The 57,671-nt window shown below is 40.7% G+C and carries 45 protein-coding genes and 2 tRNA genes (2 of these 47 cut by a window edge); 31 read left to right on the top strand and 16 right to left on the bottom strand.

Features of this window, described 5'->3' with window-relative positions:
* On the top strand, positions 1-113 hold the 3' portion of the coding sequence (locus tag G5B43_RS15800) for an META domain-containing protein (RefSeq protein WP_165295773.1). 367 nt of this gene lie to the left of the window's left edge; only the last 113 of its 480 coding nucleotides appear in the window; its start codon lies off the left edge, out of view; it ends in the stop codon at positions 111-113.
* 151 nt (positions 114-264) lie between these two features.
* On the opposite strand, the gene G5B43_RS15795 is transcribed toward G5B43_RS15800, so the two are convergent.
* The 3 genes from G5B43_RS15795 to G5B43_RS15785 form a co-directional block, all read right to left on the bottom strand.
* Positions 265-951 (bottom strand): LytTR family DNA-binding domain-containing protein, encoded by a 687-nt coding sequence (locus tag G5B43_RS15795; RefSeq protein WP_165295772.1) that lies wholly within the window; start codon positions 949-951, stop codon positions 265-267.
* Positions 952-1,341: 390 nt separating this feature from the next.
* On the bottom strand, positions 1,342-1,962 hold the full coding sequence (locus G5B43_RS15790; RefSeq protein ID WP_165295771.1) for a hypothetical protein: 621 nt from the start codon (positions 1,960-1,962) through the stop codon (positions 1,342-1,344).
* 78 nt (positions 1,963-2,040) lie between these two features.
* Positions 2,041-4,614 carry a phosphoenolpyruvate carboxylase gene (locus tag G5B43_RS15785; RefSeq protein WP_165295770.1) on the bottom strand — a complete coding sequence of 858 codons (2,574 nt, stop codon included), beginning with the start codon at positions 4,612-4,614 and terminating at the stop codon, positions 2,041-2,043.
* A 355-nt stretch (positions 4,615-4,969) separates the two neighbouring features.
* On the opposite strand from G5B43_RS15785, the gene G5B43_RS15780 reads away from it, so the two are divergent.
* Both G5B43_RS15780 and G5B43_RS15775 read left to right on the top strand, forming a co-directional pair.
* Complete coding sequence (locus tag G5B43_RS15780; protein ID WP_165295769.1) at positions 4,970-7,159, top strand: FUSC family protein; 2,190 nt, start codon at positions 4,970-4,972, stop codon at positions 7,157-7,159.
* Positions 7,152-8,153, top strand: coding sequence for a YpdA family putative bacillithiol disulfide reductase (locus tag G5B43_RS15775; RefSeq protein WP_165295768.1), 1,002 nt, complete (start codon positions 7,152-7,154; stop codon positions 8,151-8,153). The genes G5B43_RS15780 and G5B43_RS15775 overlap by 8 nt, the downstream gene beginning before the upstream one ends.
* On the opposite strand, the gene G5B43_RS15770 is transcribed toward G5B43_RS15775, so the two are convergent.
* Entirely contained in the window at positions 8,119-8,733 is a 615-nt protein-coding gene (locus G5B43_RS15770; RefSeq protein WP_165295767.1) for a TetR/AcrR family transcriptional regulator, read from the bottom strand. The two genes, G5B43_RS15775 and G5B43_RS15770, sit on opposite strands and share 35 nt — an antisense overlap.
* Before the next feature lie 112 nt (positions 8,734-8,845).
* On the opposite strand from G5B43_RS15770, the gene murB reads away from it, so the two are divergent.
* Positions 8,846-9,862: a UDP-N-acetylmuramate dehydrogenase gene (murB, locus tag G5B43_RS15765; protein ID WP_165295766.1), complete on the top strand. Its 1,017-nt coding sequence runs from the start codon at positions 8,846-8,848 to the stop codon at positions 9,860-9,862.
* Positions 9,863-10,134: 272 nt separating this feature from the next.
* Entirely contained in the window at positions 10,135-10,647 is a 513-nt protein-coding gene (locus G5B43_RS15760) for an RNA polymerase sigma factor (RefSeq protein WP_165295765.1), read from the top strand.
* A gap of 43 nt (positions 10,648-10,690) precedes the next feature.
* Here the strand turns inward: G5B43_RS15760 and G5B43_RS15755 are convergent, their stop codons facing one another.
* On the bottom strand, positions 10,691-11,611 hold the full coding sequence (locus G5B43_RS15755; protein ID WP_165295764.1) for a PfkB family carbohydrate kinase: 921 nt from the start codon (positions 11,609-11,611) through the stop codon (positions 10,691-10,693).
* A gap of 79 nt (positions 11,612-11,690) precedes the next feature.
* Entirely contained in the window at positions 11,691-12,647 is a 957-nt protein-coding gene (locus G5B43_RS15750) for a hypothetical protein (protein WP_165295763.1), read from the bottom strand.
* A 186-nt stretch (positions 12,648-12,833) separates the two neighbouring features.
* Here G5B43_RS15750 and G5B43_RS15745 point away from each other — a divergent pair, with 186 nt between their 5' ends.
* The 9 genes from G5B43_RS15745 to G5B43_RS15705 are packed head-to-tail and all read left to right on the top strand — an operon-like array spanning position 12,834 to position 23,282.
* Positions 12,834-14,114, top strand: coding sequence for a hydroxymethylglutaryl-CoA reductase (locus tag G5B43_RS15745; protein WP_206367393.1), 1,281 nt, complete (start codon positions 12,834-12,836; stop codon positions 14,112-14,114).
* A gap of 6 nt (positions 14,115-14,120) precedes the next feature.
* A complete protein-coding gene (locus G5B43_RS15740) occupies positions 14,121-14,699 on the top strand; it encodes a CDP-alcohol phosphatidyltransferase family protein (protein ID WP_165295762.1) in 579 nt (192 codons plus the stop codon).
* Positions 14,700-14,705: 6 nt separating this feature from the next.
* On the top strand, positions 14,706-15,416 hold the full coding sequence (locus tag G5B43_RS15735; RefSeq protein ID WP_165295761.1) for a phosphatidate cytidylyltransferase: 711 nt from the start codon (positions 14,706-14,708) through the stop codon (positions 15,414-15,416).
* A gap of 9 nt (positions 15,417-15,425) precedes the next feature.
* Positions 15,426-16,388, top strand: a complete 963-nt coding sequence (locus G5B43_RS15730) for a UbiA family prenyltransferase (RefSeq protein ID WP_165295760.1) — start codon at positions 15,426-15,428, stop codon at positions 16,386-16,388.
* A gap of 27 nt (positions 16,389-16,415) precedes the next feature.
* Positions 16,416-19,052 carry a PEP/pyruvate-binding domain-containing protein gene (locus G5B43_RS15725; protein ID WP_165295759.1) on the top strand — a complete coding sequence of 879 codons (2,637 nt, stop codon included), beginning with the start codon at positions 16,416-16,418 and terminating at the stop codon, positions 19,050-19,052.
* A complete protein-coding gene (locus tag G5B43_RS15720; RefSeq protein WP_317167530.1) occupies positions 19,003-20,130 on the top strand; it encodes a DUF3419 family protein in 1,128 nt (375 codons plus the stop codon). Before G5B43_RS15725 ends, G5B43_RS15720 begins: the two co-directional genes overlap by 50 nt.
* Positions 20,130-20,810, top strand: coding sequence for a phosphatidate cytidylyltransferase (locus G5B43_RS15715; RefSeq protein ID WP_165295758.1), 681 nt, complete (start codon positions 20,130-20,132; stop codon positions 20,808-20,810). Before G5B43_RS15720 ends, G5B43_RS15715 begins: the two co-directional genes overlap by 1 nt.
* Positions 20,798-21,778, top strand: coding sequence for a hypothetical protein (locus G5B43_RS15710; RefSeq protein ID WP_165295757.1), 981 nt, complete (start codon positions 20,798-20,800; stop codon positions 21,776-21,778). Before G5B43_RS15715 ends, G5B43_RS15710 begins: the two co-directional genes overlap by 13 nt.
* Positions 21,762-23,282: an AMP-binding protein gene (locus G5B43_RS15705; RefSeq protein WP_165295756.1), complete on the top strand. Its 1,521-nt coding sequence runs from the start codon at positions 21,762-21,764 to the stop codon at positions 23,280-23,282. Before G5B43_RS15710 ends, G5B43_RS15705 begins: the two co-directional genes overlap by 17 nt.
* Here the strand turns inward: G5B43_RS15705 and G5B43_RS15700 are convergent.
* Both G5B43_RS15700 and G5B43_RS15695 read right to left on the bottom strand, forming a co-directional pair.
* Complete coding sequence (locus tag G5B43_RS15700) at positions 23,279-25,315, bottom strand: heavy metal translocating P-type ATPase (RefSeq protein WP_165295755.1); 2,037 nt, start codon at positions 25,313-25,315, stop codon at positions 23,279-23,281. The two genes, G5B43_RS15705 and G5B43_RS15700, sit on opposite strands and share 4 nt — an antisense overlap.
* 211 nt (positions 25,316-25,526) lie before the next feature.
* A tRNA-Asn gene (locus G5B43_RS15695) sits at positions 25,527-25,600 on the bottom strand.
* A 312-nt stretch (positions 25,601-25,912) separates the two neighbouring features.
* Between G5B43_RS15695 and G5B43_RS15690 the strand changes: the two genes are divergently transcribed.
* From G5B43_RS15690 to G5B43_RS15680, 3 genes are read left to right on the top strand one after another with little or no spacing between them, the layout of a single operon-like run.
* Positions 25,913-27,037, top strand: coding sequence for a Re/Si-specific NAD(P)(+) transhydrogenase subunit alpha (locus G5B43_RS15690; protein WP_165295754.1), 1,125 nt, complete (start codon positions 25,913-25,915; stop codon positions 27,035-27,037).
* An 18-nt stretch (positions 27,038-27,055) separates the two neighbouring features.
* Positions 27,056-27,343 (top strand): NAD(P) transhydrogenase subunit alpha, encoded by a 288-nt coding sequence (locus G5B43_RS15685; RefSeq protein WP_165295753.1) that lies wholly within the window; start codon positions 27,056-27,058, stop codon positions 27,341-27,343.
* 41 nt (positions 27,344-27,384) lie between these two features.
* A complete protein-coding gene (locus G5B43_RS15680; RefSeq protein ID WP_165295752.1) occupies positions 27,385-28,776 on the top strand; it encodes an NAD(P)(+) transhydrogenase (Re/Si-specific) subunit beta in 1,392 nt (463 codons plus the stop codon).
* Positions 28,777-28,846: 70 nt separating this feature from the next.
* On the opposite strand, the gene G5B43_RS15675 is transcribed toward G5B43_RS15680, so the two are convergent.
* Positions 28,847-28,920 (bottom strand) — tRNA-Asn (locus tag G5B43_RS15675).
* A 288-nt stretch (positions 28,921-29,208) separates the two neighbouring features.
* Here G5B43_RS15675 and G5B43_RS15670 point away from each other — a divergent pair.
* Genes G5B43_RS15670 through G5B43_RS15660 form a run of 3 tightly spaced genes read left to right on the top strand, consistent with a single transcriptional unit; the run spans position 29,209 to position 33,101 of the window.
* Complete coding sequence (locus G5B43_RS15670; protein WP_165295751.1) at positions 29,209-29,895, top strand: arylesterase; 687 nt, start codon at positions 29,209-29,211, stop codon at positions 29,893-29,895.
* Positions 29,896-29,904: 9 nt separating this feature from the next.
* On the top strand, positions 29,905-30,573 hold the full coding sequence (locus G5B43_RS15665; protein ID WP_165295750.1) for an ABC transporter ATP-binding protein: 669 nt from the start codon (positions 29,905-29,907) through the stop codon (positions 30,571-30,573).
* Positions 30,570-33,101 (top strand): ABC transporter permease, encoded by a 2,532-nt coding sequence (locus G5B43_RS15660; RefSeq protein WP_165295749.1) that lies wholly within the window; start codon positions 30,570-30,572, stop codon positions 33,099-33,101. The genes G5B43_RS15665 and G5B43_RS15660 overlap by 4 nt, the downstream gene beginning before the upstream one ends.
* 32 nt (positions 33,102-33,133) lie before the next feature.
* Here the strand turns inward: G5B43_RS15660 and mgtE are convergent, their stop codons facing one another.
* On the bottom strand, positions 33,134-34,513 hold the full coding sequence (gene mgtE, locus G5B43_RS15655) for a magnesium transporter (protein ID WP_165295748.1): 1,380 nt from the start codon (positions 34,511-34,513) through the stop codon (positions 33,134-33,136).
* Positions 34,514-35,124: 611 nt separating this feature from the next.
* Here mgtE and G5B43_RS15650 point away from each other — a divergent pair.
* The 8 genes from G5B43_RS15650 to G5B43_RS15615 all read left to right on the top strand — a co-directional run bounded on the left by G5B43_RS15650 (position 35,125) and on the right by G5B43_RS15615 (position 48,390).
* Positions 35,125-37,935, top strand: coding sequence for a hypothetical protein (locus tag G5B43_RS15650; protein ID WP_165295747.1), 2,811 nt, complete (start codon positions 35,125-35,127; stop codon positions 37,933-37,935).
* 113 nt (positions 37,936-38,048) lie between these two features.
* The gene (locus G5B43_RS15645) at positions 38,049-38,618 is read left to right on the top strand and encodes an RNA polymerase sigma factor (protein ID WP_165295746.1); all 570 of its coding nucleotides are present in this window, start codon (positions 38,049-38,051) and stop codon (positions 38,616-38,618) included.
* A 62-nt stretch (positions 38,619-38,680) separates the two neighbouring features.
* Positions 38,681-39,802, top strand: a complete 1,122-nt coding sequence (locus G5B43_RS15640) for a FecR family protein (RefSeq protein ID WP_165295745.1) — start codon at positions 38,681-38,683, stop codon at positions 39,800-39,802.
* A gap of 237 nt (positions 39,803-40,039) precedes the next feature.
* Entirely contained in the window at positions 40,040-43,330 is a 3,291-nt protein-coding gene (locus tag G5B43_RS15635) for a SusC/RagA family TonB-linked outer membrane protein (protein WP_165295744.1), read from the top strand.
* Positions 43,331-43,333: 3 nt separating this feature from the next.
* Entirely contained in the window at positions 43,334-44,959 is a 1,626-nt protein-coding gene (locus G5B43_RS15630) for a RagB/SusD family nutrient uptake outer membrane protein (RefSeq protein WP_165295743.1), read from the top strand.
* Between the two features lie 3 nt (positions 44,960-44,962).
* Entirely contained in the window at positions 44,963-45,769 is an 807-nt protein-coding gene (locus G5B43_RS15625) for a metallophosphoesterase family protein (protein WP_165295742.1), read from the top strand.
* Between the two features lie 3 nt (positions 45,770-45,772).
* Entirely contained in the window at positions 45,773-47,305 is a 1,533-nt protein-coding gene (locus G5B43_RS15620; protein ID WP_165295741.1) for a phosphodiester glycosidase family protein, read from the top strand.
* 62 nt (positions 47,306-47,367) lie between these two features.
* On the top strand, positions 47,368-48,390 hold the full coding sequence (locus G5B43_RS15615; RefSeq protein ID WP_165295740.1) for an MBL fold metallo-hydrolase: 1,023 nt from the start codon (positions 47,368-47,370) through the stop codon (positions 48,388-48,390).
* A 587-nt stretch (positions 48,391-48,977) separates the two neighbouring features.
* Here G5B43_RS15615 and G5B43_RS15610 read toward each other — a convergent pair.
* Positions 48,978-50,168: a phosphoglycerate kinase gene (locus tag G5B43_RS15610; protein WP_165295739.1), complete on the bottom strand. Its 1,191-nt coding sequence runs from the start codon at positions 50,166-50,168 to the stop codon at positions 48,978-48,980.
* 82 nt (positions 50,169-50,250) lie between these two features.
* Positions 50,251-52,017 (bottom strand): signal peptide peptidase SppA, encoded by a 1,767-nt coding sequence (sppA, locus tag G5B43_RS15605; RefSeq protein ID WP_165295738.1) that lies wholly within the window; start codon positions 52,015-52,017, stop codon positions 50,251-50,253.
* Between the two features lie 82 nt (positions 52,018-52,099).
* Here sppA and folK point away from each other — a divergent pair, with 82 nt between their 5' ends.
* On the top strand, positions 52,100-52,615 hold the full coding sequence (gene folK, locus G5B43_RS15600; protein WP_240904888.1) for a 2-amino-4-hydroxy-6-hydroxymethyldihydropteridine diphosphokinase: 516 nt from the start codon (positions 52,100-52,102) through the stop codon (positions 52,613-52,615).
* Positions 52,596-52,946 carry an Hpt domain-containing protein gene (locus tag G5B43_RS15595; protein ID WP_165295737.1) on the top strand — a complete coding sequence of 117 codons (351 nt, stop codon included), beginning with the start codon at positions 52,596-52,598 and terminating at the stop codon, positions 52,944-52,946. The genes folK and G5B43_RS15595 overlap by 20 nt, the downstream gene beginning before the upstream one ends.
* 4 nt (positions 52,947-52,950) lie before the next feature.
* Here the strand turns inward: G5B43_RS15595 and pssA are convergent, their stop codons facing one another.
* Together pssA and rho are read right to left on the bottom strand one after the other, a co-directional pair.
* The gene (pssA, locus tag G5B43_RS15590) at positions 52,951-53,643 is read right to left on the bottom strand and encodes a CDP-diacylglycerol--serine O-phosphatidyltransferase (RefSeq protein ID WP_165295736.1); all 693 of its coding nucleotides are present in this window, start codon (positions 53,641-53,643) and stop codon (positions 52,951-52,953) included.
* A 74-nt stretch (positions 53,644-53,717) separates the two neighbouring features.
* On the bottom strand, positions 53,718-55,202 hold the full coding sequence (rho, locus tag G5B43_RS15585) for a transcription termination factor Rho (RefSeq protein WP_165295735.1): 1,485 nt from the start codon (positions 55,200-55,202) through the stop codon (positions 53,718-53,720).
* A gap of 591 nt (positions 55,203-55,793) precedes the next feature.
* Here rho and G5B43_RS15580 point away from each other — a divergent pair.
* Positions 55,794-56,651, top strand: a complete 858-nt coding sequence (locus G5B43_RS15580) for an N-acetylglucosamine kinase (RefSeq protein ID WP_165295734.1) — start codon at positions 55,794-55,796, stop codon at positions 56,649-56,651.
* A 44-nt stretch (positions 56,652-56,695) separates the two neighbouring features.
* Here G5B43_RS15580 and G5B43_RS15575 read toward each other — a convergent pair whose 3' ends face one another.
* Positions 56,696-57,379 (bottom strand): metal-dependent hydrolase, encoded by a 684-nt coding sequence (locus tag G5B43_RS15575; RefSeq protein WP_165295733.1) that lies wholly within the window; start codon positions 57,377-57,379, stop codon positions 56,696-56,698.
* A 67-nt stretch (positions 57,380-57,446) separates the two neighbouring features.
* A protein-coding gene (locus G5B43_RS15570; protein WP_165295732.1) for a YbaB/EbfC family nucleoid-associated protein crosses the window boundary here: on the bottom strand, positions 57,447-57,671 show its 3' portion. Its footprint extends 93 nt past the window's final position; 225 of the gene's 318 nt are visible here — the last part of the coding sequence; its start codon lies off the right edge, out of view — the gene reads right to left on this strand; it ends in the stop codon at positions 57,447-57,449.

Below are 57,671 nucleotides of genomic sequence, written 5' to 3'. Positions count from 1 at the left end.
GGTTTATAGAAGCGCTCCGACAAGCCCAACACTACGATGTTGAAGGAGATGTTTTAACATTAAGCAAAGGCGAAAATGAAGTATTAGCCACATTGGTGAGAACCGAGGATTAATTTTTTAAAAAAAAATTGCTATAGTGTATTTTATGTGCTACATTTGCATCATCATAATTTAGGTTTATAATTGGTTAGCTAAAGGTTTTCATTCTCCCCGTTTGAAAACCTTTTTTGTTTCCTATTTCTTCTTAAATATAGAACCTCCCTGTTACCAGTCCCACTTTAAACGGATACTTTCTTTCCATTTTTTATATTTTCCTAGATATTTCTCAGATGAGCCTAATTTCAAACCGGTATCTTCATATCCAAGCATATAAAGACAATCCTTTTTCTCTTTAATGATAAATGGTAAAGCAACAGCCCTACTGTCGTGTATCCTCATAAATCTACTATCAGGCAACAATTCACAAAATTTGGATAAAGAAATTTTGACCTCAAAATGGGAACCATCTATTTGGTATACCGTCGTAATCTCATCCGTTACTTCCAAATATACAATCTTAAATATATTTACCATATATGTTACTGTCCCCGCTTTAATAGGCAATATACGATACCTGCTAGACAACTCAATCAATTGATCCCATTGCTCCAATAATGGCATAATTAAGTTCTTTACTTCACCAGGATCAACTATTTGCAAAGACCGGTTAGATAGATTAGTCCGTTTCCGAAACGAAAGAACCCTTAGCAAGAACAACAGTCGTTCTATAAGAAATAGAATGACAGCATATTTAAAAAAAGCTCCATAAAACTGGCTAAAGTTCAACAAAAAAATAGTCCACGAAGCGTCCACCTCTCGATTCCATACTTCCGTCGCCACGAAGTTATTACTGCTATGCAGTACATAATATCCAATTAAAGCGATGGTACTATAATTTATACCGCATATCAAAACAGCTTTTAAATAACGTTTTTTAAGAAAAAATAGTCGGAGGCAACACAGGCTTATTTCGACTATTCCTATTGCAATTACGTAAATCAGTACATTAACTATGAAACGTTTAAAAGACCATTCCATACTATTACTTATTTGAAAAACAAAAAAATAAAAGATATAAAAATTAACCTTTATTAACGGCCGCCAATACAGTGAATATTTAGATTTTTTTTTAAATAATGATGATCTCATATAGGGTTAGTTTAATGACAATTTCTTTCGGTAGAAAACGAATATACAAAACCTGAAAAGCTTTTGCAAAAAATTAAAACATTTCTTATAAAAAAAAGGGATGTAGTCCCCCTACATCCCTTTGTATTTTATTTTACAGGAGCTATCTAGACCTCAATGATGAGCGTGTGAATCTTCTTTGCCACCGGCAAGCGCAAACAGCTCCTTTACTTTCCCTAAGTTTGCCTCAGCAAAAGCCCGTATCCCTTTATCCGTATTACGGCTCATCCGTTGAAGCTGATCTTTCAAAACAGCTGCTTCATGTTGTACATGATGGATATATGCGTTATCTGAATACGGTGCAGAAGCCACATGGTCCGTCGCGAAGTCTTCCACCTCTGCCGAATCAACACGATTCCCTGCAACGATTTCTCGTTCTACTGCTGTTTGTGCTTCCGTTGTCACCTCGTATTTCGCAGCGCCCTTAATTGGAAAATCAATTTGTTTTGCTGTAGCCAGACTATCCAATTCTGGAATCAATGAACTATATATTTCTTGAGCTTTTGCAGCGAGTTGCTTTGCTTGTGAAGAACTTGCTATCCCCCCTGCATAAGCAGCGTAGTCGTTTTCATATACCACTTTAGAACCTACAAGTCGGAAAAATTGGTAGGCATCACCGTCAACCAACGTTGTATGTGTTAAGCTCAATTGTCTTTCTTGTGCAGTCTTCGGATTACAAGACACCAACAATGTGCTTGCACATATACCAACAACAAATAAAGTATTTGATTTCATCTGATATTTTTATTTTATTTATCCTACAAAAATAAAAAAATAATCGACTTTTTTTCGTTCAAAATAATTACGTGCCCGCTACGCAACATTTCGACCAGCGTTCACAACACCATAAATAGTTCGAGCAATGAGTTTTCTATAAACGGTCTCCTGTTCAGGCGACATTTTTTTATTCCGCAGGGAGCGAATAGCATAATGCTGAATCGTTAGCAACGGCAGCACAATCTTCTCTCGCGCTAAGACGGAAGCCCGCTCAATCGGATAATCCTCCATCAATACAGATGAATTACTTAATTTGAGAATGTACTTTTTAGTCAATTCGAATTCATCACGTAGCATTTTCCAAAAGTCACCAAATGTCTCATCGTACTGCATATAAGCTGTAATATCGAAGTTCGATTTAGTCATGGACATCATACAGTTATCGATTATGGTCTTGAACATGCCTGAACTCCCATATAAGTTTTTCACATAAGACCATAGGTTGTTTTCCTCTGCCCACCGCAATGCGGTGCCGACACCATAAAACCCGGGGATATTTTGCTTTAATTGACTCCAAGATGTTACGAAACTAATCGCTCTCAAATCCTCCAACCGTAATTCTTTACCGGAATTTCGCTTCACGGGACGACTACTAATATTTACCTCCGACAATTGCTTTAAAGGACTTAATGTTTCCAGATATTTTAAGAATAACGGGTGTCTCCGGAGTGACATAAATTTATCGTGACTCTCGTGCGCCATCTGGTCTATTACCTCTTTTTGCTTTTTTGTCAAGGTATCGCCATCCTTCTGTTGAAGTTCCGATATAATTCCTGCTTGCAATAGCTGCTCTATATTATACTTGGCATTTTCCAAGGAACCATATTGACTACTGATGGTCTGCCCTTGGATCGTTAATTGGATATGTTCGTTGGCAATCTCTTTCCCCATAGAAGCATAAAAACGCTGCGTTTTTCCACCACCACGAGCCGGAGGCCCGCCCCGACCATCAAAAAACACCAAGTCCACATCATACTCCCGCGCGATAGCTGTTAACTCGATTTTCGCTCGATAGATAGACCAGTTCGCCATCAAGTATCCACCATCTTTTGTACTATCCGAAAATCCAAGCATAATCGTTTGTTTATTGCCACGACGTTTAATATGTTTCGCATATTCTTTATTGGAATACAAACTCCGCATCACATCGGCCGCCCGAGAAAGATCATCTACCGTTTCAAATAACGGCACAAAATCAATAGTGAGATTATCTTTTTTCCATCCAGACCATAAAAACAGTTGCATCAAGCCCAAAATATCCGACGCTTGCTGACAGTTGCTGATAATAAAACGCTGTGCCGCCCGTTCACTCCCCGATTTTTGAATATCTTTTAGCAATTCGATAACCTCTAACGTATCGACAACAAGCTTATCCGCGTCCTTATCAAAACCCAAGTTCAGCTCAGAAAAAGGAATGTGTTTCTCTTTCTCGGTCTCCGATATTGACACTTGGTTTAAATCGAGTCCTGTTTCAGGATAATGCTCTACCAAATAATTAAACGTGTTTCGCAGTATACTGCTATCTTGACGAATATCCAACGTCGTAAAATAACACCCAAATGTTGTCACCTTACGGATCAAGTCTTCCACCAATTCGATAAAAAGACCGTCGTGCATAGTGTTCAACACTTCCTTCACACCGTTCAAATTTTCCAATATTTTCGCTGTATCGTCGGTTGGATTTTCCACAGGATTAAAACTATTCTCGTAGAACAAATCCTGTAATACATCCAAGTATTTTTGTGTTCCACGGAACGTTATCCGTCGTCTCAACAGACGAAAATCACGGTAATAACAACGAAATAGTATAGTACGTAACATACTGGCAACTTTTTTTGTACTTTCTGCCGTCACATTAGGGTTACCATCCCTATCTCCACCCGGCCAAAACCCAAGTTCAATAAGTTGCTTTAGGTCATCGATAGGCAATTCCAGTTCACTATCTATACTTGATTGTATTTCCGACGCCACCTTATAAAAGACATTTTCTAAGAACCAGGCTAAGCTGGCCGCTTCATCTACCGGTGTCGGCTTCTCTTTATTTATAAACGGTGTCTTGCCTAACTGTTGCAATAAAAGTTGGATATTATGGACATCATTTCTTTTCAAAGCGTCTATTAGATCGGTAATAATCGCCAGCACCGGGCCCGGATAGAACTGCGTAGGATGCGCTGTCAGCACAAGTCTAACAGAAAAATTGTGCAGTTTATTCACAATCTTCTTTTTTAATTCCGGGTTTTCCTGCGCCGCTCGAAACAAGGATTGCAAAATCCCCAACTCCTCTGTTTTACCTACGGCGTGGAAAGCCGAATCTTCCACAGCATCGAAAAGAACGACCTGTCGTTCGATATACTGTACAATTCTAAAAAGAAAATCGATCCGATCTTCTTCCTGTACATATTGTTCGTATTGACCAAAGAAGCTTTCTATAATGTCCTCCGGTGTTAAACGCGCCTCCACGCCCTTTTCACAATGAGTAGAAAAAAAGGGAAGAATCGTCCCCGTATGCTGCACACTTTGAAAAGGTAATGTTAAGAACAAGCTTTTGTATAAATCAAAGCGTGTTAAAACTTCATTGTGAAAGACAGATTTTTTTTGACTTATTTTCATATATTATTTTTTGTTTCAATAGCTATAAAAACGCGAAGTAAATAATGATTGCCTTTTATGACAACATGATTTACATCTCGGCTTCATGCTAAAATTAAGGAATAACATAGATTTCGAACGCAATAAATTCGAATCGGACCAAAATATACATTTTTAACAACAAAAACAACTTTTTGATGCAATCAAAACATCAAAATGATATCTTCGTTATAAAAAACACAAAGCATCAGCTTTGATCTTTTTTCTGCGAATATTGTATTCCATCGTTATCAACAAACGTTAAAGCTCTTTCATAAGTACGGCGATATTAGGGGATTCATGAAGGTTTTTCTATCTTTGCTTACACATTTTTTCCATGAAAAGGATCAAAGAAATTAGTCATTTCTTCTATGGCCAGTATTTTGCTGAAGGATTGATGATTACACTAGGGTGTATCGTCCCTTTGTTAGTATGTATATATTTAGGATATTTGAATGAAGGCACGTTGATTTCTTTTGGTGCATTATTAGTCGGACTTTCTGACACACCTGGCGCCCCATCCCATCGTCGTTTAGGAATGTTATCTACCATCGTGCTCGGTATCCTGACTTACCTGATTATCGTTTTTGTCAACTTTTCAGTTTCATTGACAACTATTTTCATAGCGGTATTGAGCTTTCTTTTTGCGATGTTTGCTGTTTTCAACGCACGAGCTGCGACTGTCGGCGCAATGTGCACGCTTCTGATGCTCTTCAACGTCCAACACACCATCACAGCAGGAAACATCTGGTTTCCGCTCTTATTTACCATCGTCGGAGGGCTGTGGTATATGCTCCTGAGTATGTCCGTAATAAAAATACGCCCATATCGTATTGCCCAGCAGGAACTTGCGGAATCGATACGTTACGTAGCAGATTATATTCGGTTAAAAGCCAATTTTTATGACTCAAATGTAAGTATAGAAGATAATTATATTAGATTAATTGAGAAACAAGTCGAAGTAAACAAACATCAGGAATCTGTCCGAGACATTCTTTTCCAGAGTAAACGTTCTATCAAAGATACGACCAAAATTGGTCGTTATCTCACACTTATTTTCTCGGATATTGTTGATCTCTTTGAACAGAGTTTAACCACTCAATATGACTACAATGCCATTAAAACGAATTACGGTCAATATGGTATACTTATTCCATTCAAGCACACGATATTAAAAGTAACCAATGAACTGGACAATATAGCGTATTCTATTAATGCCAACAAATTGCCTAAACCCACCTATACGTTTGAAAATGACATAAATCGTTTATTGGAGTCTGTAGAGAGCCTAGACAAAAAAGGCATTAACACCATTCCTCTTAAAAAGATCATAATCAGTATTCGGAGTATAATCAGATATCTGGAGAACATATATAGCTATAATTCGTCGAATGTAGGACCGAATATCCCAAAAGAAGAAATCGATTCAGCATCTCAATTTATTACACGCGATCAGATTGACTGGACGAAATTCAGAAATAACCTTAGCTTGGAATCATCAGCTTTTCGCCACGCACTGCGTATGGCTATTGTACTTTCGGGAACTTATCTTACACTTAATCTCGTAAACTTCAGCCCAAACGGGATCTACTGGACTTTATTAACAATTATGGTTATCCTAAAACCCGGATTTGGACTTACGCAAGAAAGAAACTTACAACGTCTTGTTGGAACATTAGTGGGTGGAATTATCGGAGCCGCGGTTATTTTTTTTATTGCCGACGTAAATATCCGATTTGCGTTATTGATATGTTTTTTTCTGGCAGGTTATAGCTTGTTCCGTATCAACTACATTGTAGCTGTGATGTTTATTACGCCTTATGTATTGATCATGTTGAGTTTTCATGGCACAAACACATTAGAGATGGTGGCAGAGCGGGTAATCGACACTTTCTTAGGAGGAGCAATAGCGTTCGTATCAAGTTATATCATCTTTCCTAATTGGGAGAGTACACAATTCCGTGACAACATACGCAGTTTACTTATCGCTAATTACAACTACCTCGCTCAGGCTATTCAAATTCTTTCCGGCAAAGAGCTTACGGTAACGAATTATAAGCTTGCCCGAAAAGAGGTTTATATTGCCTCAGCCAATATGGGATCCACTTTTCAACGTATGCTTACAGAACCCAAATGGCGTCAAAAGTATACAAAAGAAGTCAACAGGTTTGTCATTCTTGATCATATTTTTTCCTCACATTCCGCAAACCTGCTTACTCAAGTAAATCAGGCAGATATCAGCTCTTATCACGCAGAACATGTCAAATTGTTAAAAAAGGCTCTTTCCGAACTGAACAAAGCTATTACATTAATCCTACCCCACGACGATGAAGAAGTGTTTGAACCTAAAGAGGAATTTCCGAATCTCAATGACGTGAGGGATGAAAACGATGAGAGTAAATTAATTACCGAACAATTACAGTTTTTAAGTAAAATTTCAGGAGATTTACACAAAGTCACACAAGAGCTCGTCAATCGTGCAGCGGAACTAGAGCCCGAAGAAAGAATAGGTTTAATAAATGGATAATCATTTTGATGTATTAATTATAGGTGCCGGCCCCATTGGGCTAGCGTGCGGTATCGCTGCACAACAAGTAGGTTTATCGCATATCATTATAGAAAAAGGTTGCTTAGTTAATTCTTTGTATAACTACCCGTTGAATATGACTTTCTTTTCTTCTTCGGAACGGCTGGAAATTGGAGACACCCCCTTTGTTACGACGTTACCAAAACCAAAAAGAGCAGAAGCACTGGAGTATTATCGGCGTATTAACGGGAAATTCAATTTAAATACGCACCTTTTCGAAGAGGTAATTGACGTACAAAAAGACGGTAATCTTTTTATTGTTATAACGACCAAAAGGCAATACACAGCTCAATCTATCGTAGTCGCTACTGGTTTTTACGACGTACCGATGCTGCTAAATGTGCCTGGGGAGGATTTTCCAAAAGTCTCCCACTATTATAAAGATCCACATTTCTACGCTAACCAGCACGTTGTGGTTGTAGGCGCAAGTAATTCCTCTGTAGATGCGGCGCTGGAAACTTATAGAAAAGGTGCAAAAGTAACGATGGTAATACGTGGGCCAGAGATAGGCACTCGTGTGAAATACTGGGTACGACCGGATATAGAAAACAGGATTGCACTTGGCGAAATTGACGTCTATTACCAGAGTAGGCTAGCAGAAATAAAAGAAGAAACCGTTATCATATCCACATCTGGAGGAACAATTGAAATCGAAAACGATTTTGTGCTAGCATTAACAGGTTATCGTCCGAATTTTGATTTTTTGAAAAAAATTGGAATAGAGATTCCTGATGACCCCCCAATGATTCCGGCCCATAACCCTGAGACTATGGAAACGAATATAGGAGGGCTATACTTAGCTGGTGTAGTATGTGGTGGTCTCAATACACACCTGTGGTTTATCGAAAACTCCAGAATCCATGCCGACATTATTATGCGACATATTTTGAAGCAGAAATCTAGTCATTACGCAAGCCCCGAAGAAAAATTTTAACCATCTTCTGCTGCTTAGCGAGGATAAGGTCAAATTCGTCTGGTGTAGGAAACAGGCAATCGTTCAAATCTTTACTTAAAATACCAACACGCATGCCCATCAAAGAAAAGAGCAACAACTCTGCTGTTTCATTAAGATCATCTACATCAATTTCCTTGTTGTCGACGCCTTTTTTCAGTATTCGACTATATTGGTCGCGAATGCGTTCGAAGAACGGACCGATGTTCTTTCCCATTTCTCCTGGATTTTGAACGAATTGAGAGGAAGAATATTCAAACAGGTTATAATTTTCCCGTACAATCACCATCCGACTTTCCACAGCATATAAGAGGATATCTTCTACACCTGGAGTTTTTGTCATGTATACCTCTACCTTGTTAATCATCTCATTGATGACGTGTTCCAACACCGCAGTATATAGGCTGTTCTTGTCTGGAAAATAATAATACAACAACGCCTTAGAAAAGGAAAGATCTTTAGCTATTTCTGCCATGGTAGTCTTTGCCATCCCGAAGTGGGCAAAACGCCGTTTTGCAACATCAAGTATCTTCGCTCTCTTTACATCTACATTCTTAGTCATGCTATTTTATTATTTAAATACTCGGCTTTATATTATCTTTACAGCCATATTATAAAGTTACTTCTTTTTTTGATTTTTTAAAAGGATCAGTCAAGTTAGACATTACAAAAAAATGACAAATACCATCCGGCAAAACGTCTCATTAAAAACTTACAACACATTTGGCATCGAGGTTTCCTGTAAAAACTTTACAAAAATAGTGGACGAAATTCAACTACCTAACTTATTCAAAGAAGGCCAATTTTCTGGGGAATTCTTTGTGTTAGGTGGTGGTAGCAATGTATTATTCACGCAGGACTACCATGGCTTAATTGTACAAATGGGAAACAAGGGAATTACACATTTTATCGAAGGTAATTTTATTTATATAACTGCGAAAGCAGGCGAAGTTTGGAACGACTTCATTTGGTATTGCGTGGAACGTGATTTTGGTGGTGTGGAAAACATGGCACTCATCCCTGGTACCGTAGGTGCCTCCCCTATTCAAAATATAGGGGCATATGGGACGGAACTGATGGATGTATTTTATTCCTGCCAAGCGTTTGATACCACTACTGGAGAATTTACAACTTTCCACAACAACGATTGTGCGTTTACTTATCGCGATAGTATATTTAAATCTAAATATAAAGGACGCTTTATCATCACCTCGGTCACCTATAAATTGCATTTGCATCACAAAATAAATACTTCATATGGCGCTATCAATATGGAATTGCAGAAAAGAGGTATCTCCTCTCCTACTATAAGAGATATTGCAGAAGTAGTCTCCCATATTCGTGTGGAAAAGCTTCCAGATCCTTCCACCATTGGCAACGCTGGCAGCTTCTTTAAAAATCCAGTCATTCCAACAAAAGTGTTTGATGAATTGCAGAAAATATATCCAGATATGATTTTCTATACCATCGACGAAAACCGTGTCAAACTCGCTGCAGGTTGGATGATAGAAGCCTGTGGATGGAAGGGAAAAATAGACGGAAATGTAGCAATCTGGAAAAACCAGGCATTGGTAATCACCAATTTAGGCAACGCAAGTGGCTCAGAAATCTATTTAACATCGTCTAAAATAATGAACGATGTGTATAAAAAATTTGGAATTAAGCTAGAACGGGAAGTAAATATTCTATAGAAGTTTTCAACAATTGTGAATTCAGATTGTGAAAAATAAAAACCGTCCCCTATTCTATTGGCTTTTAAAGAGTTATTTTTAACAAACAGGCATTCTGATAAGTAAATTTAACGGAATATTCATTTAGAATTAACGGTAATCAAAAAGTTTAGCACGCCATTTGCATATTTTGGAATGCAACCGTAGTTCATGCAAATGAAATACACCTTAAATAGCTATTGAACGAAAGTAAGTTCATTTAGTGTAGTGTAAACTTTTTAATCCAGTCTAATATGAATAGAATAGAATTCAACACTTTAGTCATTCGACAATCAGAATCACTAAAAGCGTACGCAAGAAATTTCACTAGAGACCAGGATGACGCCAACGATTTAGTGCAAGATACTCTTTTGAAAGCCGTTACTTATTTTAAAAACTTCAAAGAGGGCACGAATCTGAAAGGCTGGTTATACACCATAATGAAAAATACGTTCATCAACAATTACCGACGAGTTGTAAAAACAAATTCTTTCATAACAAAGGAGGAAGAGATTACCAGTGCAAATCTTGTTGTCTCTGCAACAAAGAATAGAGGCGAAAATAAATTTGTTATGGAAGATATCAACCACGCACTGTCCAACTTGTCAGAGGACTATTATGTTCCCTTTACCATGTATTTCGAAGGTTACAAATATCATGAAATATCCGATTATCTGAATATCCCCATTGGAACAGTGAAAACCCGTATTCATGTGGCACGTAAAGTCATGAAAAAAACATTGAATACCTATAAATTCAGTTATTAAAATCTAAAAAAATGCCCGAATCGGGCATTTTTTTAGATGTATTTCAGTCTACCAGCTCAAATCTAGATAACGTGATAAACTGCTGAATTCTTTCCCCGATATCAGCTGAAGATAATTGTTGCAACTGCTCTGTTCCAAACTTCTCCACACAGAATGAAGCTAATGCTGAGCCATAAATAACTGCGTTTTTCATATTTGTAAAATTTATCGATTTCACCTTTGCCAAATAGCCTATGAAGCCACCGGCAAATGTATCCCCTGCTCCTGTCGGATCAAATACATCGGCCAACGGCAATGCAGGAGCAGAAAATACCTGTCCTTCACCAAATAGCAAAGCTCCGTGTTCTCCCTTTTTAATAATGAGATATTTAGGTCCCATTTCCAGTATAATCTGCGCAGCTTTGACCAAGGAGTATTCGCTGGAAAGCTGGCGCGCTTCTGCATCGTTGATGGTCAAAACATCGACTTTTTTCAATACGGTTTTCAGATCTTCTAAAGCCACATCCATCCAAAAATTCATCGTATCCAGAACGACCAATTTTGGCTTATTTTGGAAACGTTCCAAGGTAGCTATCTGCACCTGGGGAGTTAAGTTACCCAACAACAAATATTTACAATCCTGATAAGAATCTGGTAGTTTCGGATCAAAATCGGCCAACACATTCAATTCTGTTATCAATGTATCGCGACTATTCATATCGTTGTGATATTTCCCCGACCAAAAGAATGATTTTCCGCCCTTCACTACCTCCACGCCTTCTACATCAACACCTTTTGATTGGAGAATGTCCAAATTATCATCGCCAAAGTCTTCTCCAATGACCGAAACTAATTTTACTTTATTATATAGATATGAAGCTGCCAGACCAGCAAATGTAGCGGCACCTCCTACAATTTTATCGGTTTTTCCGAAAGGTGTTTCAATGGCATCGAAAGCCACAGTACCTACGATCACTAAACTCATATTCAATTTTATTAATATACCTGAAGAGCAACACAAAGGTATAAGAATGTACCAGAAATAACAAAAGCTTCAGAAGAAACTACAACATATCCGGAAAGACCGTCATCTGGTTTTTGTAGAAATCGATTTTCTGATATACTCGATTGAAAAAAATTTTCTTGTCTTTGATGCCCGCGGTATTGAGCAATTTAGAGTTCTTCATTTGATATTGAAAGAAATCATACACGGTTTTACAAGTATTTTCGTCATGCGTAATATAATACCCCAACATGGTGTAGGGCACAAAAAGCGATTTTTTCTGTTGATCTGAAATGAGTACGTTATTGTTCAAGATCAGCAAATCATGATAGTACAAACGATATTGATCATTTTTGTCTGTGCACTTCTGTTCCAGCCCGAAGACCAATTCTTTCAGTCCGTCACAAAGTGTTCTACCATGTTCAGCGGACAACAAACCAGAATGAAAGAAGTAAATGATCTGCTGTAATGTGCTATTGATGGTGGTATCGTTCCATATTTCATTTGTTTGGACCGAAGCGTAGAAGGACGTTAGTTTATGACTGTGGTCGATAATCGGTGCCTTGGTACAAAACACATCGAAAGATATGTCCATATCTTCGAGGTTCAGTAAATAAAGCCATACATAGAGCTTGAATTTCGACACTAAATCTGTATTAACCGTATAAAACAGCGGGATATCCTTTGCCGAATAATACAACGAAGTTTCTCCATCCGCGGCATGTACATTTAAATATGTAAACGAACTTTCCAGATATTGGCTTAGACCATCAAAACTACGGACATCTTTGGTTTTCTTGACCAAAACACTGTCGCTTCCCTGAAAAAGTGTATCCATGGAAATACCATAATAATTAGCTAATTGGACACCTTCTTCCATCGAAAACTTGCTTTTCATCGAAATACGCCGATGAGCCGCATCATAGCTAATATCCAATGCTCCTGCCACCTCCTCGATGATAGATTTATGTTCGCCGATTTTCTTCCGTATGGTATCGATTAGGATCTCTTGATACATATTTTTGCGATAATCACAAATATAAAACAAAAAAATATTTTTTACCGCAAATGCCAATGCGAAAAGCACAATATATTTGTAATGTAAATAAATAAAAAAATAGTTGATTCTAGGGAGACAATTCTCAGTATACAATATTGAGAATTGTTTCAGAGGAATCCGATTTGAATTATAAACAAAAAGATCATGGCATCATCAATCGAAAAAGCAAGTACTGCGCTGCACATTATTAATACTGTGCAGAACATGGAACATATTATCCGAAATATCAGGAGTCGTCAGGCTTCCGCTCCAAGCGAGGAAAACACACTGCCATTTGAACCAGAAGTAAGCGCTGATGGCATCCAACAGCGAAAGCGCTTTTTGGAAAATAAAACGGCTACGCACGCTCCTTACCTCATTGAAAACAAAATTTTTGATAACCTCGCAGTTTTGAACGGTAACATCGAAAATTATATCGGCATGACTCGGGTCCCCACGGGCGTAATCGGGCCATTGCATATCATCGGTTCATCTGCCCAAGGCGATTTTTATGTGCCCTTAGCGACAATTGAAGGTGCTTTAGTCGCATCGTACCATCGAGGTGCAAAGGCTTGTTCTATGGCGGGAGGAATCACGTCTATCTGTCTGTTGGAGGGCGTCCAGCGCAGCCCGGTATTCAAATTCGAGAACATTGCCGATCTGGGACTTTTTGTAGCTTGGTTGCTTCCACAAGTCGACAAACTGAAAGAAATCGTCGGACAGACCAGCCGATTTGCCAAATTGATGGATATCAAAATCCAAATCGAGGGCAATCATCTCATCGTCACGCTGGAATATCATACAGGCGATGCCGCTGGACAAAATATGGTGACGATCTGTACGGATGCTATTTGCGAATATATTGTAAATCAGTGTCCGACCAAACCAACGTTGTGGTTCATTGAAGGCAACTATTCAGGCGACAAAAAAGCAACGGCTCTATCATTTACCAATGTCAGAGGAAAGAAGGTGACAGCAGAGATTGTATTATCGGAGGAAATTGTCAATAAGGTTCTCAAAACCACACCGGAGCTGATGGCGGAATATTGGCGTTCATCTACCATTGGTATTATACAGAGTGGTGCGATTGGCGCGCAAGGACACTATGCCAATGGTCTGGCAGCCTTGTTTTTGGCTACCGGCCAAGATGTTGGTTGTGTAGCAGAAGCCGCTACCGGCATCACGAGAATGGAGCTGAATAAAGACGGATCATTGTATGCAAGCGTGACGTTACCTAATTTGGTAGTAGGCACCGTCGGTGGTGGAACCCATCTGCCTACACAACGGGAATGCTTAGAGATGATGGATTGTTATGGTGCGGGTAAAGCCCGGAGATTCGCCGAAATATGTGGTGCACTTGTTTTGGCAGGCGAACTTTCGATTGCAGCAGCTTTGTCTGCCGGACATTTCACGCAGGCACATAAGAAGTTTGGACGAAAAAAATAGAATGCCATGGCAACCAAAAAGGAAAATATCTGGAATGTGCCGAATGCACTATCTGCTTACCGCATCTTGGCGTTACCATTTATTATATATGCTATTATTAGCGGAAATAAAAGTTTGTTCATCACCCTCCTATCCATTAATTTAATTACCGATATTTTGGACGGGTTGATTGCCCGTGCTTTCAAACTACAGACTGAACTGGGCGCAAGACTGGACTCTTTGGCAGATATCGGAACGTATATCATGGCCTTTACAGGCATGATTGTGCTGGAACAAGATTTTGTGAAAGAATATAGGTTTGAATTTATAGTATTGATAGGCTTATGGTTGCTTCCACAGTTGTTAGCTTTATTCCGGTTTGGACGTTTTCCCAGTTTTCACCTATGGTCGAGCAAAGCCATCGGCTATGTCCAAGGCATATTTATCTTCACCTTTTTCCTTTTCGGCTTTTGGGAACCCTATTTTTATTTCATGGTGGTGGTAAGCTGTTTATCTTATCTGGAAGAGTTGCTCCTGGTTGTATCGTTGCCCAAGCTCCGTTCTAATCTAAAGAGCGCATTTTTTGTCTTCCGAAATAAAATATGACGGACTATGTTTTGGACATTATTCTATATTATAATTGTATTCTTCACGATCGGTGGGATAGCCATATTCGTACTCAATAGAAAGAGTGATGCGGAGCAACGGAGAGCACGTTGGGTGAAATATATCTTCTACCTTCTCGCTGTCAGTTTAACTGTCTGGTGTATCCAATATGGAGTCATGCGCTACCTCGCTATGGTGCTGCTCATCATTGGTGCATACGAGATCGTTATGGGTTGGCGTTCGTCAAACAAAGGGATATTATTTTTATGGGTATCCATCCTATTTTATATGGTAACAGCTTTTGGCTTTTATCAATTTTCCAGTCAAGTCGCGTTGGAGCGGGTATTATACGTTTATACTATTGTATTTACATTTGATGGATTTGCCCAAATTACCGGGCAACTGTTTGGAAAGAAGAAGGTGTTGCCAAAAATCAGTCCGGACAAAACAATAGCAGGTGTTGTCGGCGGGTACGTCATGGGGATTGCGACGGGGCTGTTCGTGATGCAGTGGTTAAATATGTCTGGATATGCGATAGGATTTTCGCCATTACTCATTTGCACGGCAGCCTTTGTAGGCGATGCCTTAGCTTCTTGGTACAAACGTCGGTGTAATCTAAAAGATTATAGCAACGTCATTCCTGGACATGGTGGCGTATTGGATAGATTTGACAGTTTCATTTTTGCCGGAGCAGTTTTTTGGTTGGCTTATTTGTAAAAATTTAGGATGACAACACAACAAAATGAATACAGCAATCCGGAAGAAAATAACGCTTCATTCATCAAGCGTTTCTGGATATATCAACGAGAACGTTTTCCCTTGCTGGCACACGGGATTATGATTAGTGCCTTTAGTTTTTCGGCAATAGCCTACTCCAGAATCTCCAGAGGTGCAACGGGTTTCATCTCTTGGCAACATTTTTTGGTAGGCGTATTTACGACAGTAACCCTCTTCTTATTAGTCAGGATATTCGACGAGTTCAAGGACGCCAAAGAAGACGCGATGTACCGAAAGGAATTACCTGTACCTCGTGGGTTGATTTCTCTTAAAGAACTGCGATCAGTTGGTATTCTGCTGTTCTTGGCACAAATCAGCATCAATCTCATTTTCTTCCCCAAGATGCTGATCATTTATGGAATCGTCATTTTTTACCTCTGTTTGATGGGTAAAGAATTTTTTGTGGCGGAATGGTTGAAGAAGCGACCATTTTGGTACGTGACTTCGCACATGCTGATTATTCCATTGATTGATATCTACGCCAGTGGGTTGGATTGGTTACTGGCAGATGCCGATGCACCAAGAGGATTACTGTTCTTTTTCGCCGTTTCTTTTATGAACGGGATTCTACTGGAGATTGGACGAAAAATAAGGAACCCATCCGATGAAAAAGTAGGCGTAGAAACCTATTCCTATCTATTGGGGGCTAAAAAAGCGACAAGACTATGGATACTTATTTTATTCATTACGTGGGTATTGAGTATGGCAGCATCTTATTATGCCGGGTACAGTGTACTTGCTTATATCATTTTAACCGCTATATTTATGTTGAGTTGTATTCCGGCTGTTCTGTTTACGAACAATAGGTCAAGTAAGCGTGCAAAAGCGATTGAATTAACCTCAGCGGGATGGACAATCGATATGTATCTCAGCTTGGGCGTTGTGCCCATGCTGGAACGCTTGTTTGGATAACAACCCTTATTTAAAAAGAAGAAACAAATGATTTTTATTCAAGGTAATCAATATCAATATATAGAACATCCGGCAATAGGAGGCAAAGCCAAAAATCTATTGAAATTAGGTCAGTCGGGCGTGCATGTTCCGAAATGGGCGGTATTACCTGCTGATTTTCTTGCTGAGGTTTTCAAGCATATATCCTCCATCGAGCATACAAAAGATGTATTGCATGCTATCGACCGATACGTCTTCCCTCCTGTTGTACACGCCGAATTAAATGAATTGTTCGCTGACGTGGCCTATTTGGCCGTACGTTCTTCTGCGTTGGACGAAGATGGACGGCAACATTCTTTTGCCGGACAGTTTGAAAGTTATCTGTACGTCAAAAAAGAACAGGTACTGGAAAGCATAAAAGATGTCTGGCGCTCCGTTTTTTCAGAACGTGTGCTTTCTTACCGACAGGCCAACCATCTCGGTCCAAGTCTGGGTATCGGCGTTATCATACAGGAAATGATTGACGCCGATGCTTCGGGAGTCGCTTTTGGCATGAATCCCGTAAATGGACACCGGAAAGAGAAACTCATATCGGCGGTATTCGGCGTAGGCGAAGGTTTGGTATCCGGTGAATTGGAAGCAGATCACTATATCATCACCAACAGGCTTATCGATCGGCAGACCGTCCGCAAAAAACAGAAAATGGTGTTCAACCCGAGTGGTGCAGGTGGAACTGTATTGGTAGACGTTCCCAGAATCAATCAAAATGACCAAGCGGTTGCAGACGAAATCCTTTGGCAACTGGACGAACTACTGGATAAGCTAAGGAAATCCGTTGGATTATACCAAGACGTAGAGTTTGCCGTTAAGGACGACAATCTATATATCTTACAGACCCGCCCCATAACGGGACTCTCCAAATTGCCCGATCCAAATAGCGAATACGTTGTATGGGACAACAGTAATATCGTAGAGTCTTACCCCGGTGTAACCACGCCGTTGACCTTTTCTTTTATCAGCCAATCCTACGAAACCGTCTACAAAATATTTGTATCCATATTGGGCGTGGACGAACAGACGATCCACCGCCATCCACGTGTATTTGCGAATATGCTCGGGTTCATAAACGGTCGGGTATATTACAATTTACGCTCCTGGTATCATTTATTGGCGATGTTACCGGGGTACAGCCTAAATGCACGTTTCATGGAGCAAATGATGGGCGTTAAAGAGAGCTTCGATATTCCCGAAAGTTATCTATTGCCAAAAGGAAAAGCATGGAGACGTATTTTGAAAATGATCGTAAAAATGTACGGACATTTCAGAACCTTGCCTAAACAGCGGATAGCCTTCAAAAATTTATTGGACCGCACTATCGACAAGTACAAACGAATAGATTTTCAATCCAAGGACGCCAACGAATTGATGAATTTATACCTGCATTTCGAACGGGCACTTCTCCATCAGTGGAAAGCCCCCCTACTCAATGATTTTTTTGCGATGATATGGTTTGGATTACTCAAAAAACGTTGTGAAGAATATACAAAAGAAAATCACCCGAATATCCATAACGACCTGTTATGTGGCAGTGCAGACATCATCTCTACACAACCGATACACCGCAGTGTCGAGATCGCAACCTATATAGCAGATACACCCTATTTAAAACAAGTGTTCCTCCGTGAAACGCCCGAGGATATCTGGCAGTTTTTGCTATACGACCATCTCTCCGAAAGCAAGAAAACGAAACAGATGATTGAACAGTATATAACAGATTTCGGGGAGCGATGTGTTGGGGAGTTAAAGTTGGAAACGATTTCCTATACGCAAGATCCATCACGATTTGTGCAGGTGCTGAAATCGTACGTCGAGTCTGGAATCACAACAGCTAAAACGTCAAATCAAATAGAGGAAAAGCTCCGGACAGATGCAGAAGCCGTTATGAAAAAGGCACTGCGCCATAAACCGTTCAAAAAATGGATTTTCAAGAAAACATTGAAGCGCACCCGTGATTTGGTGAGTGCACGCGAGAATCTACGGTATGAACGAACCAGAGGTTTTGGGATTGTGCGGGAGCTATTCACCTATATCGGTAAGCGGTTCTATGAAGAAGATATACTGGAATTTGATCGTGATATCTTCTTTTTGAGCAAAGAAGAAATTTTTGCCTATATCGAAGGACGGAGCTTAACGACCGACCTAAAATCACTCGTGGCGGTACGCAAGGAAGAGCACGAGCGCTTTCAGCAGATGCCTATGCCATCCGAACGCATTGGTACCTACGGCGTTGTATACCAAAGTAACGATTTTTATAGCAAGAGCAAGATAGAAATAGCAGAAAGCGACTTAAAAGGAATCGGTTGCTGTCCGGGACAGGTCAAAGCAAGAGCCCGCGTCGTACATCATCCAAACGAAATTAACTCTTTGGATGGCGATATTCTGGTGACGACCAGTACCGATCCCGGATGGGTAACGCTTTTCCCCAGCGCCGGAGCCATCATTGTGGAGCGTGGCAGCCTGCTTAGCCATTCTGCTATCGTTTCCCGGGAAATGGGCATTCCCTGTATTGTGAGCGTAACAGGTTTATTGTCCCGTGTCAAAACAGGCGATTGGATTGAGATGGATGGAAGTACAGGTGAAATCAAGATTTTGGACGAAGAACAAGAAAATCAAAATCATGGGTAATCTGGATAAAAAAGTTGATTTCAGTATTATCCGTTATGCCAATTGTTGGGAAGATCCGGAAATTCTACTCCAAGGATTGGCACCCAAGAGCGGTTCGAAAATTTTATCCATCGCTTCCGCCGGCGACAACAGCTTTTCCATGCTTACTACCGATCCCGAACTGGTTGTCGCTGTAGATGTAAATCTGACGCAACTGTATCTTGTAGAATTGAAAAAAGCGGCTATCCGTTCTTTGGATTATGACGATGTACTTGTTTTTCTAGGTTTCCACGAGGGAGCAGACCGACTGAAATTATTCCAACAGTTAAAACAGGAATTAGCCGCTGATGTACGTCAATATTGGGAACGACATACCGATACGATAACCCGAGGTCTTATACATCAAGGGAAATTCGAACGGTATTTTCAGCTGTTTGCCAAAAGTGTATTGCCTTTCATCCACGGTAAAGGACGGGTTGAGCAATTGTTGGCACCGAAGGACGAATTGGAACAAGTCCAGTTTTACCACAAAAAATGGAATAGCTGGCGTTGGCGTTTATTCTTCAATATCTTTTTTAGCCGTTTGGTGATGGGGAAATGGGGACGTGATCCGCAGTTCCTAAAAGAAGTAGGAATAGACGTTTCTTCTTACATTTTCAAGAAAGCTGAAAAACAGTTGAAAAAAGCCCGTGCCCAACAAAATCCGATATTGCGTTATAACCTCACTGGGAATTTCGGCGAACTATTGCCACATTATCTGCAACCGGAATCTTACCCTAAAATAAAGGGCAATTTGGACAGCTTGGTTATCCGTCAAGGATTTGCCGAGCAGGTAGCGCAGGATTATGGACAATTTAATAGTATGAATTTATCCAATATCTTCGAATACATGGATAAAAAACTCTTTACGGAAACGGCGGAAAAACTGATACAGCTGTTAGCAGATGGTGGTAGAATAGGCTATTGGAATCTGATGGTACCGCGTCGTATCTCCGGTATTTTTCCGTCCAAAGTACGCTATCTGAGCAAACTATCCCAACAGCTGACAGCGGATGATAACGGTTTCTTTTACAATCAATTTATCGTGGAACAAACGTAATGGAAACGAATCTAAAAAACACGCTTATCCTCGCAGGATGCTATCTCGTACTCTTCGCATTGGGAGAGCTCTTGTATCATAGCTTGAAAGTAAAAGTCGAGTTGACAAGAAAGTTTGTGCATCTTGGCACTGGACTGCTGGCCTTACTTTTTCCTGTACTACTGGACAACCATTGGTGGGTATTGTTATTATGTGCTTCATTTGCGGTCATACTGATCTGTTCGCTACGCTTCCATTTGCTAAAATCTATCAACGCCATCGATCGCAAATCAGTAGGTAGTCTGGCTTATCCCGTAGCCGTTTATGGTTGCTATCTTTCGTACAGCTATCAAGGTTATCAATATATCTATTATTACCTTCCCATCATGATACTCGCTATTAGTGACCCTTTAGCGGCATTATGCGGCAAAAAATGGCCTTGGGGCTCCTATCGAATAGCCGGGGCTACGAAAACCGCAACAGGGTCTTTGGCTTTCTTTATCAGTGCTTTTTTGATTGCTTTCATCAGTTGGCGGTACCTGTATTTATCTGACATGCATACGAGTAAGGTGTTCGCTTTCGCGTTTATAGCATTATTGTCTACTATTGCCGAAGCTGTTAGCAAGGACGGCTATGATAATGTTTCGATTCCTTTTACAGTCGTAATAAGCATGTTATTGACACAATCATGGATAATATAATGACCACCGAAATTTACGATAAAGACCAATCCGACACATTTGCCCGCATACATGTATCGCAGGAGCATGAACGTATTCCTACAGATCATTACTACGCAGGCATTGCAGTAAAGCAGCAAGACGTTTATCTCGCAAAAGCCGTTTTGTATATCAATACGGGGATTACATATCAAGATAAAAATGTTGGGCTGGTGGGTGCATACGAAGCACAAGAAAACGAAGAGGCGGTACGGCAACTGTTTCAGACCATCGAAAAACTAGCTAAAGAGCAGGGTATAGATTTCCTTATTGGCCCAATGAACGGTTCGACCTGGGAAAATTACCGTTTTCACGATCATCCCGAAAAATCCCTGTTCTTTATGGAGATGAAACACCAACCTTATTATGCCAAACAGTGGAAATCAATAGGTTTCGAGCCGATAGCACATTATTATTCGGCCATAGCCTTCGTTGCCCCAAGGCGAAATGAAAAAATCGATCAGGTAAAAAATAGGTTGCTTCGTGACGGCATTATCATTCGAGGGATAGATATGGATGATTACGAGGCCGATTTGAAAAAACTCTATCCGTTTTTGCACGAGTCCTTTAAACAAAACTTTCTGTATACCCCCATCACTGAAACGTCTTTTTTAGAAAAATACCTATCTCTACAAGCTATACTGAAACCGGAATTTGTCCAAATAGCAGAACACGAGGGTAAAATTGTCGGCATTTTGCTGGGTACGGATGATCTTTTGAATCCAACAGACAAAACCTTGATCATCAAGACACTTGCCCGCAGCCCACAACGGTTATATGGAGGGCTGGGACTCGTATTGGTTGATGATTTTTATCAAAAAGCGGTATCCAAAGAATATCAGCGTATTATTTTTGCTTTCATGATTGACGAGGGTGATGCAACTCCCCTATCGGATCAGTACGGTGGAGATCTGCTAAAAACCTACACGCTCTATGGAAAATCCCTTTAACATCGTTAGTCTTTTTGTGCATACAGCCGAAAGGTATCCTAACAAAACGGCTATCTGGGACAAAAACGGTGATAAAATCACGTTTTCAGAACTCGCGCGGCAGGTTCGGCAAACAGCAAATTACTTCATACAAAAAGGGATAAAAAAGGGGGACCGGGTTTTACTGTTTGTACCGATGGGCATTGATCTCTACCGAAATGTACTGGCCTTGTTTTATCTAGGTGCAACCATCGTCTTCGTAGATCAATGGAGCAAGATAGACCGTTTGGATACATGTTGTCAAATGGCCGATTGCAAAGCTTTCGTGGGCAGTTGGAAAGCCCACCTGTTACGTTTCTTTTCTAAAGGCATCCGGCAGATTCCAATTAAGTTAGGATTATCTTATTCCGGAGCGGAAAATGACCAAATGTGTCAGACGCTGTCGGAGGATGCAGCACTCATTACCTTTACGACGGGTAGTACCGGAACGCCAAAGGGAGCACTGCGGACACATGGCTTTTTATACGAACAATTTAAGGCGCTGGAAGAGGAGATCAAGGCTAAGCCGTCGGATGTGGATATGTCGGTACTGCCTATTGTCTTGCTTATCAATCTTGCCGTGGGATCGACTTCCGTGATTGCCGACTTCAACTCATCGAAACCTACGAAGATCCAGCCGCGAAAAATAGTAAAACAGTTGCGGGACTATCGGGTTACCAGATTGGTGGCTTCTCCCTATTTTATCAAACGCATTGCCGAACATGTTTCCGAACATAAAATTTCATTGCCGGAATTGAACGATATCTTTACCGGTGGCGCGCCTGTATTTTTAAAAGAAGCGAAACTATACAATAAGGCATTCCGTGATAAAAATGTACAAGTTCTCTACGGTTCCACCGAAGCGGAGCCTATTAGCTCGATAACCGCAGCTGAATTGGCTTCAGAAATATATACATTCAATCTAAAACAAGGTTTACCCGTAGGATGTATTTTTCATAAAGCGCAAGTAAAGATTATTCCTATTACAGATAAATCGCTTTTCGATATTTCTTCGGAGACGTTTGAGCGTATGCCACAGCCAGAAGGTGTATGGGGTGAAATTGTTGTTTCCGGTCCCCATGTGCTCACACAATATTATGAAAATGAACAAGCTCTCCGGGTTAATAAGATCTTGATTGACGGTATCTATTGGCACCGAACGGGCGACAGCGGTTATATCCGGGATGAACGCTTATTCCTAACGGGGAGGTGCAATACGCTCATCCCGCAAGGAGAAGATTGGCTCTCTACTTTTGTTTTTGAAAACTTCGTGCAGTCTATCAACGGCGTGGAAATGGGAACGATTCTTTCCGACGGCAACGATATAAGGGCATTTATCGAATTAACCGAAGAAACCCCATCAACGAAGGAACATGTCCTAGCTGAGCTTCAACAACTGCCATTTAAGATAGCAACCGTAAAATTCCAGCAGCTGCCCAGAGATCCCCGCCACCATTCCAAGATTGAGTACGGCAAGTTAGTCTAGAATGTCATCCGCTGTATTCTTATGGCATTCAAGATCGCCAACAGTGCAACACCGACGTCGGCAAAAACAGCCTCCCACATAGTCGCTAATCCTCCTGCGCCGAGAATGAGTACAATGGCTTTAACACCGAAAGCTAGCCCAATATTTTGCCACACGATTTTCTTCGTTTGCTGGCCTATATGAATTGCCATAGGGATCTTGCTCGGTTTATCGTCTTGGATCACCACGTCTGCCGTTTCGATAGTAGCATCGCTTCCCAGTCCACCCATCGCTATTCCGACATCACTCAATGCCACGACAGGCGCATCATTCACGCCATCGCCGACAAAAGCAACGCTTTCACCTTGGGCTTTGATCTCTTTTATCTTATTTACTTTATCTTCCGGCAATAGATCTCCAAACGCATTAGGGATACCCAAAGTTTTGGCCACATGGTCTACGACGGTGTGCTTATCACCACTCAACATGGTTGATTTTACACCAAGAGATTTCAACTTATCAATCGTCAATTGAGCATCCGCTTTAATATTGTCTGCAATCGTCATATACCCCACGAATTTGTGGTCATAGGCAACGGCAATCGTCGTATAGACAATACTATTAACATCTAAATCATATTCAATTCCAAACTTATCCATCAGTTTGAAATTACCGACCAACAGGCCTTTTCCATCGACGATAGCTTTCAGTCCATGCCCTGCAATTTCTTCCGTATTAACCAGTTCGATGGAATGATCAACGTCTCCGACATACTGGTGAATTGCCGTGGCTACGGGATGTGTACTCCGACTTTCGAGAACATTGATCATTTGAAGCATTTCTTCTTTATCAGATTCCGCGCTAAAATTGACCTCTTGTACGCTGAATACGCCCTCCGTCATTGTTCCGGTCTTATCCATGACCACATTTTGGATACGGGCAAGGGTGTCTAAAAAATTGCTACCCTTTATCAGAATACCATTTCTACTAGCTGCTCCAATACCGCCAAAATAACCCAACGGGATAGAAATAACCAAAGCACAAGGGCAAGAAATGACGAGGAATACCAAGGCCCTGTAGAGCCAATCGGTAAAGATATAGTCTGCAACAAATAATGCTGGCAAAAACGTAATTCCGATGGCAAGGAACACCACGATAGGCGTATAGATTTTAGCAAACTTTCGTATAAATAATTCCGTCGGTGCTTTCTGGGAGGATGCATTTTGTACCAAAGCCAATATCTTACTCAATTTGCTATCGGTATAAGCTGTTGTTACCTTTACTTGTGATACGGTATGGAGATTGATCATACCTGCCAAAACCGTTTCGCCTCTATTTTTCGTATCGGGTTTACTTTCCCCCGTTAAGGCTGATGTATTGAACGATGCCGAGTCTGATAATAATTCACCATCCAAGCCGAGTTTTTCTCCCGGCTTCAGTTGTATGATCGCCCCAATGTCCACAGCTTCTGCTTTTACGGATTGCGGTTTATTGTTTCTTAAAATAGTTACTTCATCAGGTCGTTGGTCAAGCAGAGATTTAATGTTTGATTTTGCCCTGGAGACAGCCATCGTCTGAAATACTTCACCAACGCTATAGAATAACATAACAGCAACACCTTCCGGATATTCGCCAATGGCAAATGCACCGATCGTTGCAATACCCATGAGAAAAAATTCCGAGAATACATCGCCCTTAACCATACTCTCCACTGCTTCTTTGAGTACAGGTAAACCAACAGGAATATAAGCAACCACATACCAGATGCCCCTTATCCAACCTGTAAACCAGGGTTGTGGGAACCAATGATCCATGGCAATCCCAGCAAACAACAACAAGAGGGAAATAACAGCAGGCATAAATAGCTTGAAAATGTTGCCGTCCATGTCCGAATGTTCGTGTCCATGATCATGTTCGTCGTGATGATGCTTTTTTGTACTGCAACAACCATCTTCTTCTATAAAGTTTGCTGCGCCTGCATTGGTATATATTTTTTCTTCTGCTATACAACAAAGCTGCTTGCCCTCTGCATCGTATATATGTTGGTGTGCCATTATAGAAAAGTTTTAATGATCCTCGTATATTTCACTAATCTACACAATACTATAACAAAATCCGTACTGACTTTTTCATTCGTCTAACATTTGCCACGTTATCGAGAGACGCTGTTGACGCACGAATTTTAGAGGATTAATAAAGATATGATAAATATCTAAAGATAATAGGTCATAATAAAAAAGCCACGGACAATATGTCGTGGCTTTGCTCCTGAAGCTGGGCTCGAACCAGCGACCCTCTGATTAACAGTCAGATGCTCTAACCTGCTGAGCTATTCAGGAATTTCGTGCTTTAGAGCGCAATTTTACCCGTTTTTCTAAAGTGATACAAAGATAAAGTTTAGTTTTTAATATCCCAAAAATATTTTAAGAAAATATACATACTTAAAATAGATATTTTTTGGCACTAGACTTTTTATTGTGTTCACTATACATTTTTATCATTCTATTATAAAAAAATGCCATAAACGATCATAATTTTATTTATTGCCATATATTTATGAAAAAATACCAATCAAAGTATTACTTTTGCTAGTTCCAATAATGATTTTGAATTGAAATAATATTCAGATAAACCATGTTATTTAAAAAATAATGATTTTAGGAGTACTAAAAGAAACCAAGACAAATGAACGACGCGTAGCGCTTAGTCCGGAAGTAGTCAAACTACTTGTTAAAAAAGAATTTCGCATTCAAGTTGAAAGCGGTGCCGGACTTGGTTCCAATTTCTCCGACGGTGAATACGAAGAAGCCGGCGCGGACGTAGTATCAAAATCGGACCTTTACAATGCGGATGTCATTCTAAAAGTCAATGCACCAACGGAAGAGGAAGCTTCTAACTTTAAAACCGGAACTGTAAGCATTTCCCTGTTGTATCCTTATACACAACCGGAGTTACTGAACATCTTTAATGCTCGCCAGATAACGGCATTTGCGATGGACGCTGTGCCACGTATATCTCGTGCACAGAAAATGGACGCGTTGAGTTCGCAAGCCAACTTGGCAGGCTATAAAGCTGTGATTATGGGAGCCAACGTCCTGGGTAAAATTTTCCCATTGATGATGACTGCAGCGGGCACCATCACCCCTGCAAAGGTTCTGATCTTCGGAGCTGGGGTAGCAGGTTTACAGGCTATTGCAACCGCAAAACGCCTCGGAGCAGTGGTTGAGGTTTCCGACGTACGTCCCGAAACAAAAGAGCAGGTAGAGTCTTTGGGCGGACGCTTTTTGGTGGTAGAAACGACAGAAGAAGTTGAGACGGAGGGCGGTTATGCGAAAGAAGTTTCTCAAGAATTTCTCGCTAAACAGCAACAACTAATTAAAGATAAGATTAAAGATGCAGATCTTGTCATTACGACAGCCTTGGTCATCGGCAAGAAATCTCCACTTTTGGTAACAGCAGAAATGGTTGAGTCTATGAAACCCGGTTCCGTTATTGTGGATATGGCTGTGGAATCAGGTGGTAACTGCGAACTATCCGAATTCAACAAGACAGTCGAAAAACACGGTGTCACGATTATTGGCGAGGCTAATATCCCGTCTCTATTACCGATAAATGCCAGCCAGCTCTATGCGACTAATATTAGTGCACTTCTACTCCATTTAGCCAGCAAAGAAGGCTTTAAATGGGAAATGGGCGAAGAAATAACCAAAGGTTCGCTAATAACGCATAAAGGAGAATTGGTTCACGAACTAACAAAATCTATTTTATCCAAATAACTTTTTAAACTACAGGCTATGACTGCTGAAACTTTTATCGCTTTACTTTTTATATTAATATTGGCCAGTTACCTTGGCTTTGAATTGATAAATAAGGTTCCACCTACCCTACATACACCGCTCATGTCCGGATCGAATGCCATATCCGGTATTACCATTGTTGGAGCCATCTTAGCTTGTAATGAGCTGGGCTATCTCTCCGTAAGTAAATGGTTAGGAATGCTCGCACTCATTTTGGCGACGATTAATGTTGTCGGAGGCTATGCTGTGACCGACAGGATGCTAAAAATGTTTAAGAAAAAATAAACATTACACTTCTATCCATTAATATTACTTCAAGCAAAAAAATGAATATTATTATACAATTATCGTATTTGATAGCCTCTGTACTCTTTATAGTAGGTATTAAAATGTTAGGTCGCACGAAGACTGCCCGCAAAGGAAATGTTGTTTCTTCTATCGGTATGTTTATTGCAATCCTCGCAACGGTCGTTCAAGTGGAGGCTATCTCCCTAATCGATATCTTAATATGCGTACTCATTGGTTCTACTATAGGGCTTATTATCGCCAAGAAAGTAGAGATGACCAAGATTCCGGAAATGGTTGCAATATTCAACGGCTTCGGTGGATTGGCCTCGCTGTCTGTCGCATTATCTGATTTTTGGTTAAATACCCAACAAAGAGGGCTGGAGGTAGACAACATCACGGGAATCAGCGTCGCTCTAAGTATCCTCATTGGCGGGATTACCTTTACTGGGTCGCTTATCGCTTTTATGAAACTTAGCGGACGTATTTCCGGCCGAGCTATTGTCTTTACTGGCCAACATCTTATCAATTTGGTCTTACTAATATTATCTGTCGGTATTGTCATATTTGCACTGACCGACTTCTCCAACCCAAATTACATGATAATACTGGCAGTATTGTCCCTAGTGTTAGGGATCCTAGTCGTTATTCCCATCGGGGGGGCCGATATGCCGGTTGTTATTTCCTTATTGAACTCCTATTCCGGGATGGCGGCTTGTGCGACTGGCTTCGTGCTCAACAACAACGCACTCATTGTAACGGGAGCATTAGTTGGAGCCTCTGGTATTATTCTTACACAGATCATGTGTAAGGCCATGAACCGTTCATTGATGAATGTGCTTCTGGGAGGATTTGGTCAGACGTCTGCCGCAGGCGGAGAAGTCGACGGCCCACAAATTACGGTTAAAGAAGTCGGTGTCGAGGAAGCGGCACAAATCTTTGATTCTGTGTCTTCATTGATTATCGTCCCTGGTTACGGAATGGCCGTAGCACATGCACAGCACATCATCCGGGAACTGAGTGAGCTTTGTGAAAAAAACGGCGTAAACGTCCGCTTCGCCATCCACCCTGTAGCGGGCAGGATGCCTGGTCACATGAACGTATTATTGGCAGAAGCTAATATCTCTTATGATAAACTGATCGAGATGGACGAGATAAATGATGATTTTGCTAACACTGATCTCGTATTTGTAGTCGGCGCCAATGATGTCGTAAATCCTGCAGCCAAAACAAATCCGAATAGTCCGATCTTCGGCATGCCGGTACTCAATGTCGAAAAGGCACAAACCGTTATCGTCAGCAAAAGAAGCATGGGGAAAGGGTATGCCGGAATCGAAAATGAATTATTTGGTGCGGATAATTGTTTGATGCTATTTGGTGATGCCAAGCAAACTATAACGAAACTAGTCGGTGAATTAAAAGAACAGGGATAAGAAAAGTTTATCTTTACTTTTAAAAATAAAAAATCCGTTTTTCTTGTCGAAAAACGGATTTTTTATTGGGCTCCTCAGGCTGGGCTCGAACCAGCGACCCTCTGATTAACAGTCAGATGCTCTAACCTGCTGAGCTACTGAGGAATTTATTTTTTTGTTTCTATCAAGCAACTTAAGAAACCAATGCTCTTGATTAACGGGTGCAATATTAAACAATATTTTTAAATTCACAAACTCATTTTGCTGCATATTTAAAGCAAAAACACAAACAATTTGTAAGTCAATACTTTAAATTTTCGATTCGAAAAAGCTTCAAGTTTCTCGCAGTAGCATATCCATTAAAATGATAAGTAAACGACAAAATATTGTTTTTTTTTATAATAATTTCTTACTTTAACTCCTTATGTAGCGGGACGAAGAAAAATTAGTGTTATGATTGATATTGTAAGACGTTATTCCTATTTATTTTTTGGCATTTTACTGTTCTCCTGTAATAACGGAACATCGGACACCACAGAAAACAAAAATGAAAAAAATGAGCAGGAATCCCCCGCTAAAAAAGAAACGATTCGCAACATTCTTTTTTTCGGCAATAGTCTGACAGCAGGCTATGGTTTAGATGACCCGCAAGAGGCTTTCCCCACACTGATACAAGAAAAAATAGATTCCTTAGGTCTGCCCTACCACTGTATAAATGCAGGGCTGAGTGGAGAAACAAGTGCCGGAGGAAAAGAACGTATAGATTGGTTATTACAGCAACCGGTCGATATATTTGTATTGGAACTCGGTGCCAACGACGGACTGCGAGGGGTATCTACCGCATCCACCTATGAGAATTTAAGCGATATTGTAGAAAAAGTGCTGAAAGCAAACCCCGACTGCAAATTAGTACTTGCCGGAATGAAAGTGCCCCCTAGCATGGGGCAGGAATACTTCAACGAATTCGAAGCGCTGTTTCCTCGCCTAGCCAAACAATATGATATGGCTTTAGTACCTTTTCTGCTAGATAATGTAGCCGGTATAGGAGACTTAAATCAAGCAGATGCGGTGCACCCGACTGCCGAAGGACAAAAAATCCTCGCCCATAATGTGTGGGCTGTTCTAGAACCCTTACTCTAAAAAACAACAATGTCATCCACTATTTTACAATTGGACCAAGTTTCTAAAAATTATAATCTTGGCAATACCGTCATTCCTATTTTAAAAAATATCAACATGGAGATCAATACTGGCGATACGGTATCTATAGTAGGTCCTTCAGGTAGCGGCAAAACAACTTTGCTAGGTTTATGTGCCGGTTTGGATCAATGCAGTGAGGGAACGATTACCTTGAACGGGATAAAACTCAACGGACTTACGGAAGATCAATTGGCACAGGTACGCAATGAACATGTTGGATTCGTGTTCCAGAACTTCCAATTACTCCCTACACTCACTGCACTCGAAAATGTATTGGTTCCCATGGAACTACGTGGAATGCGAAATATGAATGATAAGGCCATTGCTTTACTGGATCGCGTGGGCTTGTCAACGAGAGCCGGCCATTACCCATCACAGCTATCCGGTGGGGAACAGCAGCGTGTATCTTTAGCCCGAGCATTTGCCAATAGCCCCAAGATATTATTTGCAGACGAACCGACGGGAAACCTTGATGCGGAAACCAGCAAGGTGGTAGAAGATATGCTCTTCGAACTGAACCGTGAATCAGGAACGACATTGGTCGTTGTTACCCACGATATGGAACTCGCGGCAAAAACACAACGGATAATCCCCATTAAAGGAGGAACGATATTATGAATTGGCGATGGATTTTCCTGATGGCGTGGCGTGATAGCCGAAAAAACCGCTCCAGGTTATTGCTTTTCATTTCTTCCATTGTATTCGGTATCGCTGCACTGGTCGCTATGAAATCCTTTAACGAAAATCTAAAACGGGATATCGATACGCAGGCGGCGCTACTTATCGGCGCCGATCTAGATTTACGGAGCACGCGAAAACCGGATAGCTCGACATTGGCTTTTATTGATTCCATTAAGAATTTAAGCGAACAAATGGCGACCGAAGAACGGTTTATGTCGATGATCCGTTTTCCAAAAGCCGATGGCTCACGTTTGGTACAAGTCCGCGCTTTAACAGGTGATTTTCCTTTCTATGGAAATTTGGAAACGCTCCCGCATGATGCCTATAAACGTTTTGGAAAAGAACCGGAAGTTCTTGTCGAGAAAACACTCCTGATACAGTATGGTGCCGAGGTGGGAGATTCGGTTCAACTGGGCATAAACGATTTCGTCATCAGTGGAAACCTTGTGGCCCAACCGGGACAAACAGCTATGCGCGGAGCGATGGCACCTACCGTATTTGTTCCTCTGGAACACCTTGAAAATAGTGGATTGCAACAAACGGGAAGCCGGATCGAATACCATTATTATTTCAAGTTTCCCGTCCAATTCCGGACGGACGATTTTGTAGAACAACAGAAAGAACGCCTTACACAGCTCCAGCTGCGCAGTGCCACGATATCGACCACAAAAGAAAATACGGGTCGTTCATTCTCCGATATGGCTCATTTCATGGAGCTCGTCGGTTTCGTCGCGTTGCTATTGGGTTGTATTGGTGTATCGAGTGCGGTTCACATTTATATCCGGGAAAAATTGGTATCGGTAGCCATACTGAGATGTTTGGGCACGAGTTCACGTCAAGCCTTTTTTATCTTCCTTATACAATTTGCGGCCATTGGTTTAATAGGCGGCATATTAGGTGCAGCATTGGGAACATTAATCCAATATGCAATTCCCATCGTCATGCAAGATATTGTCCCTGTTGCACTGAGCAGTCAAATATCCTTGAAAGCGATAACGGAGGGTATAAGCTTAGGATTAGTAATTTCCGTACTGTTTGCTTTATTGCCTCTTGTTTCCGTGAGACATATTTCCCCTTTACATTCGTTACGGGTTAGCGACGAGCCGCACCAACTATGGAAAGACAGCCTAAGATGGTGGATCTATTTGTTGATCTTGACTTTTATCATTGTATTCGCGCGCCTACAGTTGAACGGATGGACACAAACCTTATTTTTTATGGCGGGCTTGGGCTTTACATTCGCTCTCCTATATGGTGTGGCAAAGGGGTTCACGTATTTAATTAGACGGTATTTTCCAAAAAAATGGCCGTATCTATGGAGACAGGGATTATCCAATCTATACCGGCCGAACAATCAAACTATTGTATTATTAATTGCCATCGGGTTAGGCACTGCCTTGATTGCAACCTTATTTTTCGTGCAGGATATGCTCTTACAACGGGTGAAGATAGCATCCGCCGAAAACCAGGCCAACATGGTGCTTTTTGACATCCAACCTCCACAACGGGATACCATTAAAAACATGACGAGAGAAGCTGGATTACCCGTTGTAGAAGATGTTCCGATTGTTACCATGCAACTCACGGCTATCAATGGCAAAAGGGCAAATGATTACCTATCGGATTCGACTTCAACTATTTCCGCGAGATCGTTCCGAGGAGAAATCCGGGCAACCTTCCGAGATTCGCTCACGTTATCCGAGAAAGTGGCAGAAGGTCGCTGGATAGGCAATACAACACCGGGAGAAGTTGGACAAGTATCTTTGGAAAAAAGTTATGCCGACAGAATCGGTGTAGCGATTGGAGACAGTCTACTGTTCAACGTACAAGGAGTCGAAATACCCGCCATAGTAGGCAGCTTTCGAGAAGTGGACTGGAACCGTTTTCAATCAAATTTCAGGGTGGTTTTTGCAAAGGGCAGTATTGACAACGCTCCAAAGTTTTATCTGATGATGACGCACGTTGACGACGAAAATCAATCAGCCACATTTCAGCAAGCGGTTGTCAACCGCTTTCCCAATGTATCCGTCATTGATATCAATACCGCAATTGACATTTTGGAGAGTCTATTGCAAAGAATCGCCTTTGTCATCCAATTTATCGGCTCTTTTAGTATTCTGACCGGACTTGTGGTTTTAATCGCGTCTGTAAGAATCAGCAAATACCAACGTTTACGGGAAAATGTGCTTTTGCGGACTTTAGGAGCCAGTCGCCGTCAGGTATTTACGATAACAGCAAGCGAATACCTGCTGCTAGGTATACTAGCTTCAATCACCGGTATCATCATAGCACTTATTGCCAGTAATCTTTTAGGCATATTTATATTTGAAACGTCCTTTGTGCCGTCAATCGTCTTTATTTTAGTATTGACAGTACTTGTTTCGATACTTACTGTCGGTATAGGCATAACCAACAGTCTATCGGTGCTGAACCGCTCTCCTTTGGAGGCGCTGCGAAAAGAATAAAATATTTCCGCATACACACTACCGGTTTGGGGCTATAAAAGCACGCCACCCAATATCAGTGTGGCAATAGTGAAATAAATAATTAATCCCGTAACATCCACCAACGTCGAGACAAATGGTGCGGACGAACTTGCCGGATCTGCGCCTAATCGACGAAGGATGAAAGGAAGCATCGAGCCGGTCAGGGAACCCCACATTACCACACCTACTAGGGATAAGCTGACCACTAATCCGACCAAAACCCAATATTCTCCATACGCATGGGCAAAGGCCTCCCATCCTGCAATACGAGCAAATCCTAAAGCGCCTAATATTAACCCCAAGAATAATCCCGAAAGAATTTCGCGTTTCATTACCCGCCACCAATCCATCAATGTTACTTCCCCCATCGCCATCGCCTGGATAATCAACGTTGATGCCTGGGAACCACTATTTCCTCCACTCGACATAATCAGCGGCATCAGTGCCATCAAAAAAACGGCTTTCTCCAGCTGTCCTTCAAAATGCTCTATCACGGTAGCTGTTAACAATTGCCCTAAGAAAAGTACAATAAGCCAACCGCCACGCTTTTTCACCAAATGGAAGATAGATACATCCAAATAAGGTTCATCTAATGCTTCCGTACCCCCGATACGTTGCATATCTTCGGTATATTCTTCGTTAGCTACCCAAAGGATATCATCGATGGTCACAATACCCAGCATAATATCCTGCTCGTCCACGACCGGAAGGGCGACCCGGTTATTCATCCGGAACACGTTGACAGCTTCCTCCTGCGGGTCGTCAGCATGCAATGATATTAAACGGCTATCAATCAAATCCTCCACCTTTGTATCGGGGTCTGAAATAAGAATATCCCTTATCCGAAGGTCATCTATCAAATGCCCTTCACCATCGATAACGTACAATACGTCGATTGTTTCAGAAGCATTACCATACCGTCGAACGTGCTCCAACACACGAGTAATATTCCAATGCGGCTTTACAGTAATATAATCAGGCGTCATCAGCCGTCCCACGCTATCTTCCTGATATCCCAAAAGTGATAAGGCTTCTTTACGCTCCTCGGGAGAAAGCATAATGATAAGGTGTTTCACGACATCGCCTTTCAGCTCGCTGAAAAAAGATGTACGATCATCGGGTGGCATTTCGTTGATTAGCTCACGTACTTTGTTTGCTGATAATTTTTTAAATATACGCTCTTGCGTTGGGAAATCTAAAATACCAAATACCCGGACAGCTCGGTTTATATTAAGGGTTTCAATAAATAGTGCGGCATGTTCTGGAAGTTCATCGATTAGCTCTTCAACGTCAGAAATGTTCTGCTCGTTTAGAAAGTTTTGTAATTGATCGATATTACCGGACTCAATCCAATTTTCTACAAGCTCTATCTGCATTTCTAATTCTTCCATAAGCCCTCCTATTTTAAATCCTACATTGGTATCAAATTATTTTTGTCGCAGCAAAAGTCGACTTTTTAGTTGGTAATAACAAAAAGTACAGACAACTGTTTATCGTCACATTTCCCACCACCACGTAAATGACAATATGTCATCAACGAAAACAATTATTTTTTTGCTGCACCCACGCTGGAATGGGTTACCAAAGCTTCCTTATGTTGTATGCGAAAGTAATTATCATCATCGGAAGCGCAACCTCCGATCTAATTCAAATATATCACGAACCCGGTGATGATTCTTTTCTTGACAACACCCTTTCAACTTTCATTTTTCGTCACCGAAGAAAACAACATATTGATCACAGTGAAATCTAACAATTTTATCCTATCTTGCGGAGAAAATATAATGACTATCACCAAAAACATACATGTACTTTGTTAATGTCATAACCTGTTAATAATCATAGAAAAACATTCTTTTTTTCAATATAAAAGAACAATGATTAAAAACACGTATTCTATTAACAGTCATACATTTAATAAAAACAAATAAAGTAAATATTCAGAAAAAAAGCTAAAAACAAACTAACAATATTAGCAAATCGAGTTAATTAAAAAAATTAAATGAATAAAACCATATATATCAGCATATTAACATCATTAATATTATTAATAAATTCACAAAAAACCAAAGGACAGATTATTGACAACGACCAAGCGCATTCTTCTGTCAAATGGCGTCAGATTGATACCGAAAATTTCCATCTTCTCTTCCCAAGCGCTTTTGAAAATGCAGCGAAAAAATTGGCGGAACAGCTCCCGAAAATACAACAGAAAAGTCTCAAAAGTTTGCGGACCTCTCCTCCAAAAATAACATTGGTTTTACAAGGAAACCACCTTATGCAAAACGGATTTGTACAACTTGCTCCACGAAAATCCGAGTTGTTTGCTGTCCCCTCTTCCACTGCCGATAATCAAGAATGGCTGCCGAATTTAGCTTTACACGAACTTCGGCATGTTGCCCAATTTGACAAATTGACAGGAAAAATGAAAGCCCCTTTTTTCGAACAACTCGCCTTCGCCCTCTATGGATTGAACTTACCTGCCTGGTATTTCGAAGGCGATGCGGTACAGGTTGAAACGATGTATAGCGAAGGGGGACGCGGACGACTTCCTTCATGGGAAATGCCTATACGCGCCAATATACTTTCTGGAAAATCATATGGTTTTAATAAGTACGTTTTGGGCTCTTTTAAAGACAATGTTCCATCCTATTACACGATTGGTTTCTTTATGAGCAGCTACTTAACCAACCATTACGGCATCGCCAGCCACGAGAAAATATTGACCGATATGCGCGGCAAATTACTACGTCCCTTCAATTTCCAACGAGCCATAAAATTAGTTTCCGGGGAAAAACCAGCCGGTATTTTTGACAGCACCATCTCGGAACTAACAAAAAAATGGGAACAAGAATCCCCTACTTCATCAGACAAACCTAACCTGCCTACGAAAAACAGCCGATATCCCAGCGATTATTTATTACCGCAAATGAATCGAGACCAAGAGCTATATGTACTTAAATCCTCTCCTACCGCAGTTAATGAAATCAAGCGTTTGGATAGTTTGGGGAATGAGACCGGTGTCGTCAAAACAGGTATACAAATAACACCTTATTTTCATCTTCGAAACAACGAGATCGTTTGGGACGAATATCGCAAACACGCTCGATTTGGCAAACAAACGTACAATGTAATCAATGTATATCATATAGAAACGGGGCACACCAGGACATTGACAAAAGCATCGCGCTTTTACTCCCCTGCTTTTCATCCGATCCGCGATGAAATAGTCGTTGTTGAAGTAAACCCGGCAAATATAAGCAGACTGGTTATACTCGATTCCAAAACAGGCGAAATACGGGATAGCGTTGCTGTTCCTAACGGAATGCATATACAACAGCCGAAATATGATACCTCCGGCGACAAAGTTGTGGCTATCACCGTTACGGAACAGGGAACAAATCTAGTGGAATTCAACTTGATAACTAAAGAGCTTGATCTCGTCCTTCCATGGGGAAACCAGCAATTGGAACGTCCTTTTTATTATCATGACAATATTATTTTCAAAGCACACAACGACGGTATTGATAACATCTACCTATTCAATAAAACTACCGGGCAACATAAGCTAACGGACGTTGCATTTGGCGCATTCAACCCAGCTATCGCCGCAAATGGATCGCTATTATACAATGATTATCAATATAATGGATACAAACTTGCGCAGAAGGAAATAGCGCTTTCCACAACCCGACAGACTGAACAGATCCGTCTCCCCTATATTTCTCCGACGTTGAACAGCCTGCAAAGAGACAGTTTATCGAATGATCCGCCCTTCCCCATCGTTGTTAAAAACTACAATCCCAGCAAGCACGCCATCAATTTCCACAGTTTGTCTATCAGCGGCACCAATTTTGAAAGTTTTGACAATTACATTCCAGGCATATTCTGGTTATCAAACGACGTATTAAACACCACACAGGTTAAACTCGGCTATGAGTTTGATTCGGACATATCAAAAAGTCGCTATTCCGCAGAAGTTTCTTATAAGCGTTATTTCCCTACATTCACTGCCCGATACATGAATAGAGGAATGGTAGGCAATGCCGTATCGGGGAATAACCCAAATAACATCATGATGTTTGATTACCGTGACCATCATGCAACCTTTGAAATGTCTATTCCCCTCTCCGTCTACCGGCGCAATATGGTATATAGTTACGGTGTTAATTTTGGCACATCCTATACAAAACGCTACAATACCAGTTTACAACTGCAAAACTTCCAGGATGTGATTGCTTTCCCATTGAATTATCAAGTATATATCAATAGAAATAGCATGCGAAGCAAGATGGATCTAGCGCCACGCTGGGGGCAAAACTTCAGCGTTACCTTTCGCCACCGTCCGTTTACCACAGGGTCATCTGGAGAGGTGCTATCGCTACGCACCAATTTCTATTTTCCGGGCCTATGGACAAATCATAGCTTACAATTGCGGTTTGCTGCACAGAAGAATAGCGGTATATATTTAGGAACATATGATATTCCGATGGTTTCGGGATGGGGACATTTTAATTCGCCCATTGTCAAGAATACGGCGATGGCAAGCTACAGACTGCCCCTCTTCTATCCGGATTGGAGCATTGGTTCCCTCGCTTACATTAAACGTTTCCAAGGATTGTTATTTTCGGATTTCCAAAATGTGGACGAAAGCTTAGCTCCCAAAAGTTTTGGTATAGGGTTATCGGCTGACTTAAATGTATTCCGATACGTATTGCCTGATATCAATGTATCAACGAGACTCACATACATCAATGACAATACAGCATCTAACAAAATTGTCCCTACCTTTGGGTTTAGTTACAGTTATTAAAAATAATACGCCACCTATTAATTTAATATAAAAATAATATATTTATAACATTTTTGGCAAATGGCAGCCAAGGAAACATATTTAATTTTGTAACCAATTTATGTGATTAGATTTTGAATAAGTACGGTTCATATTCAGATTTAGAACTTGTAACGGAGCTCCAAAAAGGGGATCAAGCCGCTTATACGGAAATCTATCATCGGTTCAAGATTCCCCTTTATACTTTTTTATGGCGCCGGATACATGATAAAGAACTTGTGACCGACATCTTGCACGATGTTTTTTTAGCTATTTGGGAAAAACGGGAACAAATCCGTTATGATACTTCCTTATCAGGCTATCTTTTCTCTGCCGTGCGGAATAAACTCTTAGATACTATCGCGCACGAAAAGGTTAAACAACGTTATATCGACAGTTTCTATGAATTTATCCATATTGCGGACATGTCAGCCGACGATTTGGTCCGTTCCAAAGAGATGTCCCAGCTTATCGCAACGGAAATATCAGCCCTTCCACCAAAAACCCGAGAGGTGTTTGAGCTAAGTAGACAGTATAACCTTAGCCGAAAAGAAATAGCGCAACAACTAGGTATATCGGAGCAAACAGTGAAAAGCCACATGTTTAACGCGCTAAAAACACTAAAACTAAAACTGGGTTCTTTTCTTTTTTTATTTTTTTTATAATTTCTTCTAACCCTTTTATCCGCCATTCCCGTCTACCTTATAAAACCATATAAACAAGGTACATGGATAAAACAGATATCAAAGAGCTGTTTGCACGCTATAAGGCAGGACACTGTACGGACGAAGAGATTCAACTGCTCCATAAATGGCTTATGGACGGCCAATTTGAATCATCTGACATACCAGAAGAAGCTATATTGGAAGATTTAAAACAACTGGAAGCATCACTACCGCTAAAACAACCACAAAAAACCTATAGCTTACGTCACATCATCGGATATGCAGCCTCACTATTGTTTATATTTGGATTAGGCTATTACGTCTATACGGCATTCTTATCTAGCAATGAAAATCTGGAACAACATAGTGAAATCGCATTATTGGCACCCGGCTCTAACAAAGCCTTATTAAAGCTGGCCGATGGTTCGTCCATACCTTTAGACATAGCCGAAAGAGATAGCATTATGCATATCGACGGTTCCACCGTACAACTGAATAGTACCGGACAGTTAGTTTATTTATCAGAAGAAGAAGAAATCATAAAAAATCATGAGGTTATCACACCCATGGGAGGGCAATATGAAGTTATTCTTCCTGATGGTACGCATGTGTGGCTAAATTCCTCTTCTCAGTTACGTTTCACCAACACCTTCAAAACGCTTCCGGAGCGTCGGGTCGAGCTGGAAGGCGAAGCCTATTTTAAAGTTTCGAGAAATGTCAGCCAGCCGTTTATTGTTACCGTCCGCGGACAAGAAATAAAGGTACTGGGCACAGAGTTTAATGTAAACGCTTACCAAGAAAACCACTATGTAAAAGCCAGTTTAGTAGAAGGTTCCGTACTATTTAATCAGAAACAATTAAAACCGGGACAATCCGCTATATACGGTAACAACAAGACCTTAATACGGGATGAAAACATGGACGATATCGTCGCCTGGAAAAACGGCTATTTTGTATTCTTTGAAGAACCACTGGAAGAGGCTATGAAAAAAGTAAGCCGGTGGTATGATTTAGACGTTTCATTTACCGACCAAGAAACAAAATCTATCTTGTTTGGCGGTAGTATATCGAAATATGAAAATGCCCGGGAGGTTTTTAAGATGATAGAAAAAGCAGCCAGTAATGTAAAAATAGACGTGCAGGGCAGAACGGTGACAATAACCAAAATACAAACCAATAAATAGGAGGAAAATTATGATAAAATGACGTCTAAAGAATAACAAATTGGGAGTGCTGGAACCACCCCCAATTCACGTTATCTAATTGCAAACTAAAATGTTTAACCGATTTAATTTTAATCAGACTATCAAATGTATAAAATTTATACGACAATCACGTGTTGGCGATATATCACATTTTATAAGCACTTTATAAGATATATCGACCAATTTGGCATCCATGTTTTTAAAAGGAAACTAATCATGCGACTGAACCTTGTGTCTTTGCTTATTTTAGTAAGTTTCGTGCATGTCTTCGCCACTGGCCATGCACAAGAATTCTCATTTAGAGCATCTGCCCCTTCCGCAGAACGTATCTTCAGCGAAGTCCGAAAGCAAACGGGATACACCGTTTTATATTCGGGACTATCGTTGAGAGGAGTCACATTTTCGAATATTAATTTCGAAAAAACACCATTGAAAAATGTATTATCACACCTATCTGACGCTAAAGGCTGGGCGTACGAAATCGATGGCAAAACTATCATCCTACGACAAAGGAAACGAACCGCATCCGCTAATTCTTCAAACGCGGGAATACAAGATCCCGTACATGGTGTGGTACAAAATTCTTCGGGCGAGCTATTGGCCGGTGCCACTATACGGATCAAGGGCCAAAATACCCCCACTGCTGGAACAGACGCAGATGGTAGCTTTTCTATTTTAGCTGCGCCGGGACAGATCCTTATCATCAATATGATTGGATATCTACCAAAAGAAATAGCTATAGAATCTCAGAAACAGCTACAGATTATTTTAGAATCTGATTTTGTAGGCGTAGAAGAAGTTGTCGTACTAGGGTTTGGTCAGACACAGAAAAAAATTGCTCAGACAGGTTCTACCGCGTCCATTTCAAACAAAGAACTGATGCAAAGCCCTGTCAGCAACATCACCAATGCTTTAGCGGGGCGACTTCCGGGATTGATAGCGATTCAACGCTCGGGGGAACCCGGTCGCGATCGCTCTGACCTATATATCCGTGGTGTCGCGACACTGAATAGTGCAGCACCACTTGTCACCATTGACGGAGTACAAAAAGAATATTCCGCCATTACTACATTAGACCCAAATGAAATTGAAAATATTACTATCCTGAAAGATGCATCCGCTACTGCACTTTACGGTGTCAAAGGGGCAAACGGGGTTATTATCGTCACCACGAAACGCGGCACGGCAGGTAAACCTACTATAGCAGCGCGTTCACAAACCGCTATCCAAACACCGACCAGAATACCGCGTTTTTTAGACTCATATGGTTTTGCGACGTTATATAATGAAGCTTATCGCAACGATAATCCTACATCAGGTACTGTCCCCTATTCAGAAGAAGCCCTAGAGGCATATAGAACGGGTTCCGATCCGTTACTTTATCCGAATGTAGATTGGGCAAAAGAAGTGATGACCAATTCGATGAGCTCACAGACAAACTTTAGTATGAGCGGCGGAAGTGAACGGGCGCGATACTTTGTCAATATGGGTTACATGTACCAAGATGGTTTATATAAAACGGAGCCAAATGAATTGTATAACAACAATTTTGAGATGAAACGTTACAATTTCAGAAGTAATGTGGATCTTGATTTTGACGACGATTTATCTTTAGCGCTCAATCTATATGGCGCCATCGAAGATCGTAATTACCCCAATGTTTCATCAGCCAATATGTTCGGTGCTTATATTTCCCGTATTCCACCGAACGCCTTCCCCGTTCGCTATCCTACTGGCTTTTGGGGCTTACATCCTACTGGATATAGCAACCCGCTTCATCGGATAAACAGCACGGGATTTACGCAGGAATTTAATTCCTCTCTCTCGGGAATGGCGACCTTGACACGTAAGCTCAACTTTATTACGGAAGGCTTATCGGTCAAGGGAAATTTTTCATTTGACGGTTACTTTCGGAATAATTTTACCCGTCGCATGGATGTACGGTTAGCTGTATATAATGGAAGCGGAGATTACAACGATCCAACTAATTATGTATATAGAGGTCAAGATCTACCCCTAAGCGCTCCTACTTCTACCTATGGGCAGAACCGAGACGTTTGGTTAGATATGAGTTTAAATTATCACCGTACATTCGGGGATCATACTTTCACCGGTTTGTTGCTTGCCAATAGACAACAAAAAATTCTGGGAGGCCAAATTCCATTTGTCTCTCAAGGTTTAGTAGGCCGTATAGCGTATGATTATCAGAGTCGTATTTTTGCCGAGTTTAATGCTGGATATAATGGTACCGACAACTTTGCTAAAGCCAACCGCTATGGCTTCTTCCCAGCGGTATCACTAGGATGGGTTGCAATACAGGATCATCCAGTTATCAATTTACTGAAGTTACGGGGTTCATCCGGTATAACCGGAAATGATCAGCTCACTGTGACCGACAGACGCTGGCTTTTCATTGAGGAATTTCTGGACGGGAGCGGTTATAGTTTTGGTGAAACACTGGCAAACATAGAGGGTATCGCAGAAGGTCCGCTTGCCAACCCACTCGTTTCATGGGAAACCGCATGGCGCTCCAACATAGGTTTTGAATTAAATTTATTTAACTCCCGGTTATTCAGTACCACTATCGATTTGTTTTATGAAAAGAGAGACGATATGCTCGTCTTACCCCAAAGTATTCCTTATATGAGCGGAGTACCCGCTTCCAATCTTCCTCCAGCCAATTTTGGAAAAACAGAGAATAAAGGTTTTGAAATTGAAATCAAGCATGCTCATCATATTGGCGAGGTCAATTATTTCATAAATGCCAACACTTCGTTTGCGCGGAATAAAATCTTGGAAATGGATGAGGAAACTCGTGCTTACCCAAACCTCTTCCGTACCGGGCAACGTATAGGACAGGAATTCGGACTTAAGGCGATTGGGTTTTTCGAAAGCGAAGAAGATATTATAAACAGCAGACAACAAACATTTGGAAGAGTGGTTCCCGGTGATTTAAAATACTACGACACGAATGGCGATGGTATCATCGACAATAATGATGTCATGCCTATCGGAAAAAGTACTATTCCAGAGATGATGTTTGGTTTTTCAGGAGGCATCGATTATAAGGGTTTTGACTTCAGCTTTTTGCTACAAGGTGCATCTGGCTTCACTTATACACGCGAATTGGAAACAGCGTATGAGTTTTACAACGGTGGAAAGGTCATGGAAATGCATCTAGGCCGATGGACGCCCGAAACGGCGTCTACTGCCACTTATCCGGTATTGCATTCCGAATTTAGTGATAACAACCACCGTAAATCCTCCTTTTTTGTCCGTAAAGGTGATTATCTCCGTTTAAAAAACATGGAGATAGGCTACACCTTCCGCAACATTAATCTTTTTGACAAAAAAAGGCTAAATAATGTTCGATTGTATACAAATGGAATGAATTTATTTACCTGGGATAAGACGGAAGGAGACTTTGATCCCGAATCTCCTGGAGGTAGATATTGGACATACCCGCAAGTGAAGATATTTAATTTTGGTATATCTACAAATTTTTAACCCATGAAGAGACTTATTTTTATATTCACGATCCTATTCTTATACGGATGTGACGTTGATAAATATTTGGATAAAGCGGAATCCGGAGGAATGACATTGGATGAAGTCTTTGGCAGTTATGCATTGGCTGAACGCTATCTGTCGAATATCTATAGCAAATTACCCGTAGACTATACGAACAAATACACCAATGCGTCGGACGATTCAGAAAGCCCACACGGAACAGCTGGCGAAAATCAAATCAACAACGGGGTGTTTTCACCCGCAAGCAACCCTTTTAACAACTGGACAGCAAGTTATCAAGCGATACGGGCAGCCAACATCTTTTTACAGAATGCCGATCGTATTCCAGTGGTCAACGAAAACCAGAATACGGGAAAACCGAGGATGATTGGTGAAGCGATCTTTTTACGAGCTTATTTTTATGCCGAACTGTTTAGAAGATGGGGAGGCATACCGATATTGACTGAACCTCTGGAAATCAATGAGAACATGCAAATTCCGAGAAATACGGCTACTGAGGTGGTGAAATTTATTACAGACGAATGTGATAAAGCGGCCGATTTATTGGATATTGAACATCCTGCTATTCATTTGGGACGAGCCACCAAAGGAGCGGCTTTAGCACTCAAATCCCGTGTGTTATTACATTTCGCTAGTTCTTTACATAATCCCTCTAGCGATGCACAGGTATGGCAACGAGCCGCGGATGCTGCTAAAGAGGTAATAGACCTCAATTATTATCAATTGCACGCGAATTACAAAAACCTGTTTCATACCCGTGTTTCAAGAGAAATTATTTTTCAACGCACTTCCAACTATACCGATTTTACTTTGCAAACCTTTGTCCCGTCCCATGGCGGACAAGTTGGTATCACACCGCTGCAAAATTTAGTGGATATGTATGAAATGACCAACGGCGAACTCCCTTTCCTGGAGGAAAACCCCGGAATTTCTCCTACCATTAATCCAGCGTCAGGTTATAATCCCGATAATCCGTATGTTAATAGAGATCCACGCTTTTATATGTCCATCTTATATAACGGATCGACTTGGCGACAGGAATCGGTTTATACCTATGTAGGCGCATCGCAAGATGGTATAGGCGGCGGATTCAATAATACGACGACGGGCTATTATCTGGCAAAACTCGTTGACCAAAATGCAAGCCGTATTCCAACCGTACAAAACGGAACCTATTATTGGATTTATTTCCGTTATGCAGAGGTGTTACTGAACTACGCTGAGGCATTAAATGAAGCCTTAAATGCCCCCAATACAGAGATATATAATACAATAAACAGTATACGCAGCAGACCGGGAGTAGAAATGCCTCCATTACCATCCGGACTGTCGAAAGCGGATATGCGAAAGCGCATCAGAAATGAACGGAGAATAGAACTGGCTTTTGAAGGACACCGCTTTTTTGATGTGAAACGCTGGCGAATAGGAGCACAAGTCGTTCCAAATGCTTATGGTATGCGCGCGGTAAACAATAGTGATGGCACCTACACCTATACTCGTTTTTTAGTAGAAAACCGCGTATACCCGAGTCATTTCGATTTGTTTCCGATTATGCAGACGGAATTGAACAGGAATACAGCGCTAGAACAAAATCCAAATTATTAAGACATGAATAGAAGACAATTTTTATATGCAGTTGGTGCTACGAGCATTTTTCTAGCTTGTGGCAAGGGCAATGACACCGATATTCTACCGGATGAAGAAGAGGAAGTACTTTTTCGCTTTGCAATTGCTTCTGATTTACATTACGGCGAAATGAATACCGATTATGCTATGCATACACGCAATTTTGTCTCTGCTTTTAGAAGTTTCCATAAAACAAATCCATGTGCATTTCTGGTATTAAACGGCGATATTATACACGATGATCCTCGCTTTTTACCAGAAGCTTATGATGCGTTAAAAGATGTGCATGAAAAACTATATGTAACGCAGGGAAACCATGACCGCGTATCCGATAGCGTGTGGCTAGACACGTGGAAACAGGCTGTCAATTCGGATTTTACGATCGATGATATGGCTTTTATTTTCGGCACCACTTCAGACGTTTTTGGTTCATTAAAATGTCCTGATCTAGATTTTCTAAGAACCTCATTGGAAAAGTATAAAAACAAAAAACATGTGTTTATTTTCTGGCATATACATCCACATAGCCCTTCTATGGGTTGCACAGAAAACGTCAAGGAAGTTTTAAAGGATTATACAAACGTTAGGGCAGTATTCAATGGTCATGATCATAATGAAGAAGGTATTCGAAACATCGAAAAGATTCCTTACATGTTTGACGGACGTCTGGGAGGCAGTTGGGGTTCCTTTGACCGAAACTTCCGAATAATAGAGATAACAAAAAGTGAAATTATTACGTATCTCATGACTCCCTTAACAAGAAAAATGCTTAACAAATTTAATGTTTAAAAAATGAAAGGTTTATATATCAGTATATACATCATTTGGGGTTTTCTGCTCTTTTCTTGCAAGCAGGAAGGTTTCCAAAAAAGCGAACAAAATCCTGCGGATTACGCGAAGTTAGTCCGGATTTCAGAATTAGTTTATCTGTATGAATTAGACAATAGTAAGTCGTTTGCAGAACCCTCATATATGGAAGCAACTGTAAATGGTGTGGACAATAGATCGATACATGTCCAAGATGGATCTGATGTCGCAATTCGCATCTTTACAAATAATGCGTCCGCGTTTAATGTTAACGATTTGGTACGTGTAAAAGTCGGCGGAGAATCACTTATCTTGGACAATGCACATTATGTCCTAAGCACTTCCTCAGAAATAGCCGCCATAGGCTTTGGGTCCGGCAGTTTTTCAACAGTTACATTAGAAAATTTGACAACAGACATTCATAAATTCACCTCAAAAGTTGTCAATATAAACGATGTCGTTTTTAAGCAAAAAGAGGAAACGGGAGAAGTCACTTCTTATTTAATAAATCAAGACATTGCACCCGATTTAAAATTTTGGGTCAATATTCCCGTAGCATTGGGTTATGACATGCCTATGTCTATAAGCTCAGCTCGAGGCTTTTTGGTATATGAAAGCGGAAATGTATACATCAATGTCCGCACACAGGACGATATCCAAGAGGTCTATGTCGAGCCAACCATGATAGAAAAATTGTTAAATAACAGTACACTTATTCGTAATGTGGTTCAAAGTACAGAAGAGGAAATTGCTCCGGGTGTAAAAATGGGTGCTATGTCTTATATCAATAATTCGACTGGTGTCCTTGCTTCGTGTACCGTTCTGGAAGCTGATTTAAATAATCCAAAAGTGCGGGTTGAAGGCGGAAGTCCTAATGACGTCGGACCTCCATATACTGCTTTGCAGAACTTGACCGTCATGGCTACCCATAAAAACAACCGTTATTCAAGTACTGATTGGCGTGTATTGGCAGCAATTACTGGCGATATACAACAGGGAGCAGCACCTTCTTTTGTGGTGCGTGGACCAGTGGTGCGCTATGGTGCCGTTTTGTCAACTGATTTTTGGGATCCCACACATTATTTCTTTGGCATAAAGAAAAATGAGGGTACTCCCCTTATTGGTAACAGAACAGAATTTGAACAAATGAAAGATAATTTGGAACATGCCGTGGGCGGTATTGTATTGCTACAGAATGGTGAAATTCCTAGTCTCGCAGGAAATAGTGATGCGCGAGCGGCAATAGGTTATTCGGCAAACAACAAAGTTTATTTGTTTGTAGGAAACGGACGACATGAAAGTGTCGGAAATGGTTATACCCGCAGGGAAATTGCAGAACTTTTAAAAGCTCTGGGTTGTGAAGGTGGTCTTTATCTGATGGAAGGCGGTGCCTCTGTCGGTATTCTTGAAGATACAAATAGTGGTTCTTATAAACCTTTTTCACGTACACATGCTACAAATCCTGATCATAACCCGCCGTTGGCTTCATCTTGGATGATCGTCACTGAGAGGGATTAGGATATTTAAATATCTCTAGGGGCAACCACAAAGGTTGTCCCTTATTTGCAATACGCTTCATTATGAAAAATAAATTTGTCTGTGGAATATGTCTTTGCTTGTGGATAATACAAGGAGCTGCCCAAGCTCAAATTCGACAATATTACCATAAAGATCCCCAAAGCCTCTTGGAAGATCAAAGTACAATTATACTTGATCACGTCTATAAAACATTGGACAGATATCCACCTGATACACTGTATACAAACGAAAGAAAATTAGCACTTTTTTCTTTAGATGGCATATTGCATGACACACGTATGGATACTTCGATGACACTTAAAAATTATTTTAAATACGTTTTAGATCGAGTCATCGATTCTTTGCAATCGAATAAGACAGCGACAGGGATACGGATTTTTAAGGTCTACAATCACGGGTTTATTATCCAGAGTGAATCCGTAACTATTGCCATTGATCTAGTCGGAAGCAGCCGTCATTGGTATATTGACGACAGCCAGATACAAAAGCTAATTGATCTATCGGATGTTCTTTTCGTTACGCATCGACACGGAGACCATGCAGATGCCGCAGTGGCGGATATGTTTGCCAAACAAGAGAAAAAAGTCATCGTTCCTACTGGATTGTGGGAGGAAAAATCCAGCAATTACATTCACTTAAGAGATTCTTCCGCTACAATAACTAAAGATATTGTATTGGGCAATAGCAAGCAATTAAAAATTAAGGTTTTCCCTGGACACCAAGATAATGTACCCAATAATATCTATGCTATTACAACTCCCGAAAATTTGACCGTTATGCACACCGGCGATCAAGCAAACAAAAATGACCGTTCTTGGATTAGAGAGTTGAGAAACGAAGTAGAGACAGATGTACTGCTCCTCCACTGCTGGATGCCCAACTTGGAAGAAGCAATAAACAGTATAAATCCACGGCTAATCATCACTGGACATGAAAATGAATTGCAGCATTCCATCGACCATCGCGAACCTTACTGGTTGACGTTTAACAAAATGAAAAGCATAACCACTCCTTATGTTATCATGGCCTGGGGAGAATATTATCATTATAAACAGATTTATTAATTTGATACTTTCGTATATTGGAATATACTTATTATATGCACAAAAAAGTAGTAACAGACCCCATATTCCCCTACGGAATTGCAATAACGAGGAACGTTTTTATTAGTACGCGGAGGTAATTCACAAGAACGACGATCATCTCTGTAATCCTTCCGACCATCTTTGCCGCAAAGAAAAACGGAAACACGACATAGAGGTACGGAAATGTGACATTTCCGTACCTCTATGTTCAAAAGTCTAACAACATGATTAACCAGAAGCCACGAATAAACGTCAAGAGGGACGAGTAGAACATTTTTCTCTCCCAGCTAATTCTTCGGAAGTGCATCTCTGCCTTTCGGAAAAACGGAAATGCATCGTCTTTGCCCTACATTACCAACAAGAAATACAACAGTGCGCTGAATAGGTACCGCATCAGCTTAAAGAGGTGTCACGCCATGCATCAGAACTACCGCAACGGAGTAAAGAAGCACCACGTCACGTTAAAAAGGTATCGCATCATGTAGAAGAACTACCGCAAAATCAACTATAAAAAAATAAGGCAGACTAATAAGTCTGCCCTATTCTCATTATGATATATGTTATTGTTAGTCTTCTAAAGCTTTCACTCCCGGCAATACCTTACCCTCCATATATTCCAATAAAGCACCGCCACCAGTACTGACATAGCTGACATGCTCAGTCATGCCAAACTTAGACACCGCAGCAGCCGAATCACCACCACCAATAAGCGAAAAAGCACCGCGTTCTGTAGCTTTTACTACTGCATCTGCAACTGCCTTCGTACCCTTCGCAAATGTATCAAACTCAAAAACACCCATTGGCCCATTCCACAACAATGTATTGGAAGCACTTATAACCTCTGCAAAATGTTCGGAAGATTCCGCCCCAATATCCAATCCTTCCCTATCAGCAGGAATTTGGTCGTTTGGGCCATTGTAGGTATCCGCATCATTTGCAAATCTATCCGCGATCTGTGCATCGGTAGGAAGTACCAAATTCACTCCCTTTTCATCTGCTTTTTTCACTAATTCGTTGGCTAGATCTAATTTATCTAACTCGACTAAAGATTTTCCAATTTCTCCTCCTTGAGCTTTTACAAAAGTATACGCCATACCTCCACCGATAACCAAGTTATCCACTTTATCTAAAAGTGCCTCGATTAACTGAATTTTATCTGAAACCTTTGCTCCTCCCATAATGGCAGTAAAGGGGCGTTCCGGATTATTCAATACTTTCTCCGCATTGTTGATTTCTGCCGCCATCAAATAGCCAGCATATTTGTTGTTAGGAAAAAATTGTGCAATAATCGCTGTAGAGGCATGTGCACGATGTGCTGTACCAAAAGCATCGTTCACATACACGTTGCCCAATTTCGCCAGCTTTTCCGCAAATCTAGCGTCTCCCTTTTCTTCTTCTTTATAAAAACGCAAGTTCTCCAAAAGAAGCACTTCTCCACCTTTTAGCGCTGCACTTTTTTGAACAGCTTCCTCTCCTATACAGTCATTGGCAAACTGTACGTCTACACCTAGTACTTTAGATAGATGTCCAACAATGTGCTTCAACGAATATTTGTCGGTAGGCCCTTCTTTTGGCCGACCCAAATGAGACATCAATATGACCGCACCGCCATCAGCTAAAATTTTTTTGATGGTAGGAGCAGCCCCTTGTATACGGTTATCATCTGTTATATTAAAATTCTCATCCAAAGGCACATTAAAATCTACTCGAACTAATGCCTTTTTGCCAGAGAAATTTAAATCATCAATAGTCTTCATATATGTCTTTTTATTTATGTATTATAGCCACGGCTTAAACCGTGGGCTAAATATAGAAAAAAGTAAGAATACTTGCACCTATTTATCTAATTTCAATCCTATACGGAATACGAGCTTGTATACCAGAAGACTTTAATACGGTACGAAGCTGCTCGACATGCTGTCTGTACTCGCCTAGCTCCTCATCCAACATCCATATCTTTATCCGCTCCTTGGATGTGCTAAATAACGTTGCGAACGGATCTTTCTGTGTAGGATAATACATTACTCTGTAATCTTTCAATTTCGCCTTTGCTGCCGCAGCTCGTATAGCTCGATCAAGATTTCCGATACCGTCTACCAGTCCACGTTCCAATGCCTGGCTCCCTGTCCACACCCTACCCTGTCCAATACTATCCACAGCGGATATTTCCATATTTCGACCTGCAGCCACTTTGCTCGTAAATGTATCATAAATACGGTTAACTTCCGCCTGTATAATGGCCTTCTCCTCTTCCGTCAACGGCCGGTCAACAGAAGTCATCAGATCTGCAAATTTACCTGTTTTGACCTCGTCCACACGTATCCCCAATTTATTGTTAAGCAGTCCTTGAAGATTAGGAATCAAGCCAAATACACCTATAGAACCGGTAAGTGTTTCCCTTTCAGCAAAAATAGAATCGGCCATAGTAGAAATATAATATCCACCAGAAGCGGCATAGTCTCCCATGGATACCATAATAGGCTTTACCTTCTTCGTCAACTCTACTTCACGGGCAATAATGTCGGATGCCAGTGCAGAACCGCCTGGTGAATTTACACGCAATACTACTGCTTTCACCCGATCGTCACGACGTAATTTCCGAAGTTCCCGAGAAAGTTTATCTCCACCTATATTACCTTCCATACCTTCACCATCAACAATATCACCATAAGCATACAACACAGCTACGCGATCGCCTTTTGTTTCTGTTTTTCCTTCCTTGTTATAATCCAATAAGGAAACAGCAGGGACATCCTTTTTCTCGTCGACTTCCAGGCGCTCTTTCAACTTAGAGAACACCTCGTCTTTATAACATTTACCGTCAATAAATTTATGATGAACAGCATCATCGGCATCCCTTATCAAAAAATTATTTGCAATATTTCTCAATGTATCAGTCGAAATCTGCCTTCCGTTTGATACATTCTCCAAAAATGTACTATATATACTCTCCAAATAGGCTGTCATTTGTTCCTTGTTCGCTCTGCTCATTTCATTCAAGATAAAAGGTTCAACAGCCGATTTATAGGTACCGACTTTGACAACCTGCATCTCTATCCCCAATTTGTCCAATGCTTCTTTCATAAACATGACGGAGGCGGAAAGCCCCTTAAACTCCAAAGAGCCTTCAGGATTCATATAAATTTCATCGGCTACCGATGCTAGATAATAAGCTTTTTGTGTATAGACATCGCTATATGCGACAATAAACTTACCGGATGATTTAAAGTCAACCAATGCGTCCCGGATCTCCTTTAAACTTGCCATACCGGTATTAACATATGTAGGATTCAGGAATATACCTTTTATGCGATCGTCCCCTTTTGCTGCGGCGATGCGTGAAAGGATATCGTTTAATCCCAGCGATTTCATCTCTTCGTAACCCGGTAAATTCATGCTTTCCCAGGGATTCGATGACGTACGCTCAAGAATATTATAATCTAACGAAACATACAGTACGGCACTTGACGGAACATAGATCTCCTCTTTCGCACCCATACTGCTCACTGTCGCCGTGATAAATCCAATCAGTATCAAAAATAAAACAACGAAAACGATGACCGTTCCTGTGATCGTTGCTAAAACATATTTAAAAAAAGACTTCATAATATCCTTTATTTTTTTCGTCTCTAATTTAGAGGTTTCTTTTGAAGAATTCGAAATTTAAATAGATTAGCTTTATCTTTAGATGATGAATAAGGTGTTTTTGTTATTAGGTGCAAATTTGGGGAATCCTGCCACGCAATTAGCAAAGGCTCTCGAGAAAATTGAAAGCCAGGTGGGAAAGATAGAAGCTTGTTCATCGTTATACGAAACGGAGGCTTGGGGGGTGACGGATCAGCCTAAATTCCTTAATCAGGTGACGTTAATATCTACTCATCTTTCACCGTTGGATCTCCTAGACGAGATACAAGCAATTGAAGACAATCTGGGACGTGTGCGCATATCGAAATGGGGTGCAAGGGTAATTGATATTGACATTTTATACTTTAATCAGGAATGTATTCAACACGAACGCTTAATTGTTCCACACCCGTATCTACCCGATCGACGATTTGTGTTGGTTCCACTCTCTGAAATTGCACCTCTCCTGGAACATCCTAAATTGGGCCTAACAACAGTTGATTTGTTAGCGCAATGTGAAGATAGTCTAAGTGTACATCCCTTTAATCCAAACGACGACGATGCAATACAGATTGATTAATCCATCGGTTTTCCAAGAGAATCTGATGAACGATAAAGAGTTGATCTTACAATTTCTTAAACTCTATCAAGAACAGATACCTTCTGATTTACAAGCATTAAAAGAGGCCGTCATGTCAGAAGTACGTATCGAGATAGCGAATAAGGCCCATCATATCAAACCCACCATGGAATATATTGGAGCACAAGCGTTGCGGGAGAAGCTGCAACAGCTGGAATATGCTGGAAAAAATGGCGAAGATATCTCCTATATCCATACATTGTTTTTGGATATAGAAAATGAGATATGGACACTACTGTGGGAAATCGCCGATTATCGCAGTAGACCATAGCGCATCAATTGTATTTATCCTGTCGTTTCTGCAACCTAAAATGCAGTAGGGAGAAGATAAAATAGGAAATTAAAATGAGGGGTAAAGCGGAAAAGCGAAGCGTAACCAGAAGAACGATACTCATAAACAAGAAAATATATTTAAACTTATTTTCCCTCCATCCCAAAGAAGATAATTTCATACTGAATAAACGGATTTCAGACACTAAAAGGAAGCTAACCATTACTACGATAGAAAGTAATATCCAAGGCTGATATATCCAAGCCGGGTGCACAGCACCTATAAAAGGCAGAGACATAATAAAAAAAGCATTCATCGGTGTGTTAAGCCCTATAAACTCGGACGTTTGCCTATCATCAATATTAAACTTTGCCAATCTCAACGCCGAAAATGCGGTGACGATAAATCCTAAATATGGAAGGTAAACACTATCTGTAGACGCTTCCAATAATTTATACAACACCGCTCCCGGTAAAAAACCAAAACTGATCACATCAGCCAAAGAATCCAACTCCTTCCCAATATCCGATTTAACATGCAGTAGCCTGGCAATCATTCCATCAAAAAAATCAAATATTCCCGAGGCGACGACACAATAGAACGCCAGCAGAAACTCCCCTTTTAATACAAATAGAACACCGATGCAACCACTGAAAAGATTGAGACAAGTTAATGTATTTGGAATATGTTTCTTCATCACGATTACAAAAAATTTAAGCCACCCTTGACAACAAAGGATGGCTTAAAAATAGAAAATATCAAAGGAATTCGCTATTTATTCATGCTAATTAAAAACTCTTCGTTTGATTTGGTTCCGCGCATTTGCGTTAACAGGAATTCCATGGCTTCGGTAGAATTCATGTCAGCCAGGTGATTACGTAGTACCCACATCCGTTGCAATATATCACGATCTACAAGTAGGTCATCACGACGCGTACTAGAGGCTGTCAAATCAATAGCCGGGAAAATACGTTTATTAGCCAGTTTACGGTCAAGTTGAAGCTCCATGTTACCTGTACCTTTAAATTCTTCGAAAATCACATCGTCCATTTTGGAACCCGTATCTGTTAAAGCTGTTGCTAATATAGTCAATGAACCGCCTTTCTCAATATTACGTGCAGCTCCAAAGAAGCGTTTTGGTCTGTGTAACGCGTTAGCATCCACCCCTCCCGATAGGATTTTCCCCGAGGCTGGAGCAACCGTGTTATATGCTCGAGCCAAACGTGTAATAGAATCCAACAGAATAACCACATCATGTCCGCACTCTACCATCCGCTTCGCTTTTTCCAGCACAATATTGGCGATCTTCACATGACGATCGGCGGGCTCGTCAAAAGTAGACGAGATCACTTCAGCACGTACGTTTCTCGCCATATCGGTCACCTCCTCCGGGCGCTCGTCTATCAGCAAGATGATAAGGTAAACCTCCGGATGGTTCTTTGCAATCGCGTTGGCAACTTCTTTGAGTAGGTTTGTTTTACCCGTTTTAGGTTGTGCTACTATCAGTCCGCGTTGACCTTTACCAATAGGGGTAAATAAGTCCATAATACGTGTCGAATAGTTACCGGTACCCAAATCTAGGTTTAGTTTCTCGTCTGGGAATAAAGGTGTCAAATAATCAAACGGTACCCGATCCCGTATCTCCGCTGGGTTTTGTCCATTGATCGACTCTACTCGAACCAGAGGAAAATATTTCTCCCCTTCTTTTGGCGGCCGGATAGAACCGCGTACGTTGTCGCCCGTTTTCAATCCAAATAGTTTAATCTGTGATTGAGAAACATAAATATCATCTGGCGACGTTAAATAGTTATAATCCGACGAACGTAAGAAACCATAGCCATCTGGCATAATTTCCAACACACCTTCATTAACAATAACATTGTCGAAATCTGTTGGAAGAACCGGAGATGAAGTTTCTGTTTTAGGAACAGACGGTGATTCGTTTTCTCCATTGGTTTCAGATTGTGCTTCGGTCGACGAAGCGTCATCAGCCTTTGAAGAATCAGCAGGCGATGTTCTTTTGGTTATTGCCACAGGTTCCGCTTTCACGGCCGTTCTAACCCGCTTTCTCGGTCTTTCCCCAGCCGAAGCTTCGGCTGCTTTGTCTTGATCCTCTTCGACAGACTGCTTCGCTATAACAGTAATACGATCGATCAATTCCTGTTTACGCAATTTATCAGCATCAGCGATGCCCAATACTTTTGCAATCTCGCGTAACTCTGACACGAGTTTGGTGTTTAGTGCATTAATATCCATTAACTTTTTACTATGAGATATAGGATTTTACTATTTTGAATTCATCCAAATTACATTTCTAGCAAATGCTATGTTATTATTTTTTTTAGATATGCTAAAAATATGATAGAGGTACATAACTTCTACTAAATTGTAATGTAAGCTATTTCCCCCTTCTCTAGGATAAATCTGAGAATTGGCACAAAAATAACATAACATTCGTATATTCAAAGAAAATTTATAAAATATTTTTTTGAAGCTGTCGGTTCCTAACGATTAGGATCTACGATTCCCAAACAACCATTATTATAACGCTTATAATCCAAAATTGTTTCAACAGCTCGATGGAAAACAATTTTTTCCAAAAACTCCAAAGCATATTGTACAAAATACACTAAGCTTTCAAAAAAAAACACAACAAAAAAAACCGCCTTAAAGACCCAATAAGAGGGATTTTTTTAAAAAAAAGACTTTCATTTTTTCATATCAGTTTATTTTTTAGTGTCTAAAATTCTTGTTTTTAAACAGAAACACGTATTTTCGGGCAAGCATTAGCAAAAATTAAAAAGTAAATTAGCAACAAAAACATAACACAATAAAACCAAATCTATAATGATAATTATTGCGGACGGAGGATCGACAAAAACAAACTGGTGTTTGTTAGATGACTCAAACAAAAAGATATACTTCAACACAGAGGGTTATAACCCCTATTTTGTCGATAGTGAGTATATTGTTAATTCACTAAAAAAAGGACTACCCAGTGATTTGCCTTTTGAAAAGATAACTCAAGTAAATTATTACGGTGCGGGGGTACATAACGAGGAGAAAGCTAAAATCGTCGAAACGGCTATGCAAAAAGTATTTCCAAATGCCAAAGTAGAAGTCGGCCACGACCTGCTTGCCGCCGCACGTGCATTGCTTGCGGATCAACCCGGTTTCGCCGCGATTTTGGGAACGGGCACCAACACATGTATCTATGACGGAGAGAAAATAACCCATAACATTGATTCTGCTGCATATATATTAGGAGACGAAGGAAGCGGAAGTTATATTGGAAAGAAACTGCTAACAGACTTTATCCGTGGACTAATGCCGGAAGCTGTTGAAAAATTGTTTTTTGAAACCTATAAACTAACCCCTGATGAAATCATGGACAACGTTTATACAAAACCCCTCGCTAATCGGTTCTGTGCTAGTTTCAGCAAATTTGTGTATGATAACAACGTCAATATTGAGTATACACGCGGTATAGTGGAAGAGGCTTTTGACACATTCTTTAAGAATCTAGTTAGCAAATACCCCGATTATCAGAAACATACTTTTAATTGTATTGGTTCTGTGGCCTATAACTTCCGCAATGTCTTAGAAGAGACGGCTAAGCGCTATGGAATGGAAGTTGGCAAGATCATACGTTCGCCAATAGATGATTTGGTGGTATACCACATCAATAGAGCAGCGAAGAATTAATAATATTCTTTTGTAGAGACGAGCAATTGCCCGTCTCTACGTCTTTATAATGCAATCGACTCACCAATTTTCGGTAAGTGCAAATCCAATCCGTTCGCTTCAAATTTCTGTTTAGCTTCTTCCATATCAATACGAATAGGCGGAAAAGTATTATAATGCACTCCAATAATATTTTTGCAATTTACAAATTGGGCAGCTTTAATAGCATCGTCAACGTCCATTGTATAATGCCCGCCAATAGGCAGAAATGCCCAATTTAGTTGTAAATCGTCCAATAACTTCATCTCCAAGGTTAAAGCTGTGTCTCCTGCAAAATAGATTTTCTTACCACCCACAAAAAACACATACCCTACGGGCACACCTGCATAATCTCCCTCGGGTGTACTGTTGGTATGCAGCGCATAAACCATTTTTACCTTTCCAAAAGGTAAAGAAAGCGTCCCACCAAAATTATATTCAATGACCTTGTCGTCCGGCACTCCTTGTTTTCTCACCCACGCTGCGGTCTCCACAACGGCCACAACGGTGGCGCCGCTATTCGATTGAATATTTTTCATGTCTGCCACATGGTCTTCATGGCAGTGCGTTAAAAAAATATAATCAGGTTTTAAAACGTTGACATCAATATCTTTTGCCAACGGATTATACGTAATAAAAGGATCTAACAGTACACAACTACCGTTGAAATCAAACGCAACACATGACTGTCCGTAATAAGTAACTTCCATTTCTTTTTAGATATTCGTAATTCGTAATCAGATCTTATTGTTAATCTCTGGTTTCCCGTCTCTATCTCTATTTCCCAAATAAATTTCCCAAGCCGCCAAGACCGCCAAGTAAATCTTGTGAAACGACTTGCATTTCCGCCTGGCTAACGTTTTCTGCCTGCTGCAAAGCTTTATTTAATGCGACGACCAGCAGTTCCTCCAATTCCTCTTTATCATCTAGCTGCTTAAGAAACCCGTCATCAATTGTAACTTCTCTTATTTCTTTACTAGCCGAAGCTACGACTCTCACTTT

It is taken from the genome of Sphingobacterium sp. SGR-19 (assembly GCF_011043555.1).
In the GTDB taxonomy this organism is placed as follows: Bacteria; Bacteroidota; Bacteroidia; order Sphingobacteriales; family Sphingobacteriaceae; genus Sphingobacterium.
Note: the sequence above shows the minus strand (reverse complement) of the source record. Positions and strands in the feature narration are given on the sequence as shown.

Excerpts from the sequence above, each read along its gene's own strand:
- G5B43_RS15670 (WP_165295751.1), top strand. The coding sequence starts at position 29,209 with ATGATTGATATTGTAAGACGTTATTCCTATTTATTTTTTGGCATTTTA.
- G5B43_RS15680 (WP_165295752.1), top strand. The coding sequence starts at position 27,385 with ATGAATATTATTATACAATTATCGTATTTGATAGCCTCTGTACTCTTT.
- G5B43_RS15640 (WP_165295745.1), top strand. The coding sequence starts at position 38,681 with ATGGATAAAACAGATATCAAAGAGCTGTTTGCACGCTATAAGGCAGGA.
- G5B43_RS15710 (WP_165295757.1), top strand. The coding sequence starts at position 20,798 with ATGGATAATATAATGACCACCGAAATTTACGATAAAGACCAATCCGAC.
- G5B43_RS15630 (WP_165295743.1), top strand. The coding sequence starts at position 43,334 with ATGAAGAGACTTATTTTTATATTCACGATCCTATTCTTATACGGATGT.
- folK (WP_240904888.1), top strand. The coding sequence starts at position 52,100 with ATGATGAATAAGGTGTTTTTGTTATTAGGTGCAAATTTGGGGAATCCT.
- G5B43_RS15690 (WP_165295754.1), top strand. The coding sequence starts at position 25,913 with ATGATTTTAGGAGTACTAAAAGAAACCAAGACAAATGAACGACGCGTA.
- G5B43_RS15620 (WP_165295741.1), top strand. The coding sequence starts at position 45,773 with ATGAAAGGTTTATATATCAGTATATACATCATTTGGGGTTTTCTGCTC.
- G5B43_RS15715 (WP_165295758.1), top strand. The coding sequence starts at position 20,130 with ATGGAAACGAATCTAAAAAACACGCTTATCCTCGCAGGATGCTATCTC.
- G5B43_RS15665 (WP_165295750.1), top strand. The coding sequence starts at position 29,905 with ATGTCATCCACTATTTTACAATTGGACCAAGTTTCTAAAAATTATAAT.
- G5B43_RS15770 (WP_165295767.1), bottom strand. The coding sequence starts at position 8,733 with ATGACTAAGAATGTAGATGTAAAGAGAGCGAAGATACTTGATGTTGCA.
- G5B43_RS15615 (WP_165295740.1), top strand. The coding sequence starts at position 47,368 with ATGAAAAATAAATTTGTCTGTGGAATATGTCTTTGCTTGTGGATAATA.
- G5B43_RS15595 (WP_165295737.1), top strand. The coding sequence starts at position 52,596 with ATGCAATACAGATTGATTAATCCATCGGTTTTCCAAGAGAATCTGATG.
- G5B43_RS15725 (WP_165295759.1), top strand. The coding sequence starts at position 16,416 with ATGATTTTTATTCAAGGTAATCAATATCAATATATAGAACATCCGGCA.
- G5B43_RS15610 (WP_165295739.1), bottom strand. The coding sequence starts at position 50,168 with ATGAAGACTATTGATGATTTAAATTTCTCTGGCAAAAAGGCATTAGTT.
- murB (WP_165295766.1), top strand. The coding sequence starts at position 8,846 with ATGACAAATACCATCCGGCAAAACGTCTCATTAAAAACTTACAACACA.
- G5B43_RS15650 (WP_165295747.1), top strand. The coding sequence starts at position 35,125 with ATGAATAAAACCATATATATCAGCATATTAACATCATTAATATTATTA.
- G5B43_RS15730 (WP_165295760.1), top strand. The coding sequence starts at position 15,426 with ATGACAACACAACAAAATGAATACAGCAATCCGGAAGAAAATAACGCT.
- G5B43_RS15575 (WP_165295733.1), bottom strand. The coding sequence starts at position 57,379 with ATGGAAGTTACTTATTACGGACAGTCATGTGTTGCGTTTGATTTCAAC.
- G5B43_RS15790 (WP_165295771.1), bottom strand. The coding sequence starts at position 1,962 with ATGAAATCAAATACTTTATTTGTTGTTGGTATATGTGCAAGCACATTG.
- sppA (WP_165295738.1), bottom strand. The coding sequence starts at position 52,017 with ATGAAGTCTTTTTTTAAATATGTTTTAGCAACGATCACAGGAACGGTC.
- rho (WP_165295735.1), bottom strand. The coding sequence starts at position 55,202 with ATGGATATTAATGCACTAAACACCAAACTCGTGTCAGAGTTACGCGAG.
- G5B43_RS15760 (WP_165295765.1), top strand. The coding sequence starts at position 10,135 with ATGAATAGAATAGAATTCAACACTTTAGTCATTCGACAATCAGAATCA.
- G5B43_RS15625 (WP_165295742.1), top strand. The coding sequence starts at position 44,963 with ATGAATAGAAGACAATTTTTATATGCAGTTGGTGCTACGAGCATTTTT.
- G5B43_RS15775 (WP_165295768.1), top strand. The coding sequence starts at position 7,152 with ATGGATAATCATTTTGATGTATTAATTATAGGTGCCGGCCCCATTGGG.
- G5B43_RS15780 (WP_165295769.1), top strand. The coding sequence starts at position 4,970 with ATGAAAAGGATCAAAGAAATTAGTCATTTCTTCTATGGCCAGTATTTT.
- G5B43_RS15785 (WP_165295770.1), bottom strand. The coding sequence starts at position 4,614 with ATGAAAATAAGTCAAAAAAAATCTGTCTTTCACAATGAAGTTTTAACA.
- G5B43_RS15685 (WP_165295753.1), top strand. The coding sequence starts at position 27,056 with ATGACTGCTGAAACTTTTATCGCTTTACTTTTTATATTAATATTGGCC.
- G5B43_RS15700 (WP_165295755.1), bottom strand. The coding sequence starts at position 25,315 with ATGGCACACCAACATATATACGATGCAGAGGGCAAGCAGCTTTGTTGT.
- G5B43_RS15660 (WP_165295749.1), top strand. The coding sequence starts at position 30,570 with ATGAATTGGCGATGGATTTTCCTGATGGCGTGGCGTGATAGCCGAAAA.
- pssA (WP_165295736.1), bottom strand. The coding sequence starts at position 53,643 with ATGAAGAAACATATTCCAAATACATTAACTTGTCTCAATCTTTTCAGT.
- G5B43_RS15735 (WP_165295761.1), top strand. The coding sequence starts at position 14,706 with ATGTTTTGGACATTATTCTATATTATAATTGTATTCTTCACGATCGGT.
- G5B43_RS15580 (WP_165295734.1), top strand. The coding sequence starts at position 55,794 with ATGATAATTATTGCGGACGGAGGATCGACAAAAACAAACTGGTGTTTG.
- G5B43_RS15740 (WP_165295762.1), top strand. The coding sequence starts at position 14,121 with ATGGCAACCAAAAAGGAAAATATCTGGAATGTGCCGAATGCACTATCT.
- G5B43_RS15755 (WP_165295764.1), bottom strand. The coding sequence starts at position 11,611 with ATGAGTTTAGTGATCGTAGGTACTGTGGCTTTCGATGCCATTGAAACA.
- G5B43_RS15635 (WP_165295744.1), top strand. The coding sequence starts at position 40,040 with ATGCGACTGAACCTTGTGTCTTTGCTTATTTTAGTAAGTTTCGTGCAT.
- G5B43_RS15705 (WP_165295756.1), top strand. The coding sequence starts at position 21,762 with ATGGAAAATCCCTTTAACATCGTTAGTCTTTTTGTGCATACAGCCGAA.
- mgtE (WP_165295748.1), bottom strand. The coding sequence starts at position 34,513 with ATGGAAGAATTAGAAATGCAGATAGAGCTTGTAGAAAATTGGATTGAG.
- G5B43_RS15750 (WP_165295763.1), bottom strand. The coding sequence starts at position 12,647 with ATGTATCAAGAGATCCTAATCGATACCATACGGAAGAAAATCGGCGAA.
- G5B43_RS15745 (WP_206367393.1), top strand. The coding sequence starts at position 12,834 with ATGGCATCATCAATCGAAAAAGCAAGTACTGCGCTGCACATTATTAAT.